Here is a 43,038-nt window from a genome sequence, read left to right as displayed (position 1 = left end):
GGGGGCGGATGCCTTGGGGCTCAGAAACCCGCCGCCTGCCCGTCTTTGCGCGGATCGGACCCGGCGGAATAGCCGCCTTCGGGCAAGCGCTGCACCAATTGCGCCCCGCCGAAGCCGAAAGCATTGTCAGGCGCTTCGACATGGACGACATGGCCCAGATCGCGCAGCCCTTGCAAAAGATCGGGCGCCATGGCCGGTTCGCAGGCCACCTCCAGCCCCGATAGGATCCGCCAGCGCGGCGCATCGGCGGCGACCTGAACGTCCTGCCCCCAAAGCTGCGTACGCAGCAGCAGTTGCATATGGCCCTGCGCCTGAATCGGCCCGCCCATCATGCCATAGGCCATCAAGGGCTGGCCGTCCTTCATCGCGAAACCGGGGATGATCGTATGGAAGGGCCGCTTGCCCCCCGCCACGATATTCTGGTGCCCCGCCTCGGTGGTGAACCCAAAGCCACGGTTCTGCATCGAGACCCCCGTCCCCGGCACTACCACGCCCGAGCCGAAGCCCGCGTAGTTCGACTGGATAAAGCTGACCATCATGCCCGAGGCATCCGCCGTGCTCATCAAAACCGTGCCGCCCTGTTTCGGCGCACCCGCGCCAAAATCTTGCGCCTTCTCGGTCGAGATCAGCGCGGCGCGAGATTTGAGGTACGCCGGATCAAGCAGCGCCTTTTCGTCCACCTGCGTCATGGCGGTCCGATCTGCCACATAGGCATGCAGATCGCTATAAGCCAGTTTGCAGGCTTCGATCTGCAAATGCACCGCCATCAGGTCATCAGCCCCGGTGGTGCGAATGTCGCTGAGCTCCAGAATGCCAAGCGCCATGAGCGCGGCGATCCCCTGCCCGTTTGGCGGAATCTCATGCAGCTCCACATCGTCGAAGCTTTGGCTGATCGTGCCGCACCATTCGGGCTTGTTGGCGGCCAGATCGTCCATGCTCATCGCGCCTCCATTCGCCTTGGCATGGGCCACGATCTCTTGCGCGATCTCGCCTTCGTAAAAGGCTCGGCCATTGGTTTCAGCGATCAAACGCAGGGTACGTGCGGCGCCGGGGTTGCGGAACCGCTCGCCCGCGCGCGGGGCACGGCCCTCGGGCAGAAATGTCTCGGCAAAGCCCGGCTGCTTGCCCAAAACCTCGGCCCCGCGCGCCCAAAGCGTCGCGATGGTGGGCGAAACGAGGAAGCCCTCTTCGGCATAGCGGATCGCCGGGGCCAGCACGGTCGCGAGATCAAGCTTGCCGAACTTCTCCATCAATTCAACCCAAGCACTGACCGCGCCCGGCACGGTGACACTGTCCCAACCATGTTCGACCATGCCATCCGGAAAACGCTCGGGCGACCATGCCGCTGGTGCCCGACCCGAGGCGTTGAGCCCATGCAGTTTCTCGCCATCCCATAGGATACAGAAGGCGTCAGACCCCAGCCCATTGCCCGTCGGCTCCACCACCGTCAGCGCCGCGGCGGTGGCGATCGCCGCATCCACCGCATTGCCCCCCTGCTGCATCATCAAAAGCCCGGCCTGCGTGGCCAGTGGCTGAGAGGTCGCGACGACATTATCGGCAACCACAGGGGATCGGTGGGACGGGTAGATGGGATCGTGACGAAGCATAGCTGTCCTTTGCTTGGGTAAGGCCAGCGGCGCGGTCAAACCGGCCGCCTGTGGCGTTGCCGGCAAAGTGAACGTGAATGCATCTGCATGCAACTGCCCAGCAGAATAATTCCGAGCTCAGAGAGTGGGCCGATTGCTGTCGCGCCAACCGCGGTTGCCTTGCGACCTGCGCGCCTTGAGACGCAGTATTTTTCGATGGTGACGGAAACTTCGTTCGCAATGAGAGGGGGTGAAAACCACGACCCAGAGGGCCCAAAGACGGCTCGCCTCTCGATATTGCCATGCCCTTGCACAAAGCGACTGGTCGGCATCGGAAAAGATGCAATTGTGCAGAATGCGAGACCAGTCTCTAACGTTAACCAACATCTGGAACCTCCCTTTCGCATGGCGACAGGGCATCGCGCCACTGTAACCGCCTAGGATTTGGTCCCCCCGGATGGTGAGAATGCTCGCCTAAAAATCTGCCGAGAATAAGGCGGAGGGCTGCCAAAACCGTGCCGTGCAAACGTAACGAATTCGCAAAGCGAGGGTGCGCTGGGTGAAATCGGGGGGGGGATGAAGGCCCACGCGGGGCGCAGTGCCACAGGTTTGGTCGGGGTGGCGGAGACGAAGGGATTCGAACCCTCGAGACCCTTCCGGGCCTACTCCCTTAGCAGGGGAGCGCCTTCGACCACTCGGCCACGTCTCCGTCGACCCGTTTAGAGAGGTCGCGCCCGGGTGACAAGGCGAAATTCACAGGTATTTCTGCATTTTTCTAGGTTGGTTTCTTTTCATCTGGCTGGCGTGCGAGGCCGAGCCGCCGTGAAGCGCGCTTGGTCGTGCTGCTTTGCAGAAAGATGGCTGTTGCGCTGCTTTGTATGAGGCCGTTTCCCGGGCATGGGGAGCGGCTGTAGCAACTAACACAGGAGCGTGAATGACTTATGAAACGCCGCGGTAATCACGATAACCAATTGATATATAACATATATCTCCGCGAAAACCGATCCCTGCGCCGCTCAAACACCCTAGATCGCACCCAATCTCGCTGCAGGGGCGAAACTTTCAGGACCGGACACCCGTTACTTCACCACAAACGATGACATCGCAATGACGCGATTTAAGAGAAAACCAAAGGAACACATTATGAAACTTATTATGACCACCGCCGCCGCCGCTTTGATTTCTACCGCTGCCGTTGCCGACAACTCCACCCGCTACAACGACATTTTTCTCGACACCTCGGTGACTGCTGAGACAAGCGATGTCTATGGCAACAATGACCGCATGCGGAACCCGAACGCTTCGACCAAAGCGAATGACATCATGCTGAACACCGCCGACGCCGACAAGAACAGCGACACCGTGATGAGCACGCGCAACGCCCTGCGCAGCCCCGGTGAAGGCTATGTCTACGGTGGCTTTGGCCCGGGCAACGACAGCAGATAAGCTGTCACCTCCCACAAAAAAAGCCCGGCAGCGCAAGCTGTCGGGCTTTTTTGTTGGCGGGGTCAAAGACCCCTGCGAAATCGATCAGGTGTTGAACAGGAAGTGCAGCACGTCACCGTCTTTGACGATATAGCTTTTGCCTTCGGCGCGCATCTTGCCCGCCTCCTTCGCGGGACCCTCGCCGCCGAGGCCAACGAAATCATCATAGGCAATGGTTTCTGCGCGAATGAAACCTTTCTCGAAATCGCCATGGATAACGCCCGCTGCTTTGGGCGCCGAGGTGCCGGTTTTGATTGTCCAAGCCCGTGCTTCCTTGGGACCAACGGTGAAATAGGTCTCAAGATGCAAAAGCTCATAGCCCGCGCGGATCAGACGGTCGAGGCCAGCTTCTTTCAAGCCCATTTCTTCGAGGAACATCTCGGCCTCTTCGGCCTCAAGCTGGCTGATTTCCTCTTCGATCTGGGCAGAGATCACCACGTGCGAATTGCCCTGCGCTGCGGCCATCTCGGCCACTTTGGCGGAATGGGCGTTGCCCTCGGCGGCCTCGGATTCGCCCACGTTACAGACGTAGAGCACCGGCTTTGTGGTCAGCAATTGCAGCATACGCCAGGCTTTGGCGTCGTCTTCGTCGACCTCGACCACACGCGCGGGGTTGCCAGCTTCCAATGCTTCAAGCGCCATGCGCATTAGACGCTCCTGCTGCACCGCTTCCTTGTCCCCGCCGCGCACTTTGCGCACGATGTTTTGCAAGCGTTTCTCGATGCTTTCAATGTCGGCCAGCATCAGTTCGGTGTCGATGGTTTCGGCGTCCGCCACCGGGTCCACGCGGCCTTCGACATGGGTCACATCGCCGTCTTCAAAGCAGCGCAGCACATGGGCGATGGCGTCAACTTCGCGGATATTGGCGAGGAACTGGTTGCCCAAGCCTTCGCCTTTCGACGCGCCCTTCACCAGACCAGCGATATCAACAAAGGTCATGCGCGTTGGGATGATGCTTTTCGACTTGGCGATTTCGGCCAGCGTGTCGAGCCGCGCGTCGGGCACAGCGACTTCGCCGACATTGGGCTCGATCGTGCAGAACGGAAAATTCGCCGCCTGCGCCGCTGCGGTGCGGGTCAGCGCGTTGAAAAGGGTCGATTTGCCGACGTTCGGCAAACCGACGATGCCCATTTTGAAACCCATGACGATACCCCTATAAAAGCTGCGCGTGTGTTAGGGGTAGCGGGCGCAAAGCGCAAGGCTCAGCGCGCGCGGCGGTCCTGATGCGCCTGATAGATCAAGATCCAAGCCAGCAGGATAAACATCGGATGTGTCAGCCCGCCCGAAAAGATGATCGCGGGCAGCCAGATCAGGAAGACCACGATGGACAGGATCGGCCGACCGATCAACAGGATCGACAGCGGCGGTAGGAAAAGGGCGAGTACATAGTTCATGCGCCATGAGATAGGCGGCTTTGCGCAGAATGGAAGGGCGCGGCCTGCCACGCGCCCCTGATAGGGGAATTTTGCCGCCCCCTGCCCCACGGTGGATTGATTTTCACCGCGACATTCGGCATTGCCGAGGAAAGCACCAAATGAGGCAAGCCACATGACCCGTATCGACGCCAAATTCGAAGACCTCCGCGCCCGCGGCAAAAAGGCGTTTGTGTCCTATGTGATGGCCGGCGATCCTGATTTCGACCGCTCCCTTGAGATCGTGCGCGGCCTGCCTGCCGCCGGGGTGGATATCATCGAACTTGGCCTGCCTTTCACCGATCCAATGGCCGACGGCCCCACGATCCAGCTTGCCGGTCAACGCGCCCTCGAAGCGGGGATGACGCTGAACCGCACACTAGAAATGGTTCGCGCCTTCCGCGAGAATGACGACACGACCCCGATCGTGCTGATGGGCTATTACAACCCGATCTATTCCATGGGTGTTGAGAAATTCCTAACCGAAGCCAAAAACGCCGGGATCGACGGGTTGATCGTGGTTGACCTGCCGCCTGAAGAAGACATCGAACTGTGCTTGCCCGCGCAGGATGCCGGGCTGAACTTCATCCGCCTTGCCACGCCGACCACGGATGACAAACGCCTGCCGCGCGTGGTGCAAAACACCTCTGGCTTTGTCTACTACGTCTCAATTACTGGCATCACCGGCTCGGCCGAGGCGAATGCCGCGGATGTTTCGCCCGAGGTTAAGCGCATCCAAAAGGCCAGCGGCCTGCCCGTGATCGTAGGCTTTGGCGTGAACACCCCTGAAAAAGCCTGCGCCATCGCCGAAGTGGCTGACGGTGTGGTGATCGGCTCGGCCATCGTGAACCGCATCGCCAATGGCGACAGCCCCGAAGATGTTTTGGCCTTCGTCAAAACCCTCGCCGACGGGGCGCATTCGGCGTAACCCCTTCGCCTCAAGCAATGGCCCAGAGCCCGCGCTGCCACACTGGCCGCGCGGGCTTTTTCCTTGCTGCGGCCTTCTTAATTGCCAACCCCCCCGCCAGTTGCTACCAAAAGTTAACCCATTCAGCACAGGTGGCCCATGCCCGTCATCACCAGCATCGACGATCTTAAACGTATCTACAAACGCCGTGTCCCGCAGATGTTTTACGACTATGCGGAATCCGGGAGCTGGACAGAACAGACATTTCGCGAGAATTGCAGTGATTTCGACCAAATCCGCCTGCGCCAGCGCGTGGCGGTGGATATGTCGGGCCGCAGTACGGCAACGCAGATGATCGGTGAAGATGTCGCCATGCCCGTGGCGCTCGCCCCCGTGGGTCTGACGGGCATGCAATGCGCGGATGGGGAGATTAAAGCCGCCCGCGCGGCAGAGGCCTTTGGCGTGCCCTTCACCCTGTCGACCATGTCGATCAACTCAATCGAAGATGTGGCCGAGGCGACGACAAAACCGTTTTGGTTTCAACTCTATACCATGCGCGATCAGGACTATGTCAGCCGCCTGATCCAACGGGCCAAAGACGCGAAATGCTCCGCGCTCGTCATCACGCTGGACCTGCAAATCCTCGGGCAGCGGCATAAAGACCTGAAAAATGGTCTCTCCGCCCCGCCCAAACTGACGGTGAAAACCCTTGCCAACCTTGCCACCAAATGGGGCTGGGGCCGCGAGATGCTGGGCGCCAAGCGGCGGCATTTCGGCAATATCGTCGGCCATGTGCATGGGGTGACCGACAATGCCGACCTTGGCGCATGGACGGCAGAACAGTTCGACCCCTCGCTTGATTGGGACAAGATCGCGAAGATCAAAGAGCAATGGGGCGGCAAGGTGATCCTCAAGGGCATCTTGGATGCCGACGATGCGCGGATGGCGCTAAAGGTCGGGGCAGATGCGATCATCGTCTCCAACCACGGCGGGCGACAGTTGGATGGGGCGCTGAGTTCGATCCGCATGCTGCCCGAAATCCTCGACGCCGTGGGCGACCAGATCGAAGTCCACCTCGATGGCGGCATTCGGTCGGGTCAGGACGTGCTCAAAGCCATGGCGATGGGCGCTAAAGGCACCTATATCGGTCGCGCCTTTATCTATGGGCTGGGCGCGATGGGGCAACAGGGCGTGACCCGGGCGCTTGAGGTGATCCACCGCGAGTTGGATCTGACCATGGCGCTCTGCGGAGAGACGCAAATCGCCAACCTCGGGCGGCACAATCTGCTGATCCCGCGCAATTTCGGCGGCGACTGGCAGGAATGGCCGCGCGATCCGGGCAAATGCTGATCTTTCTCAACCGCAACCTCACCTTTCTCGCCACGCCGAAAACCGGGACCACCGCTGTTGAAATGGCGCTGAAACCCGAGGCCGAGATCGTCTTTTCGCGCAGCCGCAAGCATTTGACCGCGCTGCGCTATCGGCGCCGCGTGCTGCCCTTTTTGCAAGAGACCTTTTCAGCCTCGCCCGAACCCTTGGCCGTGATGCGCGATCCCGTAGAGCAGATCCGAAGCTGGTATCGCTACCGCAGCCAGCCCCGGCTGGATGGCAAGAAGCTCAGCACCAAGGGGCTGACCTTCGAGGCGTTCGCGTTGGAAGTGATTTCTGACGCGCCACCGCCCCGCGCGCAGATCGGCAGCCAATTTTCTTTTCTAACCTCCGACCAAGATGACCTTTTGGTGCAGCACCTCTTTGCCTATGAACGCCAACCGACCTTTCGCGATTTTCTGGCCGACAGGCTGGGGCGCGAGGTCAAGCTGAAGCCCAAGAACGTCTCCCCCGATCTGCCCGCCCCCCTATCAGGCGAGGTCGAATCCCGGCTCCGCACCGCGCGTGCCAAGGAGTTCGCTCTTTATGATCGGCTGATAGCGGCAGACGGCTACCTGCAGACCCCGCAGGAATAGCGCCTTCGCTGCCCTTTTGCCCTTTCCAGCCGGGCAAAACCGGTCTATACGCGCGGCTTCACGCGGGAATACAGCCTTGGAGGATTCCCGCCCTAATCAATTGGAGACTAAAATGGCCGGAGAGATTCCTGATCTTGAAGCCCAGGTACGTACGGGGACAGGCAAGGGCGCCGCTCGTCAAGCACGTCGTGACGGCATGGTTCCTGGTATCGTATTTGGTGGCGACAACGACCCGCTGCCGATCAACATCCCGTTCAACAAGCTGCTGACCCGTCTGCGTCAGGGCCGCTTTAAGGCGACCCTGTTCAACCTCAAGGTTGAAGGCCACGACGACGTTCGTGTGATCTGCCGCGACGTTCAGCGCCACGTTGTCAAAGACCTGCCCACGCACATCGACCTGATGCGCCTTAAGCGGACCACCAAGATCAACCTGTTCATCAACGTCGAAGTCAAAGGCGAAGAAGAATGCCCCGGCCTGAAAAAGGGTGGCGTGCTCACTCTGGTCCGTCCGGAAGTTGAACTGGTTGTGACGGCTGCGGACATCCCTGAGTACGTGACCGTGGACATCACTGGCCTCGAAATCGGCGACAGCGCGACCATCAGCCGTGTCGACCTGCCCGAAGGTGCCAAGCCCACAATCGACCGTGACTTCGTTGTGGCCACGATTTCGGCTCCTGCTGGCCTTGCCGCGTCGGATGACGACGAAGACGAGACTGCAGCGGACGAAGTACCGACAACCGAAATGGGTCCGCCCGACGGTGAAGAATAAGCATCAGCCGCAAGGCAATGCTGGAACGGGGTCGCATCACGCGGCCCCGTTTTGCGTTTAGGGGGTGATTTCTTTAAAAGAAATCACTGCGGAATTTTCCAAAAATTTCGGCACACAGCAGGCCATTCCATCCCCCTGCCCCTCTTGCTAAACTCCACCGAACCACAGGAGAAAGCCCATGAAACTCATCGTCGGCCTTGGCAACCCGGGCGACAAATACGCCCGAAATCGCCACAACATCGGCTTCATGGCGCTGGACCGTATCGCGGCTGATCACGGCTTTGCCCCGTGGAAGGGCAAGTTTCAGGGCAGTGTCAGCGAAGGGCGTTTCGGCTCCGACCGGGCGGTGCTGCTTAAGCCTGAGACCTTCATGAACAACTCCGGCCAATCGGTGCAGGCGGCGATGAAGTTTTACAAGATCGACCCCGTGGATGTGATCGTCTTTCATGATGAACTCGACCTCGCCCCGGGCCGCGTGAAATGCAAGACCGGCGGCGGCCATGCGGGCCACAACGGCCTGCGCTCGATCCACGCGCATATCGGGGCAGAATATGACCGCGTGCGCATGGGCATCGGCCACCCCGGCCACAAGGACGCGGTCGCGGGCTATGTGCTGCGCGACTTCCCCAAAGCGGACGAAGGCTGGCTGGACGATGTGCTGCGCGGCGTCTCGGACGGGGCCGCCGATCTGGCGCGAGGCGACACCGGGCGCTTTATGAATGCCGTGGCGCTGCGCGTGGCCCCACCACGGTCGGGCACCGGCAGCAAGGGGCCAAAGAAACCCGCCGAAGCACAGCCAAAGCCCGCCCCCAGCAAGCCCGTCCCCAGCAAGCCCGAGCCGGAGGCAGAGGCCCAATCGCCGCTGCAAAAGCTGATGCACCGCTTTCGCTGAGCGCCCCAGTCTGACGTTCAGCCTGACGCCCAGCCTGACTGACGCAATGTCGGGCTGGCCCCCGCCCCTGCGCCGTGGTTCACTGAAACTGAACAGGGGGACATCATGCGTACATTCGGAAAATGGCTTGGCCGGGTCTTGCTCGCGCTTTTGGTCGCGGCAGTGGTCATCGGACTTTGGAAGCGCGAAGAGATTGAGCGGCTTCTGGCGGTGAACTCTCTCTTCTCCGAAGAGAAGATCGTGCATAACTTCAGCCATATGGACGGCGCGTTTCTTTCTGCCCCGATTTCGCGCGGGGACGGGCTGACCAGCGAACTTGCCTACGGCCCTGAGACCGAACTGCCCGATGCCGTCGACGACTGGATCGCGGCGCGCGATGTGACCGCATTGGTGGTGCTGAAAGACGGTGCCATCGTCTATGAGAACTATTTCAAAGGCACCGGCCCCGAAGACCGCCGGATCAGCTGGTCGGTGGCGAAAAGCTATCTCTCCGCACTGGTGGGCATCCTGCTGGAGGAGGGACAGATCGCATCCCTCGACGATCCGGTCACGAAATACGCGCCCAATCTCAGAGGCAGCGCCTATGACGGGGCAAGCTTACGCAACGTGCTGCATATGGCCAGCGGCGTCACCTTCGACGAGGACTATCTCGACTACGATTCAGACATCAACCGCATGGGCCGGGTCGTCGCCTTGGGCGGCCGGCTGGATGATTTCACCGCCGAACTGACCGAGACTTTCGCGGAACCCGGCAGCCAGTGGCAGTATGTCTCGATCGACACCCATGTCATCGGCATGGTGGTGCGCGGGGCCACCGGACGCAGCGTGCCGGAGTTGCTGAGCGAAAAGGTCATCGCGCCCTTGGGTCTGGAACATGCGCCCTATTACATCGTTGATGGTTCAGGCACTGCTTTCGTGCTGGGCGGGCTGAACATGACCACACGCGACTATGCCCGCTTTGGCCAGATGTTTGCCCAAGGCGGTGAATGGAACGGCAAGCAGGTCGTGCCCGCAGACTGGGTGACAGCATCAACCAACCCCACCGCCCCCACTGCGGAGGGGCAGATCGGTTACGGCTACCAATGGTGGATCCCCGTGGGCGCAGCAGAGGGGGAATATATGGCGCGCGGCATCTATGGGCAGTACATCTATGTCGACACCGCCCGTGATGTGGTCATCGCCACCAATGCCGCCGACCGCAAATTCCGCGAAGCCGGGGTTTCGGACCAAAACATCAAGATTTTCCGCCAGATCGCGGCATCGGTCTCAGGCGGGACCTGAGGCAGAAAGGCAAGATATGACACCCGACAGCAGCATCAACGTCCTGAACCAGCCCCTCGTGATCTGCGGGACCGACCCGGTGACGGGGTTCTTTCGCGACGGGCATTGCAACACCTGCGCGCAGGATCAGGGCAGCCATACGGTCTGCGCGGTGATGACGGCAGAGTTTCTAGCCTATTCGAAATATGTCGGTAACGATCTCAGCACCCCGCGCCCCGAATTCGGCTTTGCCGGGCTCAAGCCGGGCGATCCTTGGTGCCTCTGTGCCGCGCGGTTCCTGCAAGCCGCGGATGAGGGCTGCGCGCCGCGGGTGCACTTGGCCGCCACGCATCTGCGCGCGCTCGATATTGTGCCGCTGGACGTGCTGCGCGACCATGCCATCGACGAAAGCGAGGGATAATCATGCGCCTGCGCCTCCTGCCCCTTCTGCTGCTGTTGCCTGTCTCCGCATGGGCGGAAACCACGCTCCGCCCCGCCGATAGCGCCCGGCTGGACAACTTTGACGCTGCCTTTGGCGATGCCATGATGCAGGGCTTGGCGGGGGGCGAAGCGGGGGACGTGGCCGCCCTGACACGCGCACTCTCCGGGCAACCACAGGTCGCCTTTTCCGCCGATTTGCAGGGGGAATGGTCCTGCCGCACGATCAAGCTTGGCGGGATCAGCCCGCTGGTGGCCTATTCCCCGTTCAAATGCCGCTTCACCGCCAGCGACCGCGGCTTCACCTTTGAAAAGCTTACCGGATCGCAACTGACGCGGGGGGAGATCACCCTGCGCGCGGGCCGCGCGATCTATGCTGGGGTGGGCTATGTCCGGGGCCAAACACCCCCCGATTATGCCGACCTGCCCGAAGATTTCACCTCTGGCGGCAAGGTGCAAAGCGACGTGGCGGTCTTTCAGCGGGTCAGCCCCACACGGGCGCGGCTGTTGTTTCCATCACCGGCGATTGAGAGCGATTTCGATATTCTGGAACTGACGCGCTAAGGCGCCACGCCGCCCTTAGGCCGCGTGGCAAAGTTGCAGTTTCGACTTCGGACGCGGCATCAGCGCATCGTCCATCAGGTCTTCGATAAAGGTGCTTAGAAGCTGGGTCCGTCCGGTTACGCCCGCTTTGCGGTAAATCGCGTTGGTCTGCGCTTTCACGGTGCCTTCGGAAGTGCCGCGCATCTCAGCAATGTCTCGTGTATTCAATCCCTTAGTCAGGAAAATAGCCACGTCCCGCTCTGCCGGGGTGAGGTGCCATTCGCGAAAGTGTTCTTCGAGCACATCAGCGAATTCCACCGTACAATGACGCAGCGCCGTCTCTGCACGTTCGGCGCGCTGGAGGCTCATTCGCAGGGCCATCCAGCCCAGAACGACCCCAAGGATCAGACCCAAAACCTGGATCCCTTTATTCGGCCCAATGTCAGCCAGAGGGGTGCCAAAAAGTGTTACGCCCCGACCCTCCAGTGCAAAAACGAGCACGAAATAGACAGTGGCGTTAAACTGTAGAGCGGCGATAACCCACAGTGCGATCTTTTTCTTATTATTCATGGTGAAGCCTTGCCTTGGTATCCGCCGTATTTAACCGCGGCACACCGAAGTGCAAGGGATGGCGGCCATGCGCCATGATCAACCCTTAGTGATTTGGCACCCGCCCCGAAGGGCGAGTGCATTGTCTTGAGGCCAGTTTGAGGGAGGCTTCGCTGGCCGGAATATTGTTTTAGCGCAATGCCTTAGCTGGCATTAACCCGCATTTAGCGCGGGAAGCTGTTCACTTTTGCAGCGTCTTGCGCAGCGGGAAAGACGGTGACGGTGACGTCGGATGTGTCTTCGGCGCGGAAGGTGCCGCTGTTGAAGATGTCCAGTTTCACATTGTCGACCGCGTCATTGCGGCTGGAGTAGGAAACGCCTGCATCCGCTTTGTCGTTATAGCCGATTTGCTGGCCTTCCATGCCTTGGGCGAAAGCAGCGGAACCTGCTGTGGCAAGAATCAGGGCGGTGGTTGCGAGTGTCTTTTTCATGTCGTGTCCTTTCGGGGGAAAGTTGAGGTCGCGCCGTGATCAGCGCGGGAAGCGGTTGACCGAAGCGTCGCTCTGCGCGGTCGGGAAAACGGTGATGGTCACGTCGGACAGGTCTTCGGCGCGCAGGATACCGTCTTTGAAGATTTCCAGTTTGGTCTCATCCACAGCTTCGCTGCGGCTGGAGTAGGAAACGCCATTGTCGGTCTTGTCGTTGTAGCCGATGCGCTGGCCTTCCATGCCTTGAGCAAAAGCAGCGGTGCTTGCTGTGGCGAGGATCAGGGCGGTTGTTGCGAGTGTCTTTTTCATAGTCTTAGCCTTTCGGGGAGGAAAGTTGGGGGGAGGAGCCGTCGTTCGCGATTAGCGGACGAAGCGGCCGTCTTTTTGTGCGTCTTGGGTTGTGACGAATACGGTTGCGGTAGCTTCGGCAGGTGTCTCGGCGCGCAGATCGTCAAAGCTCAGAGCGTCGGATGTGACGTTACGTGTGGAATAGGCGGCGTCTGCGTTATCTGCGGTATAACCGACCTGTTGGCCTTCCATGCCCTGTGCGAAGGCGGCTGTGCCTGCTGTGGCAAGGATCAGTGCGGCGGTTGCGAATGCGTTTTTCATATCGTGTTCCTTTTCAGTCCCGGGGTGGGTTGCGAGCCGATCATCAGTGATGCGGCGTCGTTGGGATGACATGGAAAAGGGCATTCGAGGGGGTATTGGCTATCTGCCCCGGGTTTAAATCATCCGATCTAAACCCCTGTAAGAGCGTCATAAACTTTGGTTTACGGAGCCATGGCAGAGCGAAAAACGAGGGAAAGATGCCTTAGCGTCAAGCCTGCAAGGGCGAAACAGAGCTTCGCGGGCAGGCGCGCGGGCTGTAGGCGAAGGCTAGCGGGTCTTTTCTCAATGTGAAAGTTTTTTCGCTCTTTTTCTGCAAAGAACTTCGCCCCCTGCGCAAAGTTTATGCGAAAATCGCGCGATTGGCTTCGGCCCACAAAAAACGGGCCCGCGTTTTCACGAGGGCCCGTCAAATTCCACTCAGATTCGGAAGCGGATTTAGGCGAATTCACCCATGTCGAAGTCCAATGCCCGGGCGACGGTGAAGATATCTTTGTCGCCGCGACCACACATGTTCATCACCAGCAGGTGGTCTTTCGGCAGTTCCGGCGCGATCTTCATCACATGGGCCAGCGCGTGGCTGGGCTCCAGCGCCGGAATGATGCCTTCGAGGGAACAGCACAGCTGGAACGCCTCCAGCGCCTCACGGTCGGTGATCGAGACGTATTTCGCGCGGCCAATATCGTGCAGCCACGAATGCTCTGGCCCGATGCCCGGATAGTCGAGCCCCGCTGAGATCGAGAAGCCTTCGAGGATCTGCCCATCGTCGTCTTGCAACAGATAGGTACGGTTGCCATGCAGCACGCCGGGGCGGCCCCCGGTCAATGAGGCGCAATGCTCCATCTTCTCGTTCACACCCTTACCACCTGCTTCGACGCCGATGATGTTCACCGATTTGTCGTCAAGGAACGGGTAGAAGAGGCCCATGGCGTTGGACCCGCCGCCAATAGCGGCGATCAGCGTGTCGGGCAGACGGCCCTCGGCCTCCTGCATCTGCTCGCGGACTTCCTTGCCGATGATGCTTTGGAAATCACGCACCATCGCCGGATAGGGGTGCGGCCCGGCCACGGTGCCGATGCAATAGAAGGTGTCGCGCACATTGGTCACCCAGTCGCGCAGCGCGTCGTTCATCGCATCCTTCAGCGTGCCACGGCCCGAAGTCACCGGCACCACTTCGGCGCCCAGCAGGCGCATGCGGAAAACGTTGGGCGCCTGACGCTCAACATCATGCGCGCCCATATAGACCACGCATTTCAGCCCGAACTTGGCACAGACCGTCGCGGTCGCAACCCCGTGCTGTCCCGCGCCGGTTTCCGCAATGATGCGTTTCTTGCCCATGCGGCGGGCAAGGATGATCTGGCCCAGCACGTTGTTAATCTTATGCGCGCCGGTGTGGTTCAGCTCGTCGCGTTTCATATAGACCTTGGCGCCGCCCAGATGCTCGGTCAGCCGCTCGGCGTGATAAAGCGGGCTGGGGCGACCGACGTAGTGGGTCCACAGATCATGCATCTCGGCCCAGAAACTGTCGTCGGTCTTGGCCTTCTCATATTGCTCTTCCAGTTCAAGAATGAGCGGCATCAGCGTTTCTGAGACAAAGCGCCCGCCGAAATCGCCGAAACGGCCCTGTTCGTCGGGGCCGGTCATGAAGCTGTTGAAAAGATCGTTGGCCATTGCGCCTCTCCTAGAATGTCGCGTCAGCCTTACCGCAGCCTGCCTCCATGCGCCACCATGAGTTTCGCGCGAAGGGCGGGCGGGCAAGGCTTCGCGCTAGTCGAAGAGTTTGAACAACTCGCGTTTCAGCGCATTCTCCAGCTCATCCTTCACGATATCCTCGGTCGAGCGACTGTCATCCGGTGCGATGTTCAACTCTTCTTGGATTTTCTCGCGCACCACATCCTCGGCCCGCTGCTTTTCCTCGGCGAAATTTAAGTCGATCGCGGCGCGCAGATCGGCCTTGATCTCAGGGTCCGCCCATGGCCCGGTGATCCGCACCGGCACTGCCAGCCCGCCGCGCGCGGCATTGACGCGCAGCGCTTTGGGGGTGACCGTATAATCAAGAGTGCGCGCGCCCAGATTGACCTGCCCCGCCCCGGTCGCGTTGAAGTTCGGCAGCAGCATCAGCAGATCGTCATTGCGCAATACGCCCCCGGCGATGTCGAATGTCGCCTCAACGGAATCGAAAACCGTGCTGCCGCCCTCGGCATCGACAGAGCCCAAGAGCGCATCCAGATCGATCCCGGCAATCGTGCCGCGCCCCATGCTCAGCGTCCCATTGCCGCTGAGCGAGCGCATGATCGCATCCAGCGATTGCCCGGAGCCGAGGAAAGACAGCGCCGCTGTCCCATCCCCAGTAAAGCGCGTCACCCCGGCGGTATCTTCCAGCAGGTCGCGCATCTGGACGCCCTGCGCCGTCAGCTTGCCGCCCACCGACAGACCGCTGCGGTTGTTCACCACGAATTCACCGGCAACCTTGCCGCCATAGGCGCTCATATCCTGCAGATCGAACACCATCCGCGCGCGGTCGTTGTGCAGCACGGCCCGTGTGGGCCCAAGAGCGAGTTGCCCCAGATCAATGCTCTCAGCGCTCAGCGCGATGTCGCCGTCGAAAGCCGCAAGCCAATCCGCGTTGATTTCCTGCCGAGACCACCCCTCCAGACCCGCCGTTGTCGGGCTGCCGCTGCCGCCCGTCTCTGCCGTTTCGTCCGACAGGGCCGAGAGGTCCAACGCCCCGGTGCGCAGATTGGCGGTGATGCGCGGCGTGCCATTCAGCGCCAGATCGGCCTGCCCGGTCAGGCTGTTGCCGCCCAAGTCCACCGCGATATTGCGCAGCGCCAAACGCCGATCCGCCGTCAATGTCAGCCCACTGCGCAGATCGACTGACTGGCCCAACCCCCGTGGCAGCGTGACACCGCCCGCCCCGAAAGACGCCAGAAACCGCGCCGTATCGGGGCTATCGACCCGCAGATCCCCCGCCAGTGCACCATTGAGCGATCCGCGCCCATCGAAAGAGACTTCGCCCCCGCGCGTCGCAACATCCGCGCGCAGCGGCTGCACGCCGCCTTCCAGAAAATCCGCAAAGCCTTCGATCCGCGCGGCAAGCCGAACCGCATCCCCCGCCGGGGCCATGCTGGCGGTGATATCCGCCGCCCCGCCCCGCTCGGGCCAATCGAGCGCCAGATCGACACCTTCATAGCGCAGCACATCGGCCCCTTCGGCGTCATAGATCAGCGTGGCATCGGTTACCGTCAGCTTCTGAATGCTCAGGGGGCGGCGGCTGGCGGTCGGTTCGCTCTGCGTCTCAATCCGCGCGCCGCTGCTGCTGTCGGTGAACTGCCAACTCGCCCGCCCATCAAGGCGTTGCTCCAACCGGATCACCGGACTTTGCGCCGCGATATTGGTGATGCGTATCTCACCGCGCAAAAGCGTGCCTGCATCCACCCCAATCGCCGCATTCGCCGCCGTCAGCATCGCCCCCTTATCGGTCCAATCCGCATTGCCGACCTCAAGCCCGCCCGCGGTCACCCCCAGCACCGGCCAGAGCGTCACGCCCACATCGCCGGTGATCGACACCGCGCGCCCGGTCATCCGGCTGAGTTGGTCGCTGGCGATCCGCGCGATCCGGTCACCTGGCAGCAAGAACAACGACCCCAGCATGACCACAATAATCAGCAACAGCGCGCCGATACCGCGTATAATCCATCTCATGGCTCTCTCCTCCTGCCCGGCGGCTCTTTCCCCGCTCACCTGCATGCCTTATAGCGCAATGCATGAGCACAAACCCACCCAATCTGCGCCCCGACCTCGCCCCACAGGCGAAGATCAGCAACCCCGCCCGTCCCGGCCAGCCGACAATCGGCATGGTCAGCCTTGGCTGCCCCAAGGCGCTGGTGGATTCTGAACGCATCCTGACGCGGCTGCGCGCCGAGGGCTATGGCGTGTCGCCCGATTACGCCGGAGCCGATGCGGTGATCGTGAACACCTGCGGGTTCTTGGACAGCGCCAAGGCCGAAAGCCTCGACGCCATCGGCGAGGCGCTGACCGAGAACGGCAAGGTGATCGTCACCGGCTGTCTGGGGGCCGAGCCGGACTACATCCGCGAACACCACCCCAAGATCCTCGCCGTGACCGGCCCGCATCAATATGAACAGGTACTCGACGCGGTGCACGGCGCGGTGCCGCCCAGCCCGGATCCATTCATTGACCTGCTGCCTGCGCAACAGGTATCGCTCACCCCGCGCCACTACAGCTATCTCAAGATTTCCGAGGGCTGTAACCACAAGTGCAAGTTCTGCATCATCCCCGACATGCGTGGCCGCCTGCAAAGCCGCCCCGCCCATGCGGTGATGCGCGAAGCCGAGCGGCTGGTCGACAATGGCGTGAAAGAACTGCTGGTCATCAGCCAAGACACCTCCGCCTACGGCGTTGACATTAAACACGCCGAAGACCGTGGCCACCGCGCCCATATCACCGATCTGGCGCGCGACCTCGGCAGCTTGGGCGCATGGGTGCGGCTGCACTACGTCTACCCCTACCCCCATGTGCGCAAACTGATCCCGCTCATGGCCGAAGGTCTGGTGCTGCCCTACCTCGACATCCCGTTCCAGCACGCCCACCCGGACGTGCTGAAACGCATGGCCCGCCCCGCCGCCGCGTCGAAAACCCTCGATGAGATCGCCGCGTGGCGCGATACCTGCCCCGACATCACCCTGCGCTCGACCTTCATCGTCGGCTATCCGGGCGAGACTGAGGCAGAGTTCCAGACCCTGCTTGACTGGCTCGACGAGGCGCAGCTCGACCGGGTCGGGTGCTTCCAATACGAAAACGTCGAAGGTGCGCGATCCAACGCCCTGCCTGACCATGTCGCGCCAGAGGTCAAACAAGACCGCTGGGATCGCTTCATGGAAAAGGCGCAGGCCATTTCCGAGGCCAAGCTCGCCGCCAAGGTTGGCAAGCGCATCGACGTGATCGTCGACGAGATCGACGAAGACGCTGCCACCTGCCGCACCAAGGCCGATGCGCCTGAGATCGACGGCAACCTTTTCATCGACGAGGATTTTCAGCACCTCAAAGTCGGCGATATCGTCACCGTTGAAGTCGAAGAAGCAGGCGAATACGACCTTTGGGGACGTCAGATCACCTGACGCCCCCGGTGGCCGATCAGGCGTAGGCGCCTGCCGAATAGGTCAGTTCATAGCTGTGGCTGTAAAGCTCGAACACGATGCCAAAGGGGTCTTCGACATAGACCATGCGGTAGGGTTTCTCGCCCGGGAAATACTCCCGCACCGGCATCCGCTGCTTGCCGCCCGCCGCGACGATCCGCTCCAACAACCCTTCAACATCCGGGTCTTGGATGGCAAAATGGAACGTGCCGTGGCGCTTGTGCTCTAGCTTCTCCTCGGGGGCGTAATTGCCCGGGAATTCAAAGATTTCGATGCCGATGCCATCCGCCGTGGCAAGATGGGCAATGCGCAGCGAACCCCAGCCGGGGCCGAAGACATCGGTGCACATGACGCCGATGGCCGTGTCTTCTTCTACCGCTTCGGTGGGCTGCATCACGACGTAAAAGCCCAACACTTCGGAATAGAATTTTACCGCAGCGTCGAGGTCCGGCACGGATAGGCCGATGTGGGAAAAGGTACGGGGGGTGGTCATGGGGTATCTCCTGTTTGCGTTGAGCTTGAGATAGACAAACACGCCCCACATGTGAAATTATCAAACCTCATCTAAATCATAACGAAACGTTTGATATGCTGAATGCCACTTGGCTTGAGACCTTCACCACCCTTTGCGAGGCGGGCCATTTCACCCGCACGGCAGAGCGGCTCAACATGACGCAGCCCGGCGTGTCGCAGCATCTGCGCAAGCTGGGGGACCAGTTGGGCCAGCCGCTGATCGCGCGCGACGGGAAAAGTTTCACCCTGACTCCGGCGGGCGAAGCGCTGTTCGAGACCGGCCTTGCCCGCCGCCGCGAAGAGCAGCGCCTGCGCGAACGGATCGCCACCGATCTGCCTGACCGGGGCGTGGTGCATATCGCCTGCTCCGGCAGTTTCGCCATATTGCTCCAGCCCCTGCTGCTAGAGTGGATGGCCAACGCGCCGGACCTCTCCCTGCACCTTGAAGCCGCGCCGCAAGCCACGATCCGCGCCGGGTTGCTGGATGGGCGGTTCGATCTGGGTGTGCTGGCCGATGATCCCGCCCATGCCAGACTGGAGGCCCAGCATCTGGGGCGCGAGGAACTTTGCCTTGTTCTGCCGGTTAATGCATTGGAACAGATAGAAAGTTTCTCCGATCTTGAAACCCGCGGTTTCATCGCGCATCCCGATGGCTTTGCCTATGCCGACGATCTGTTGCAGTTGAATTTTCCGGGCAGCTATCCGGGGGCCGACCGGATCCGCCTGCGTGGCTATGTGAACCAAATCGGCCAGATTCCGGCGGCGGTGGCGCGGGGGGTGGGCTACACGCTTTTGCCCCGCAGCGGGGTCGAGACTTTTGCCGCGAAGGACCAGCTTCGGCTGCTGCCTCTGCCCAAACGGCGCTGGCATGAACTTTGGCTCGCCTCACGTCGCGGACGGCCCTTGCCTGCGCGAATGCGCAGAGCGGCGGAACTTATCGCCGAGGCCGCAGCGTCCCTGCGCTAACCCTACATTTCGCCGATATTGTGGAACCAAACCACCTCGCTACTAGATATACCCTTAAGGAAGGGCGAGAATACGGAGAGACTTGAACATGTTCCCTTTCTGTTCTATATGTAGAACGCAGTAGCAGAGGAATGACCACATGTCTTTTCAACCTCAGTTTCCCGGCATCTTCGATCCTGACCAACAGGGTCGCCCGCCGCGCGGCAGTGACAGTGCACAGCCCAAACAGGCCGACCGCCGCATGCCCGCGACCGAAAAACAGATGCAATACGCCCGGACCCTTGCCAAGAGAACGGGCAGCACGTTGCCCGAAGGGATCGAGGGTGATCGCACGGCGGTGTCAGAATGGATCGACGCGCATAAACCGCAAGCGCTAGAGGGGCCTTTCGCCGCCTACCCCTCGGCCAAACAGGTCGCCTTTGCCGAACGCATCGCGCGCCTAAAACGCCGCGATGTGCCGCAAGAATGTTTTCGCGACAAAACCCTGATGTCGCGCTGGATCGACGGCAACAAACCGCGCTGATCCGTCGGGTCGCCCGACTGACGCGGCGTCATCTATGGCATGGCAGAACGACGCTGCTACCTTTTCGGCATGGCTTATCCGACCTCCATTTCTGAAACCTTGGCTGATGGCACAGTGCATCTGCTCAGTCTCGGCTTCGCTATCCCGGCCAGCATCTTTCTGATGATGCATGCCGCAGGTCAGGAGGGCACGCTGACCGCCACGGTGATCTATGCGGTGTGTATCCTCGCCTCCTTCACCGCCTCCGCCGTCTACCACCTGCTGCCCTTCGACCGCAGCCGCGCTTTTCTAGGCCGCGTCGACCACGCGGCGATCTATTTCAAGATCGCGGGCACCTATACACCGCTGGTGATGGTGATCGGCTCAGGCTTTGCCTATGGCATTCTCGGCGTGGTCTGGGCGCTCGCGGTGATCGGCGCGGTGGCCAAGCTCTGGTTCTGGCGCACCGATGCGCGGGGGTCACTGGCGCTCTACCTCGGGATGGGCTGGCTCTCGGTCCTGTTGATCTACCCAATGTGGCACAATTTGCCCGGTGCCGCCTTAGCGCTGGTGGCCGCGGGCGGGCTAACCTATTCGGCGGGCACATTGATCTATGCCCACCCCGGCATGCGCTATCAAAATGCCATCTGGCATGCTTTCGTACTCATCGCCACGGCCTGTTTCTTTGCCGCCATCGCGCTAAGCCTTTAGGCCGCGACCGCGTCCAGATAGTCCCGCACGCAGGTCTGGACATGGCGAAACCGATCTCCGCCCAGATGTTTGCCGCCGTACCAACGGGTGACGACGATGAGGTGATCTTCCAGTCCTTCCCGCTCCAGCATGCGCAGGATCACCATCCCGGCACCGGATTCGCCATCATCCCCTTTCAGCGGGCCGGAGTCTGATAGCAGCACCGCCCATGTGTTATGCGTGGCCTTGGCATAGGCTTTCTCGCGCTTGAGATCTTTCAGCGCGGCGTCGACCTCGGCACGGTTGCGCGCGGGGCAGCCCGACACCGCATATTTCGATCCGCGGTCGTTCAGTACCTGCCCCAGTTTGCGCAAACCGTCACAGCCCCGCCATGGTGCGCCGCACGATATCAATGCGCGAACTGTTGGGCGGGTGCGTGCCAAGGAAACGATCACCCGGATCAGGGATGCGGGTAAAGAATTCCGCCCCGCGCAGCGGATTATAGCCCGCCCGCGCGGTGATGATCGTTCCGAGGGCATCAGCCTCAAGCTCGAAGTCCTTGGAGTACCGCCGCGCGCCGACCTCAGCACCCAGTTCCTGCGCCGTGCGCACAGCGGTCGCGTCCCCACCGCTGAGCGTGGCGATCCCGGCAAAAATCACCGCGCCCGCCATGGCGTTTTGCTGCTGGCGGCCAATATGGCCCGCGATGTGATGCGCGGTCTCATGGCCCAGCACAAAGGCCAGTTCGTCTTCGTTGCGGGCATCGGCAATCAACGCCAAGGTAAAGGCCACGATCGGCCGACCATTTTTATCTAGCGTTTGAAAGGCGTTGGCAGGCTGTCCGGGGCGATCATCGACAACGATGTTAAAGTCGCAATTCATCCCCGTGGTGCGGTTGCGGCACTCCCGCTCGGCCACGGGCTCAAGCGTGCGAACCACCTGCACAAAGCTCCGCGCGGCGGCGTTCGCGCTTAGCCGTGGGCCCGACTGCCCAGTGGTTTGCTGCCCGGTGGTCTGCTGCCCCGTGGTCTGCGGCCGGTCGACCTGGATCGGCCCTGTCTGAACCGGTGCCACCCCACAGGCCGAAAGCAGGGCGATGACGGCAAATGCGCCAAGGGCATTCAACAATTTCACGGCAAGTCCTCGCTCGGTTTTTCCTCGCCCACCTGTCTATCATGACGCCCCGGCGCTGCCACCCCCGTTCACAGAGCTTTGACGTCCCAACGGCGGTCTTGCGCTTGGCCGCACAAAGCCTGTCTTGCGCTCGCGAGCACAAAGCCTGTCTTGCGCTCGCGAGCACAAAGCCTAATGTGCCCTCATGTTTACCATCGAGCACGAATTCGACGCCACCGTCATCACCCTGATCGACGAATCCGACGCCCCCCTGCGCGAGGACGTGACCGTCTCTGCCTTTGCAGGACAGATCACGATCGAGCAATGGGACGCGCGCACTGACCGGGTGGTCAAGATCACCCTATCCCCCGCGCAGCTGAGCGATCTGACAGCGGCATTGAACCTGCCCGAGGGCATCTACCGAAGCAATTCCTAAGGATCGTCACATGGCCACTGGCACAGACATCAAGACCTATTTCAACGGCGCATGGCACGACGGCGATCTGCCCACCATCAAGGCTGCCGATCACGGCGCATGGCTCGGCACCACCGTCTTTGACGGGGCGCGGCTGTTTGACGGGCTGGCCCCCGATCTTGAGGCGCATTGCGCGCGGATCAACCGCTCTGCCCGGGCCCTCATGATCACCCCCACGGTTGAAACCGAGGACATGATCGAGATGTGCCGCGAGGGGCTGAAGAGCTATTCGCGCGACCAGGCGGTCTATATCCGTCCGATGTATTGGGCGCTGGCGGGCGACGAGTTGGGCATCGTGCCGCGCGAAGGCGCCACCGGATTTGCCATCAGCTTGGAGGCGATCCCCATGGCCCCGCCAGAGGCCGCGACCACCCTCACCCGCACCCGCTTCCGCCGCCCGGTGCTGGAAGACAACGTGGTCAACGCCAAGGCGGGCTGCCTCTATCCCAACAACGCCCGGATGATGGTCGAAGCGCGTTCCAAAGGCTTCGGCAACGCACTGGTGGCCGATGCCATGGGAAATGTGGCCGAAAGCGCCAGTGCGAACGTCTTTATGGTCAAGGATGGCGAGGTATTTACCCCCATTCCCAATGGCACCTTCCTCGCCGGGATCACCCGCGCGCGGCATATGTCGAACATGCGCGAGGCGGGCATGAAGGTGCATGAAACCGTCCTCAGCTTTGACGATTTCCATGCCGCCGATGAGGTGTTCCTGTCGGGAAATATGATGAAGGTCACCCCCGTCCGCGCCTTTGACGACACGCAATATGGCACCGGGGACAACCAGAACCCGGTGACCCGCCGCGTGCGCGAAATGTATTGGGATTGGGCCGCAAGTCAGCGCGGCTGAAGGTACGGGCGGCAGCGGCGCGCAAAAGCAATTGCCAGCGCCGCCCGCCCGCGCCATGATCACACCGCACCGGGAGGAGGTGCGGAGAGAGGGTTTGATGCGGAAATTCCTAGTGGTGTTGGACGATAGCACCGAATGTCTGAATGCCATGCGTTTCGCCGCCCTGCGCGCGGCGCGTACCGGGGGCGGCGTGGCCGTCCTGTCGGTGATCCCGCCCGAAGAGTTCAACCATTGGATCGGCGTCGGCGACCTGATGCGCGAAGAGGCTCGCGAGCGGATTGAGGTGCATTTCGAGGTCTTCGCCAAATGGATGCGCGACAAACAGGGCGTCGATCCTGAGTTGATCATCCGCGAGGGTGAGCCCACGGATGAGATCATCCAACAGCTTTCAGATGACCCAGACATCGGCGTGCTGGTGCTCGGCGCCAGCGGCGACCGCAAGAAAGGCCCCGGCCCGCTTGTTACGCAATTGTCGCGCTCTGCCGGGGCACTGCCTGTGCCGATCACCATCGTGCCCGGCGATCTCAGCAAGGAACGGCTCGAAGCGATCACTTGACCGCCGCCCACGCCTGACCCAGCCCTGCATCCCGCCCCTCCGTGTGGGCCACACACAATTTAGAACGGTTCTAAACCTTGACTTGCCGCCCGCGCGGGCGCATATCAGAACCCACGCCGAAAGCGAGGTACACCCCATGTTCATCCAGACCGAATCCACTCCGAACCCCGCAACGCTCAAGTTCCTGCCGGGTCAGACCGTGCTGGAGATGGGCACCGCCGATTTCCCGACCCGCGATGCCGGGGCGACATCGCCGCTGGCCCAACGGCTCTTTGCTGTTGAGGGTGTGACGGGCGTGTTCTTCGGCACCGATTTCGTCACCGTGACAAAGCAAGACGCGGTTGAATGGGACCATGTGAAACCCGCCCTGCTGGGCGCGATCATGGAACATTTCCAATCCGCTGAGCCGGTCATGGCCTCTGACCACCAGCCCACATCGGGCCACGCCGCCCATGATGGCGAAGACGGTGAAATCGTCGGTCAGATCAAAGAGTTGCTCGACAGCCGCGTGCGCCCTGCCGTGGCCCAAGATGGCGGCGACATCACCTTTCACGGGTTTGAGCGTGGCGTTGTCTATCTGCACATGCAAGGCGCCTGCGCGGGCTGCCCCTCGTCCACTTTGACGCTGAAAATGGGCATCGAAAACCTGCTGCGCCACTACATCCCCGAGGTGACAGAGGTGCGCCCGGTTGCCTGAGCATCGCGCAAGCGGGCCGCTGATACTGGCCTTCGACACATCGGCCGCGCATTGCGCGGCCGCTTTGCTGTCGGGCGACCGGGTGTTGGCGGCGCGCGTGGAGCCGATGACCAAGGGCCAAGCCGAACGGCTGTTGGTGCTCTGCGAAGAACTGCTGGATGAGGCCAATGTGGTCTATGCCGACCTCACGGCGCTTGGCGTTGGCATCGGACCGGGCAATTTCACCGGCATCCGCATCGCCGTTTCCGCCGCGCGTGGGCTGGCACTTGGCCTTGGCATTCCGGCGGTTGGGGTCGATGCCTTTGACGCATTGCGCGAGGGTCACGATGCCCCCTGCGCCTGCGCCGTGGATGCACGCCGCGATCAGGTCTTCCTCCAAGGCTATGACAACGCAGGCATTTCCACCCCCGCCCTTTACGACGCATCCGCTCTTCCGGCCTTCACCGGGCCCCTCATCGGCACAGGCGGAGAGCCTCCCGCCATGTCGGTGGTCGAAGCCATCGCCCGCATCACGGCCCGCCGTTTCGCCGACAGTCCAGCCCGCCCCGCGCCACTTTACCTGCGCCCCGCCGATGCCGCCCCGGCGCGCGACGCGGCCCCGGTGCTGCTGCCGTGACACCAGCCGCGCTTGCGGCCCTCCACGCTGCCGCCTTTACCCAAGACAGGCCGTGGCAGGAGGCAGAGTTCGCCAGACTGCTGGACAGCCCCTTCATGCAGCTTTTCACCCGCCCCGGCGGCTTTGCCCTGACCCGGACCATCGCGGGCGAATCTGAACTGCTCACCCTCGCCGTCGACCCTGCCCGGCAGCGCCAAGGGCTGGGCCGCGCCCTGCTGAGCGACTGGTTGGCGGCCCTGCCGGCCGACTGTGACAGCGCCTTTCTTGAGGTTGCCGCCGACAATCTGCCCGCCCGCGCGCTCTATGCGGATGAAGGCTTTGCCCAAATTGCCACCCGCCGTGCTTATTACGCACGCAAGGGTGCGGTGGCGGTCGATGCCTGCATTCTGCGGCGCATGTTGACCCGTGGTCACTGTGGCGGTCCCGCCGCCCAGCCCGCAAAAAGCGGTTGACCCTACCCCCTGCCTGCGCCCTAAATTACACCTGATCATACGATCCACAAACGCCGTGGCGGCAGCACCTGCCCGACCGCCCGGCACCACAAACCGGGAGACGATAAATGACCCTCATGACGAAATTCCTCGGCGCAGCCGCAGGCTTGGCCCTGACATCGGGCGCCGCGCTGGCCGAACCCGCGCTGATCTTTGACCTTGGCGGCAAGTTCGACAAAAGCTTTAACGAAGCGGCCTTCAACGGCGCGACCCGCTGGGCCGAAGAAACCGGTGGCAAATTCGCCGAGATCGAGATGCAGTCGGAAGCACAGCGCGAGCAGGCCCTGCGCCGCTTTGCCGAATCCGGTGCCAACCCGATCATCACCATGGGTTTTGCCATGGCCGATCCGCTCTCGACAGTGGCTCCCGACTACCCAGACACGAAATTCGCCGTGGTCGACGTGAACTGGCTCGACCTGCCCAACGTCCGTCAGGTCAGCTTTGCCGAGCATGAAGGGTCTTACCTCGTCGGCGTGATGGCTGCGATGGCATCTGAGTCGAATACCGTCGGCTTTGTCGGTGGCATGGACGTGCCGCTGATCCGCCACTTTGGCTGCGGCTATGCCCAAGGCGTTATGGCGACCAACCCCGATGCCAAAGTGATCGCCAACATGACGGGCACAACCCCCGCCGCTTGGAATGACCCGGTAAAGGGGTCTGAGATCACCAAAGCCCAGATCAACCAAGGCGCTGACGTGGTATACGCCGCAGCAGGCGGCACCGGCGTGGGCGTGCTGCAAACCGCCGCCGACGAAGGCATCCTGTCGATCGGCGTGGACAGCAACCAAAACCACCTGCACCCGGGCAAAGTTCTGACCTCGATGCTGAAACGTGTCGATGTCGCGGTCTATGACGCGATGATGGCGGGCGAAGACCTCGAAGTTGGCGAAGTTGTGACACTCGGCCTTGCCGAAGAAGGTGTCGGCGTCGCCATGGACGAGCACAACGCCGATCTCCTGACCGAAGAGATGAAGGCCGCCGTAGACGAAGCGCGCCAGAAGATCATCGACGGTGAGATCAAAGTGGTTTCCTACTACGAGAATGACAGCTGCCCGGCGCTGGACTTCTGAACTTAGATTAACCAAAATGACCACAAGGGCCGCGCCGTTCCACCGGCGCGGCCCTTTCCGAACATGACAGCGTGACACGGACAAAGATGGCTCATTTCCAGATCAAGGGCCGCCACGCCCGCAGGACCTTTTGATATGACCGATACCGCCCCCGCTACCGGCATTGCCCCCGCTACCGGCACCGCGCCAGCGATCGAACTCAAAGGCATCTCCAAAGCCTTCGGCCCTGTGCAGGCTAACAAAGACATCTCGATCCGCGTGATGCCCGGTACGATCCACGGAATTATCGGCGAAAACGGCGCGGGCAAGTCAACGCTGATGTCGATCCTCTATGGCTTTTACAAAGCCGACGCGGGTGAGATCTTCATCAGTGGCAAAAAGACCGAGATTCCCGACAGCCAGGCCGCCATTGCGGCGGGCATCGGCATGGTGTTCCAGCACTTCAAGCTGGTCGAGAATTTTACCGTTCTGGAAAACATCATTCTGGGCGCCGAAGATGGCCGACTGCTGAAGCCCTCGCTCTCCAAAGCCCGCAAAACGCTGATCAGCCTGTCTGAGGACTACGGCCTCAACGTCGATCCCGACGCGCTGGTGCAGGACATCGGCGTCGGCATGCAGCAGCGCGTGGAAATCCTCAAGGCGCTCTACCGGCAGGCCGACATTCTGATCTTGGACGAGCCGACCGGCGTGTTGACCCCTGCCGAGGCCGACCAGCTATTCCGCATCCTCGGGCGCCTGCGATCTGAGGGCAAAACCATCATCCTCATCACCCACAAGCTGCGCGAGATCATGGAGATCACCGACACCGTGTCGGTCATGCGCCGTGGCAAGATGACCGCGACCGTGAAAACCGCCGAGACCTCGCCGCCGGAACTGGCCGAGCTGATGGTCGGGCGTAAGGTATTGCTCCGCGTGAATAAAAAGCCTGCCACACCGGGCGATGTGATCCTTGATGTCAAAGGTCTGCGCGTGGTTGACGACAAGGGCGTCGAGCGTCTGCGCGGCATCGACCTGCAGATCCGCGCGGGCGAAGTGCTGGGTCTTGCGGGTGTTGCGGGCAACGGCCAATCCGAACTTCTCGAAGTGCTGGGCGGCTATGCCGATGGCACCGGGAGCGTTACGTTGAACGGCACGCTGCTGGACCTGTCGGGCAAAAAGAGCGACGGCCAATCGCGCCGTGCGCGTGGCGTGGCCCATGTGCCCGAAGACCGCCAGCGCGAAGGTCTGATCATGGATTTTCAGGCGTGGGAAAACAACGTCTTCGGCTACCACCACGACGACCGCTTCAACAGCGGCATGTTGATGGACCACGCGGCCATCCGTGCCGATGCCGAAGACAAGATGGAACGCTTCGACGTGCGCCCGCCCGACCCGACGCTGGCAGCCAAAAACTTTTCCGGCGGGAACCAGCAAAAGATCGTTCTGGCCCGGGAGATCGAGCGCAACCCCGACCTGTTGCTGATCGGCCAGCCCACCCGCGGCGTCGACATTGGCGCGATTGAGTTCATCCACGAGCAGATCATCGCCCTGCGCGATCAAGGCAAGGCGATCCTGCTGGTCTCGGTCGAGCTGGAAGAAATCCTCGCCCTGTCGGACCGCATCGCGGTGATGTTTGACGGACAGATCATGGGCGAACGTGCCGCCGACCAGACCGACGAGAAAGAACTGGGGCTGCTCATGGCTGGCATCACCGACACCGAAAACGAACACAGCGTGGCCGAGGTCGAAGCCAATCTCGCCCGCGCCGGCGGCGACGCCAGCAAGGAGGTCTGAGATGGACGTGATGCCAAAATGGGCCGAGGTGATCCTCGTGCCGCTGATCTCTCTGTTGCTGGCCGCCCTGCTCTCGGCGCTGGTGATCCTTGCCATCGGTGAAGACCCGATTGCCGCCGTGACACTGATGGTCAAAGGCGCGCTCGGCTCGACCTATGGCTGGGGCTACACGCTGTACTACGCCACCAACTTCATCTTCACCGGGCTTGCCGTTGCCGTGGCCTTTCACGCGCGGCTGTTCAACATCGGGGGCGAAGGTCAGGCGATGCTGGGCGGTTTGGGCGTCGCCATTGCCGCGCTCTATATCCCTTGGCCGCATTGGACGCTGGCGCTGATCGGCTGCGGTGTGATGGCCGGGCTTTTGGGCGCGATCTGGGCCGCGATCCCCGGCTGGTTGCAAGCCAAACGCGGCAGCCACGTCGTGATCACCACGATCATGTTCAACTTTATCGCGGCGGCGCTGCTGAACTACGTTCTGGTCAACGTCATGCGCCCGCCCGGCAGCATGGACCCGGCCAGCGCGCGCTTTCCCGAGGCCGTGCATCTGCCCACGTTGCATGAATTGCTGGCCCCGCTTGGCATTGCCTTTTCCAAGTCCGCCCCCGCCAACGTCTCACTGCTCGTCGCCACCGCGGCCTGTATCGTGGTCTGGCTGCTGATCTGGCGCACCCGTCTGGGCTATGAAATCCGCGCCTATGGCCATTCGCAACCTGCCGCCAAATACGCGGGCATCTCGCCCGTGCGCATCACCATGGTCACGATGATCATCTCGGGCGCGCTGGCGGGGCTGATGGCGATCAATAACGTCATGGGCGAAAGCGAACGTCTGGTGCTGAACGCCACCGAGGGCGCGGGCTTTATCGGCATCGCCGTGGCGCTGATGGGCCGCAGCCACCCGGTTGGCGTCTTCTTTGCCGCGCTGCTCTTTGGTTTCCTCTATCAAGGTGGTGCCGAACTGGCCCTCTGGACCTCGATCCCGCGCGAATTGATCGTCGTGATCCAAGCGCTGGTGATCCTCTTTACCGGCGCGCTCGACAATATGGTGCGGATGCCGCTGGAGCGTCTTTTCCTGATGTTCCGCCGCCCCGGCCCCCCTGCCAATTCCGCTGACAGCGAGCCCAAACCCGGCCCCCGCAGCGCCCAGTCGGAGAGCGCGGAATGAGCCCCTATACCCCCCTGAGAAAGCGGGTCTGACCTATGGACTATATCACGCTCATCCAATTGCTCGACAGCACTGTGCGGCTGGCCACGCCGCTGCTTCTGGCCTGTCTTGCCGGTCTTTTCTCCGAACGCGCGGGCGTCTTTGACATCGGGCTTGAGGGCAAGATGCTGGCGGCGGCGTTCTTTTCCGCCGCGGTGGCATCGCTCACCGAGTCGGTCTGGCTTGGCCTTGCGGCGGGCATCGCCTCTTCGCTGGCACTCAGCGCTGTCCACGGGCTGGCCTCGATCACCTTCCGCGGCAACCAGCTGATCTCCGGCGTGGCGATCAACTTTCTCGCCGCGGGCATGACGGTGCTGATTGCCCAAGACTGGTTCGCCCAAGGCGGCCGCACACCCTCGCTCTTTGGCGGCGCACGGTTCGAGCCGATCACCCTGCCCTTTGCCGAGGCCGTGGCCGACGTGCCCTTCATCGGCCCCTTCTACGAAGAGCTGATCTCGGGCCATTCGATCCTTGTCTATGCCGCCTTCCTCGCCGTGCCCCTGACATGGTGGATTCTGTTCCGCACCCGCTTCGGCCTGCGCCTGCGGGCGGTGGGTGAAAACCCTGCCGCCGTGGACACCGCTGGCGTCTCGGTCGTCGGTCTGCGCTATGCTGCCGTGGCCATTGCCGGGTTGCTCTGTGGCGTGGCTGGGGCCTACCTCAGCACCGCGCTTCAGGCGGGCTTTGTCAAAGACATGTCGGCGGGCCGTGGTTTCATCGCACTGGCCGCGCTGATCTTTGCCAAGTGGCGCCCATGGTACGCGCTCTGGGCCACGCTGCTCTTTGGCCTTTTCGGGGCGCTAGAGACGCGGCCTGATGTGATCCAGTCGGTCATCGGCATCAAGGTGCAGGGCCAACTTCTGGGCGCGCTGCCCTATCTGATGACTGTGGTGATCCTCGCGGGCTTCGTCGGCAAGGCGATCCCGCCCCGCGCGGGCGGCGAACCCTATGTGAAAGAACGCTGACATCCCCCTCCGGCCCTTGCACCCGAGGGCCGGATCGGCGCAACCTATCTCAGTGGTCGCTTCATCGCGACAAGCTATGTTGAACTGCGCGGCCGTTAGAGGCTAGGAAACGTCATGCAAATCTACCTGCCCATCGCCGAGGTATCGGTTAACGCCTTCCTCCTTCTGGGACTGGGCGGAATCGTGGGCATCTTATCGGGCATGTTTGGCGTCGGCGGCGGGTTTTTGATCACGCCGCTGTTGTTCTTTGTTGGCATCCCCCCCGCCGTGGCTGTGGCCACCTCGACCAACCAGATCGTCGCGTCGTCTTTTTCGGCCCTGCTGGCGCACCTCAAACGGCGCACGGTGGATTTCCGAATGGGCTGGGTCCTGCTGGCCGGGGGTCTTGTCGGCTCGGGCATCGGCATGTTCATCTTTAACTACCTGAAATCGCTGGGTCAGGTCGATCTGCTAGTGACCCTTTGCTACGTGATTTTTCTGGGCATCATCGGCGGGCTGATGTTTTTTGAATCGCTCCGCGCGATCCGCCGCACCCGCAAGGGCGGGCGCGTGCAGCGCAAGAAACACTACTGGGTCCACGGCCTGCCAATGAAAATGCGGTTTCGGGTATCGGGGCTTTATATCTCGGTGATCCCCCCGGTGCTTGTCGGCGCGGCGGTTGGGATGCTCTCGGCCATCATGGGCGTCGGCGGCGGGTTCATCATGGTGCCCGCGATGATCTATCTGCTGGGCATGCCCACCAAAGTGGTGATCGGCACCTCGCTGTTGCAGATCATTTTCGTAACCGGTTTCACCACCATGCTGCACGCCACCACCAACCAGACGGTCGACATCGTGCTGGCGGTGCTCTTGCTGGTCGGCGGGGTGCTGGGTGCACAGGTTGGCACGCGGATCGGCGTGCGCATGCAGGCCGAACAGTTGCGCATCTTGCTGGCGGTGCTGGTTCTCGCGGTCTGCGGCAAGCTGGCGCTTGATCTGCTGCTGGAGCCGTCCGAGCTTTATTCCCTCAGCCCGGTGGCGGCAGAATGATCCGCGCAGTTCTCGCATTCGCTGGCCTGATGTTCACCGCGCTCACCGCCGCGGCGGAAGAGGAGATCGTGCTGGGCCTCAGCCAAGCCGAAGTCTCCATCACCACCAATTTCGACGGGTCCGAAATCCTCGTCTACGGCGCTGTCAAACGTGAAACCCCGATCCCCGAAGGCGCACCGCTTGAGGTGGTCGTCACCGTCTCTGGCCCCTCGACCCCGATCATGGTGCGGCGCAAGGAACGGCGCTTTGGCATCTGGGTCAACACCGACGCGGTTGAGGTCGACCGCGCGCCGAGTTTCTATGCCGTGGTCACCTCTGGTCCGCTGTCCGAAGTGCTCAAACGCATCGAAGACCTGCGCCACCGCATTTCCATCCCCCGCGCCATCCGCTCTGTCGGCGCCCCGATGGAGATCGCGGACCCGACCCAGTTCACCGATGCGCTGATCCGCGTGCGCAAGGATGCCAACCTTTACCAAGTCATCGAAGACGGCGTGAAGGTCGATGAACAGACCCTCTTCCGCGCCGCCGTTGCCCTGCCTGCCTCGCTCACCGAAGGCGCCTATGACACCCGGATTTTCCTGACCCGTGGCGGCGATGTGGTGGCGCAATATGAGACGGTGATCGACGTGCGCAAAGTCGGGATGGAGCGGTGGCTGTTCAACCTCGCCCATGAGCAGGCGTTTATCTACGGGCTGCTGTCGCTCTTTATCGCCATTTCTGCGGGCTGGGGCGCCTCTGCCGTCTTTGGGTTGCTGCGCCGCTAAGCCGCGCCATCCTCGGTCGCCTTAAGCGTCAGCGCGGCTGCCGGGGCGGCGCGCAGGTCATCCACGCGCAGCGGGCCGGATGGTTTGCTAAGCCGATTGCGCACCACCCAGATCAACCGCTCCTGCGCGCGGGTGATAGCCACATAGGCCAGCCGTTTCCACAGCGGTTGCCCGGCCTCAGAGCGCCCCATCCGCGCGGCCGCATAAAGATCGGGCGCAAAGACCTGCACGTTCTCCCACTGGCTGCCCTGCGCCTTGTGGATCGTCACAGCAGCGCCGTGCAGAAACGTGGCCCCCATACGCGCGGCGAAGGGAATAAAGGGCTCTTCCTCATCCGGTTTTTCGATTTTCACGATCGACGCCGCACTTACCTGCGGGTCTTCGGCACCGATGACGTGCAACCGACTGAACCCCGGCTTGCGCCCCTCGCCCAGATAGACCACCTGCGCGCCTTTAATCAGGCCGCGCGCTTCTAGGTCGAGGCGTTTCTTGCGGTGCTTGAGCGGCAGTTCGATCCCGTCGCAGATCAGCGGCTCGCCTGCCAGCAGCGCATCTTCGGGGGCGCCATGCACGGCGCGAAAAGCGTTGATCAGCCGAATGCGCGTGGCATTCCGCCAGACCAGCACGGGGCTGCGCGCCATAAGATCAACCTCAACCCGCTGCCCCCAGACCACGCGATCATCTTTGCGCGCCGCGTCTTCGATCATCCGCTCAAAGTCATGAAACTCAAGCTGTGGATCGGCCAGCGCATGGGCGATATCGAGGATCGGGTTATCGGCCTCTTGCCTGTGAATGCGGCTGAGGTTCAGCACCCGCTTTTCTGGCAGCTTCTCAAACACCATCGTGCCTGACTGGCCCACCGGCGCGAGCTGCGCCGGATCGCCGAACAGAAGCAGCGTCGGGAAAATCTCTTTCAGGTCTTCGAATTGTTTGTCATCCAGCATCGAGCTTTCGTCGACAAAGCCAATGTCGAGCGGCTCTTCCCGGCGTTTCCAGCCGGTGATAAAATCACTGCCACGCAAGCCTGCCGCCGCCAGCGCACCGGGCACGGATTTGTTGTTCGCGAAAAACGCCGCTGCCCGGTCGAGCGCGACTTCACTTAGCCCTTCGATGTCCGGCTTTTCGCCGTTCCCGGTCAGCCATTCCGCGATGCGCTCGTATTCGGGGTGGTAAACCGGCGTATAGAGAATACGGTGGATCGTCGTCGCAGGCACGCCGCGCAGACGCAAAACGCTGGCCGCCTTGTTGGTTGGCGCAAGGATTGCCAGCGTGCGTTTCTCGCGTTTCTTGCGCGATTCGTAATCGCCCGAGACGATGTCGACGCCCGCCGCTTCCAAGGCACGATAAAGCTCGGCCAGCAGCAGCGTTTTGCCCGATCCGGCCTTGCCGGTCACCGCCATCACCTGATCCGGCCCGCCCGCAGGCGGCATCAGCAATGAATCGTCCAGATCAATGCCCGCAGAGCGCAGCATCTCGGCCACCTTGTCATGGGCGGCGGCTTGGTCTTCGGAGTAGGTGAGCGCGGTAGATGTCATTGGGCGACCCTAATTGAGCCCCGCGCCGGGGGCCAGATCGCTTTGCCCTGACCGCCCGCGATTCACGCGAATTATCCGGCTCAAACGACGATCAGCCCCCGGCTGAGCGCGCGTGCGACGGCATGGGTCGTGTTCGATGCGCCCAGTTTGAACCGCGCGCTTTCTACATAGGCCCGCAGCGTGTGTTCCGAGATCGACAACCGATCGGCCACCTGCGCGCGGCTATAGCCCACCGCCAGCAGCGTCATCGCATCCACCTCACGGGGGGACAGCGACTGTACCGCGCAGGGCGCACGGTCCGGGGCCAGCGCCAGCGCCTTTTCGTTGAAACAATGCGCCGCCCAGATCAGATCGCGCCGGTGCCGCGCGGTGAAGGCGGCCCAGACCGCGTCGGTGCAGCTATGGTTCGTGGTGAACAGCGCAAACTGCCCATGCGGACCCCGGATCGGGACCGAGAATCCTTGATTGCCGACCCCGTGGTCCAAGGCATCCCGGTGGAACTGCCGCGCCGCGCGGGAGGACCAATCGAGGTCTTTCCAGTCCACCGGCTCAAACCGGCGATAACAGCCCGCGACAACCGGATCGATGCGGAGGTAGTTGTGCGCCTGATAGCGCTCGGACCAGAGCGGCCCGTAGGTGCCGCAGCCATATTGCACGCCCGCCGTGTCGACCCAGTGATAGACCACATGCAAGATGCCGTAGTGATCGCGCAGGTCTTCGCAGGCTTGGCCAAGTTCGGGCTGGCCGTTAGCCTGTGCCAGCCTTTCCCAAATGCGTTCCAGATGCGGCTCTATCCTCATGCGTCCGGCCTATGGCCCTTTCGCGTTGCAAGGACATCTCGGCCAAAGCGATAAGCGCCGCGTCGTCCAACTGTTCCGCCGTGCGCGGCAGTTGGTTCGCCATGGCAAAAGCCCTGAGATCGGCCAATACGTCCAATATCCAATCATCTCGCATGAGGGTCGCCCAGCTTTGGTTAATGGCAGATTAATACAACCATAGCATGTGCACGATTTCGCACCATCCGCGCTTTTCGTCCCCCCATAAATGGCGGGGTTGGCTGCGGTAAGGCCTTGTTCTGGTTGCGGGCAAACGAAAACCCCCGCGGCCGGGGCCACGGGGGGGGGGGATCTTGTCTCAGCCTATCGGTCTCGCTCAGTCGCGCGCCATCACCGTGTCTTCGAGTGTGCGCAGCCCGGTCGTGGGGGCCTGCACCAGCACCGACATATTGCCCGGCTTATGCTCATTTCGCATCATCTTCATATGCGCCTCGGGCAGATCGGCCCAGCTAAAGACTTCGGACATGCAGGGATCAAGGCGGCGTTCCATCATCAACTTATTCGCCGCGCTCGCCTGTTTCAGATGGGCAAAGTGGCTGCCCTGCAAACGCTTCTGGTGCATCCACATATAGCGCACATCGAAGGTCAGGTTGAACCCGGAGGTGCCCGCGCAGATCACCACCATGCCCCCCTTTTTGACCACGAAGGTCGAGACTGGGAAAGTCGCCTCGCCGGGGTGTTCGAACACCATGTCGACGTTCACGCCCTTGCCGGTGATGTCCCAGATCGCCTTGCCGAACTTGCGGGCCTCTTTGAACCACTCGTTATATTCCGGCGTGTTCACCGTGGGCAGCTGGCCCCAGCAGTTGAAATCCTTGCGGTTCAGCACGCCCTTGGCGCCCAGATCCATCACGAACTGCCGCTTGCTCTCGTCCGAGATCACGCCAATTGCATTGGCGCCCGCGGTGTTGATGAGCTGGATCGCATAGGAGCCAAGGCCACCCGACGCACCCCAGACCAGCACGTTCTGGCCGGGTTTCAGGTCATGCGGCTCGTGGCCGAACAGCATCCGATAGGCGGTGGCCAGCGTCAGCGTGTAGCAGGCACTTTCTTCCCATGTCAGGTGCTTGGGGCGCGGCATAAGCTGCTGGCTCTGCACGCGGGTGAACTGAGAGAACGACCCATCGGGCGTCTCATAGCCCCAGATGCGCTGGCTGGACGAATACATCGGATCGCCGCCGTTGCATTCCTCATCGTCGCCATCGTCTTGGTTGCAGTGGATCACCACCTCGTCGCCGACTTTCCAGCGGGTCACCTTGTCGCCCACCGCCCAGACGATGCCAGAGGCGTCGGAACCTGCGATGTGATAGGGCTCACCATGGCCGTCAAAGGGGCTGATCGGCACGCCGCGAGCGGCCCAGACACCGTTGTAGTTGATGCCCGCCGCCATGACCAAGACCAGCACGTCCTGACTGTCGAGCTGGGGCACATCGACGACTTCCTGCAGCATTGCGCTATCCGGGTCGCCGTGCCGCTCGCGGCGGATGGCCCAAGCATACATCTGTTTCGGGACATGACCCATCGGGGGCATTTCACCCACTTCATACAGGTCTTTTTGCGGGGCGTCATAGTCGGCGTGTTTCGTATCCAGTGCCATGTGGGCCTCCTGCCGGTGATCGGTGTCTACAAGGTCTGTGCCGCACTGCAGAATCGCGGCGGCTCCCCTTTGGGATATGACCCACCGCGCAACATTGCAACCCCCACAAGTCTACTTTTGTAATTTTATGACCCAGCAGTCGCAGCAATTTCCGCCGCAGGTGCAGCATCCTCGCTGGGGAAATGCGCAATGGAATTCGCGTAGAAGGCCAAAACAGGCTCCTGCCCTGCCGCGATTTGCAGCCCCTGCGCGTCTTCGGAAATGACGCCACGTTTCTTAAGGCGGGCCGTGGCGCGGGCGACGCGGTCCGGCAGTACGTCGGGCTTGGGCACGCGGTTGCGCAGCGGCATCTGTTCAAGCGTGGCGGCCACTTTCGCCAGCAATTCCGCCTCGCTCAATGGCCCTTTCGCCCGCAGCATCACCCGCGCGATCAGCGGTACGGTTAACACAGGCATGGCCTGCGCGATCCGGTCCATCAGCATCTCTGACAGATCCGAGACCGGCACATCCGCCCCCGTGCGGCGCAGAGAAAGCGGATCACCAAAGGTCACCGCCGCCGTGCCAAAGCGCGTGTCCCGCCCGCGTATCCGCCGCCAAATCTTGCGCAGCACAAAGCCCACCACCACCGTGATCCGCGCGCCAAAACGCCGGTCGCCGCGCTCTCCGGCGGCGATCAACACGCGATCTTCTAGGATCCGGTCATAGTTAATCGCCACGGGCACAAAGATGATGTCACGCTCCCCTTCGGGGTCGAACCCCTCCACCACATAAGACAGCAAGCCCACCTTTGGCGGCTGCAAAGCCCCGGTGAGGCTCAGCCCCCCCTCGGGATAGAACGCCTGCGTCACCCCGCCCGTCGTGGCCATCTGCACGTAGCGCGCCAAGACCTTGCGATAGAGCGCCCCGCGCGAACGGCGCCGGATAAAGTAGGCGCCCATGGAGCGGATCAGCGTGCTCAGCGGCCAGACCCGCGCCCATTCGCCCACCGCATAGCTCAGCGCCGAAGACCGCGCGGCGAGGTAGGTCACCAGCATGTAATCCATGTTCGACCGGTGGTTCATGATGAAAACCACCGTGGCATCACGCGGCAGCGCGGCGAATGTCGACTCGTTGCTCGAGGCCGTCTCGACCCGGTAGACCGTGTTGGTCAACAACCGCGCCAGCCGGATGCCAAAGCTGAAATAGGCAAAGGCGGAAAACCGCGGCACGATCTCGCGCGCATATTCGCGGGCCTTTTGAAAGGCGACGTTCTCGGGCACGCCATTGTTGCGGGCGTAGTTCACGATCTCTTGGCTGACCTCCGGATCATAGATCAGCCGTTGGATCATGTCGTGCCGCCGGGCCAGCTTGAAGGGCTCGATGGGCCGGGTCAGCCGCTTGTTCAGCCGCTCCACTGCCCGTTCCAGCCGTCGGCGAAAGAACCAACGCACCGAAGGCAGCAGAAAATGGCTCAGCGCCGTGACGGCTGCGAAAACAACGATGAGGATGAACAGCCAAAGGGGCAATTGCACAGTCTGCGTCATGGCTTAACCCTTACAGCGCGGGGCTGGGAGGACAATAATTATCTGTTTTCCGCCCACCGGCCGGGCGCGCTTGATGCCGCAACGCAGCGAATTGACAGAGGCATATTATTTCCCCTATCAACGTCATGACGCAACTTTATTGCCATTCAGATTCAAGAGGCCAAGATGACCCAACCGCAGAAAGACCGCCCCTGGCTCATTCGCACCTATGCGGGCCATTCCACCGCCGCCGCGTCCAACGCGCTCTACCGGTCGAACTTGGAGCGCGGGCAAACCGGGCTTTCCGTGGCTTTCGACCTGCCCACCCAGACCGGCTATGACAGCGACCATGTGCTCAGCCGTGGCGAGGTTGGGAAGGTCGGCGTGCCGGTGAATCACCTCGGTGACATGCGCGCGCTTTTCGATGGCATCCCGCTTGAACAGATGAACACTTCCATGACGATCAACGCGACGGCCCCTTGGCTGCTGTCGCTCTATATCGCCGTGGCCGAAGAACAGGGCGCGGATATTTCCGCCCTGCAAGGCACGGTGCAAAACGATCTGATCAAGGAATACCTCAGCCGCGGCACCTATATCTGCCCGCCTGCGCCCTCGCTCAAGATGATCGCGGATGTGGCCGAATACTGCTATACCAACGTGCCGAAATGGAACCCGATGAACGTCTGTTCCTACCACTTGCAAGAAGCAGGTGCGACGCCGGAACAGGAATTGGCCTTTGCACTTGCCACTGCCACCGCCGTGCTCGACGCGCTGAAACCCCGCGTCCCGGCAGAGGATTTTCCGAAATTAGTGGGTCGCATTTCCTTCTTCGTGAACGCGGGCATCCGTTTCGTCACCGAGATGTGCAAAATGCGCGCCTTTGTAGACCTTTGGGATGAGATTTGCCGCGACCGCTATGGGGTCGAAGACCCTAAATTCCGTCGTTTCCGCTATGGGGTTCAGGTCAATTCATTGGGTCTGACCGAACAACAGCCCGAGAATAACGTCTACCGTATCCTCATCGAAATGCTCGCTGTGACCCTGTCGAAAAAGGCCCGCGCCCGCGCCGTGCAATTGCCCGCATGGAACGAAGCCCTCGGCCTGCCCCGCCCGTGGGACCAACAATGGTCGATGCGGATGCAGCAGATCATGGCCCATGAAACCGACCTTCTGGAATTCGACGATCTTTTCGACGGCAATCCGGCAGTCGATGCCAAGGTGGAATTGCTCAAAGAAGGCGCGCGCGCTGAATTGGCAAACCTCGACGGTATGGGCGGCGCGATTTCCGCGATCGATTACATGAAGGGCCGCTTGGTCGAAAGCAACGCCGACCGGCTGCGCCGCATCGAAAGCGGCGAAACAGTCGTCGTTGGTGTGAACAAATGGCAACAAGGCGCGCCCTCGCCGTTGATGACCGGGGCGGGCGATATCATGCAATCAGACCCCGGTGCCGAAGCCGACCAACTCTCCCGGCTCGACGCATGGCGCAGCGCACGCGACGACGCTGCCGTCAAACAAGCATTGGCCGACCTACGTGCCGCCGCCAGCGCGGGCGACAATATCATGCCCGCCTCCATCGCCGCCGCCAAGGCGGGCGTCACCACCGGCGAATGGGCCGCGCAGATGCGTGCCGTTCACGGGGAATATCGTGGCCCGACAGGGGTTTCCGCAGGCCAGTCCAACAAGACCGAAGGCTTGGACGATCTGCGCGACGCGGTGGATGCGGTCAGCGATAAACTGGGCCGCAGGCTGAAATTCCTCGTCGGCAAACCGGGGCTCGACGGCCACTCGAACGGGGCAGAACAGATCGCCGTCCGCGCCCGCGATTGCGGCATGGACATCAGCTATGAAGGCATCCGCCTGACGCCTGCGGAAATCGTCGAAGCTGCGCAAACGGAAGCCGCCCATGTGGTCGGCCTGTCGATCCTCTCGGGCTCGCATGTGCCATTGGTCGAAGACCTGATGCAGCGCATGGCCGAGGCAGGGTTGACCCATATCCCGGTCATCGTCGGCGGCATCATTCCCGAGGCTGACGCAACACGTTTGCGCGCTGCCGGAGTGGCGCAGGTCTATACCCCGAAAGATTTCGAATTGAACGTGATCATGGAAGATATCATTGCGCTTGCCGACCCCAAAGCGGTGGCCGCAGAATAGGCTGACACAAAATACAACGTGCAATTAATCAATTGGCTCTATAATTCCCCGTACCAGCACAATCTGGAAAGGAAATATCAGATATGGAAAAAGACCTGAAATCCATGAGCCGCAAGGAATTGGAGAAACTTCTGTCGGATGTCAAAAAGGCATTGCAGGCCGCGCAGGCCCGCGAACGCCGGGCGGCACGTAAGGCGGCCGAGAAGGCAGCGGCGGAATATGGCTTTTCCCTGAATGAGTTAGCTGATGAACAACCCGCGCCCAAAAAGGCAAAGAAACCGCGCAAAGCGGCTGCGGGCCCGAAATCGAAACCGCAGTTTTCTAACCCCGAAGACCCGTCCCAGACTTGGACCGGAAAAGGCCGTCAGCCGAATTGGTTTCGCGCCCAAGTAGAGAATGGTGCCGATCCGGAAACGATGCGGATTTAACCATTTCCCGAATTACGGGAATTTGGCGCCGCGTGAATGGAAATTCACCGGCGCCTTTTTTATTTTTGACGGAAATGTGAATTGGGCAACCGTACCAATTGCCGCGCCCCTGTCCGCTTTACGTCACGCCCCCTCCCCCATCGCGGCCCTTGTGAAGCCCGCTTCGGGCAGGCAAAATGCGGCAAACATCAGGAGACAGAGATGACCGTCCATATTGGCGCGAAACCCGGCGATATCGCCGAAACCGTATTGATGCCCGGCGACCCCTACCGCGCGAAATGGGCGGCAGAGACCTTTTTGGAAGGGGCCGAACTGGTCAACGAAGTGCGCGGCATGCTGGGCTTCACCGGCACATGGCGCGGCAACCGCGTCACAATCCAAGGCTCCGGCATGGGCATGCCCTCGCTGTCGATCTACGCCAATGAGCTGATGACGGAATATGGCGCGCAAACTCTGATTCGCATCGGCTCTTGTGGGGGGATGCAGAGCCATGTCGGCATCCGCGATGTCATCATTGCCATGACCGCCAGCACCATCACCTCGCCCTCCTCCGGTATTTTCCGCGAATTAAACTACGCCCCCTGCGCCGATTGGGGCCTGCTGCGTGCCGCCGTGCAAGCGGCCGAGAAGCTGGAGGCGAAAACCCATGTCGGCGGGATCTATTCTTCGGACGTCTTTTATGCCGAACGCCCCGATCTGGACGAGCAGATGGTGCGCCACGGTATTCTGGGTGTCGAGATGGAAGCGGCGGAGCTTTACACGCTGGCCGCGCGGCACAAGCGCCGGGCACTGGCGGTCTTGACCGTGAGCGACCATTTGCAGACCGGTGAGGCGCTGCCGTCGGAAGACCGGGAGAAAAGCTTTGGTGATATGGTTGAGATTGCGCTGGAAGCGGCCTTTGCCTGACCGTCGCGTCCGCTGAGAGTGCGGACGGTATTTGAAAAAGGATGAAGAGGCGCGGCGGGGGTCGCGCCTTTTGCTTTTGTGGGGCTGGTATCAGGCGTTTTGACCGGCGAGGCGCCCGGAGTAGAGGCAGCCGCCCAGAAAGGTGCCTTCGAGGGCGTTGTAGCCATGGTAGCCGCCACCGCCAAAGCCGCAGACCTCCCCGGCGGCGTAGAGGCCGGGCAGGACCGTGCCTTCGGGGGTGAGCACGCGACCTTGGAGATCGCTGTGCAGCCCGCCGAGGGATTTCCGGGTGAGGATGTTGAGGCGCACGGCGATCAGCGGGCCGTTGGCGGGGTCGAGGATAGCGTGGGGTTTGGCAGTCCGGATCAGCCGGTCGCCGCGGTAGGCACGGGCCCCGCGGATTGCGGTGATCTGGGCATCTTTTCCAAAGGGGTTGTCCAGTTGACCGTCGCGGGCTTCGATCTGGGCGCGGATGTGGTCAGGGCGGACGGGCGCGTCGGGTGTGAGCGCGTTCATTCGGGTGACAAGGGTGTCGAGATCGTCAGCGACGATGAAGTCTGCGCCCTTGTCCTTGAACGCCTCAACTGCCGCAGTGGCGCCTTTGCCAAGGCGGGCTTTGAGCACCTCGCGCCAGCTGCCGGAGGTGAGGTCGGGGTTCTGTTCAGAGCCCGAAAGGGCGAATTCTTTTTCGATGATCTTTTGTGTGAGGATGAACCAGCTGTGCTCACCCGCTTGCAGGATGCGGCGCAGGGTTGAGAGCGTGTCGAAACCGGGCAGGCAGGGGGCCTCCATCCGGTTGCCCGCGGCGTCGAACCACATCGACGAGGGGCCGGGCAGGATGCGGATGCCGTGGTTGGGCCAGATTGGGTCCCAGTTCTGGACGCCTTCGCAATAGTGCCACATGCGGTCTTCGTTGATCAGCCCTGCTCCGGCTTTTGCGGCGATGGCGTGCATCTTGCCGTCGACGTAGTCGGGCACGCCGCTGACCATCTGGCGCGGGGCGGGGCCGAGGCGGTCGGTTGGCCAGTGTTTTCGCACCAAATCATGGTTCGCGCCGATGCCGCCGGTGGTGAGGATCACCGCCTCGGCGCTGTGGTCGAAATCGGCCTTGATGGAGCGCGAGGTGCTGTGGCCGCGTGGGGCGCTGCTGTCGTCCAGGACATCCCCCGCGACGCCCGTCACGGCGCCATTGGTCACGTTCAGCCGCGTGACCCGGTGGCGGAAGGCAAGGCGCAGCTTGCCCGCGGCCGCATGTTCCTGCATGAGCCGCGCAAAGGGGGCGACGACGCCGGTACCGGCGCCCCATGTGATGTGGAAGCGCGGGACGGAGTTGCCGTGGCCCTCTGCCCCTGCCCCGCCGCGTTCGGCCCAGCCGACGACCGGGAACCAGCGCATCCCGAAACCTTGAAGCCAGTCGCGCATGTCGCCCGCGGCCCAGTCGAGGAAACCCGCCGCCAGCGCGCGGGGGTTGGCGTCTTCGGGTCGATCGAATTGCGCGGACCCCATCCAATCGCGATAGGCCAGTTCCGCGCTATCGCGGATGCCCATGCGGCGCTGCTCGGGCGTGTCGACCATGAAGAGCCCGCCAAGCGACCAGAACGCCTGTCCGCCAAGGCTTTGCGGCCCTTCCTGATCCAGCAGCAGAACCCGGCGCCCGCGCAGCACCGCTTCGTGAGCGGCCACCATGCCAGCCAAGCCCGCGCCGACCACGATCACATCTGCGTTGAAAGTCTCACTGCCCATCGCGCCTC

The 43,038-nt window shown here is 61.9% G+C and carries 45 protein-coding genes and 1 tRNA gene; 28 read left to right on the top strand and 18 right to left on the bottom strand.

The genetic code is table 11. From position 1 onward, the window contains the following. Positions 1-20: 20 nt before the first annotated feature. On the bottom strand, positions 21-1,607 hold the full coding sequence (locus A3722_RS19215; RefSeq protein WP_067623031.1) for a gamma-glutamyltransferase family protein: 1,587 nt from the start codon (positions 1,605-1,607) through the stop codon (positions 21-23). A gap of 598 nt (positions 1,608-2,205) precedes the next feature. Beyond that, a tRNA-Ser gene (locus tag A3722_RS19210) sits at positions 2,206-2,295 on the bottom strand. A gap of 434 nt (positions 2,296-2,729) precedes the next feature. Here A3722_RS19210 and A3722_RS19205 point away from each other — a divergent pair. Beyond that, complete coding sequence (locus tag A3722_RS19205) at positions 2,730-3,032, top strand: hypothetical protein (RefSeq protein ID WP_067623028.1); 303 nt, start codon at positions 2,730-2,732, stop codon at positions 3,030-3,032. A gap of 84 nt (positions 3,033-3,116) precedes the next feature. Here the strand turns inward: A3722_RS19205 and ychF are convergent, their stop codons facing one another. Then, entirely contained in the window at positions 3,117-4,214 is a 1,098-nt protein-coding gene (gene ychF / locus A3722_RS19200; RefSeq protein ID WP_067623025.1) for a redox-regulated ATPase YchF, read from the bottom strand. A gap of 59 nt (positions 4,215-4,273) precedes the next feature. Next, positions 4,274-4,465, bottom strand: coding sequence for a hypothetical protein (locus A3722_RS19195; protein ID WP_067261693.1), 192 nt, complete (start codon positions 4,463-4,465; stop codon positions 4,274-4,276). Between the two features lie 154 nt (positions 4,466-4,619). Between A3722_RS19195 and trpA the strand changes: the two genes are divergently transcribed. The 8 genes from trpA (at position 4,620) to A3722_RS19155 (ending at position 11,277) form a co-directional block, all read left to right on the top strand. Continuing rightward, entirely contained in the window at positions 4,620-5,411 is a 792-nt protein-coding gene (gene trpA / locus A3722_RS19190; protein ID WP_067623023.1) for a tryptophan synthase subunit alpha, read from the top strand. A gap of 138 nt (positions 5,412-5,549) precedes the next feature. Then, entirely contained in the window at positions 5,550-6,740 is a 1,191-nt protein-coding gene (locus A3722_RS19185; RefSeq protein WP_067623020.1) for an alpha-hydroxy acid oxidase, read from the top strand. Continuing rightward, a complete protein-coding gene (locus A3722_RS19180; protein ID WP_236627475.1) occupies positions 6,713-7,354 on the top strand; it encodes a hypothetical protein in 642 nt (213 codons plus the stop codon). Before A3722_RS19185 ends, A3722_RS19180 begins: the two co-directional genes overlap by 28 nt. Before the next feature lie 112 nt (positions 7,355-7,466). Beyond that, the gene (locus A3722_RS19175) at positions 7,467-8,123 is read left to right on the top strand and encodes a 50S ribosomal protein L25/general stress protein Ctc (protein ID WP_067623015.1); all 657 of its coding nucleotides are present in this window, start codon (positions 7,467-7,469) and stop codon (positions 8,121-8,123) included. A 178-nt stretch (positions 8,124-8,301) separates the two neighbouring features. Beyond that, complete coding sequence (pth, locus tag A3722_RS19170) at positions 8,302-9,015, top strand: aminoacyl-tRNA hydrolase (protein WP_067623012.1); 714 nt, start codon at positions 8,302-8,304, stop codon at positions 9,013-9,015. A gap of 105 nt (positions 9,016-9,120) precedes the next feature. Continuing rightward, entirely contained in the window at positions 9,121-10,296 is a 1,176-nt protein-coding gene (locus A3722_RS19165) for a serine hydrolase domain-containing protein (RefSeq protein ID WP_067623009.1), read from the top strand. A 16-nt stretch (positions 10,297-10,312) separates the two neighbouring features. Continuing rightward, positions 10,313-10,696: a DUF2237 family protein gene (locus tag A3722_RS19160; protein ID WP_067623006.1), complete on the top strand. Its 384-nt coding sequence runs from the start codon at positions 10,313-10,315 to the stop codon at positions 10,694-10,696. A gap of 2 nt (positions 10,697-10,698) precedes the next feature. Continuing rightward, the gene (locus A3722_RS19155; RefSeq protein ID WP_067916376.1) at positions 10,699-11,277 is read left to right on the top strand and encodes a DUF4893 domain-containing protein; all 579 of its coding nucleotides are present in this window, start codon (positions 10,699-10,701) and stop codon (positions 11,275-11,277) included. 15 nt (positions 11,278-11,292) lie between these two features. On the opposite strand, the gene A3722_RS19150 is transcribed toward A3722_RS19155, so the two are convergent. From A3722_RS19150 to A3722_RS19125, 6 genes are all read right to left on the bottom strand, one after another. Continuing rightward, positions 11,293-11,826 (bottom strand): helix-turn-helix transcriptional regulator, encoded by a 534-nt coding sequence (locus A3722_RS19150; RefSeq protein WP_067625949.1) that lies wholly within the window; start codon positions 11,824-11,826, stop codon positions 11,293-11,295. A gap of 203 nt (positions 11,827-12,029) precedes the next feature. Continuing rightward, positions 12,030-12,296 (bottom strand): hypothetical protein, encoded by a 267-nt coding sequence (locus A3722_RS19145; RefSeq protein ID WP_067625952.1) that lies wholly within the window; start codon positions 12,294-12,296, stop codon positions 12,030-12,032. Positions 12,297-12,335: 39 nt separating this feature from the next. Further along, complete coding sequence (locus A3722_RS19140; RefSeq protein ID WP_067625955.1) at positions 12,336-12,602, bottom strand: hypothetical protein; 267 nt, start codon at positions 12,600-12,602, stop codon at positions 12,336-12,338. 51 nt (positions 12,603-12,653) lie between these two features. Further along, positions 12,654-12,902 carry a hypothetical protein gene (locus A3722_RS19135; RefSeq protein ID WP_067625958.1) on the bottom strand — a complete coding sequence of 83 codons (249 nt, stop codon included), beginning with the start codon at positions 12,900-12,902 and terminating at the stop codon, positions 12,654-12,656. A 435-nt stretch (positions 12,903-13,337) separates the two neighbouring features. After that, positions 13,338-14,570, bottom strand: coding sequence for a tryptophan synthase subunit beta (gene trpB / locus A3722_RS19130; RefSeq protein WP_067625961.1), 1,233 nt, complete (start codon positions 14,568-14,570; stop codon positions 13,338-13,340). Between the two features lie 96 nt (positions 14,571-14,666). Next, a complete protein-coding gene (locus tag A3722_RS19125) occupies positions 14,667-16,604 on the bottom strand; it encodes an AsmA family protein (protein ID WP_067625962.1) in 1,938 nt (645 codons plus the stop codon). Positions 16,605-16,666: 62 nt separating this feature from the next. Between A3722_RS19125 and rimO the strand changes: the two genes are divergently transcribed. Beyond that, entirely contained in the window at positions 16,667-18,040 is a 1,374-nt protein-coding gene (rimO, locus tag A3722_RS19120; protein ID WP_067625964.1) for a 30S ribosomal protein S12 methylthiotransferase RimO, read from the top strand. A gap of 16 nt (positions 18,041-18,056) precedes the next feature. On the opposite strand, the gene A3722_RS19115 is transcribed toward rimO, so the two are convergent. Beyond that, positions 18,057-18,551 (bottom strand): lactoylglutathione lyase family protein, encoded by a 495-nt coding sequence (locus A3722_RS19115; protein ID WP_067625967.1) that lies wholly within the window; start codon positions 18,549-18,551, stop codon positions 18,057-18,059. Between the two features lie 95 nt (positions 18,552-18,646). Between A3722_RS19115 and A3722_RS19110 the strand changes: the two genes are divergently transcribed. From A3722_RS19110 to trhA, 3 genes are all read left to right on the top strand, one after another. Beyond that, positions 18,647-19,537 (top strand): LysR family transcriptional regulator, encoded by an 891-nt coding sequence (locus A3722_RS19110; protein ID WP_067625970.1) that lies wholly within the window; start codon positions 18,647-18,649, stop codon positions 19,535-19,537. A gap of 139 nt (positions 19,538-19,676) precedes the next feature. Beyond that, a complete protein-coding gene (locus tag A3722_RS19105) occupies positions 19,677-20,060 on the top strand; it encodes a hypothetical protein (RefSeq protein ID WP_082849545.1) in 384 nt (127 codons plus the stop codon). Between the two features lie 69 nt (positions 20,061-20,129). Further along, a complete protein-coding gene (gene trhA / locus A3722_RS19100; RefSeq protein ID WP_067626001.1) occupies positions 20,130-20,750 on the top strand; it encodes a PAQR family membrane homeostasis protein TrhA in 621 nt (206 codons plus the stop codon). Here the strand turns inward: trhA and A3722_RS19095 are convergent. Together A3722_RS19095 and A3722_RS19090 are read right to left on the bottom strand one after the other, a co-directional pair. Further along, entirely contained in the window at positions 20,747-21,103 is a 357-nt protein-coding gene (locus tag A3722_RS19095; protein WP_067625972.1) for a YigZ family protein, read from the bottom strand. The two genes, trhA and A3722_RS19095, sit on opposite strands and share 4 nt — an antisense overlap. A 4-nt stretch (positions 21,104-21,107) precedes the next feature. Then, positions 21,108-21,863 (bottom strand): M48 family metallopeptidase, encoded by a 756-nt coding sequence (locus A3722_RS19090; protein ID WP_067625974.1) that lies wholly within the window; start codon positions 21,861-21,863, stop codon positions 21,108-21,110. A gap of 184 nt (positions 21,864-22,047) precedes the next feature. Here A3722_RS19090 and A3722_RS19085 point away from each other — a divergent pair, with 184 nt between their 5' ends. The 12 genes from A3722_RS19085 (at position 22,048) to A3722_RS19030 (ending at position 32,329) form a co-directional block, all read left to right on the top strand. Beyond that, a complete protein-coding gene (locus A3722_RS19085; RefSeq protein ID WP_067625976.1) occupies positions 22,048-22,278 on the top strand; it encodes a hypothetical protein in 231 nt (76 codons plus the stop codon). 10 nt (positions 22,279-22,288) lie between these two features. Beyond that, complete coding sequence (locus A3722_RS19080; protein WP_067625979.1) at positions 22,289-23,167, top strand: branched-chain amino acid aminotransferase; 879 nt, start codon at positions 22,289-22,291, stop codon at positions 23,165-23,167. Between the two features lie 97 nt (positions 23,168-23,264). Then, positions 23,265-23,723, top strand: coding sequence for a universal stress protein (locus tag A3722_RS19075; RefSeq protein WP_040700546.1), 459 nt, complete (start codon positions 23,265-23,267; stop codon positions 23,721-23,723). Between the two features lie 136 nt (positions 23,724-23,859). After that, complete coding sequence (locus tag A3722_RS19070; protein WP_067625981.1) at positions 23,860-24,420, top strand: NifU family protein; 561 nt, start codon at positions 23,860-23,862, stop codon at positions 24,418-24,420. Further along, entirely contained in the window at positions 24,413-25,036 is a 624-nt protein-coding gene (tsaB, locus tag A3722_RS19065; RefSeq protein WP_067625984.1) for a tRNA (adenosine(37)-N6)-threonylcarbamoyltransferase complex dimerization subunit type 1 TsaB, read from the top strand. Before A3722_RS19070 ends, tsaB begins: the two co-directional genes overlap by 8 nt. Further along, the gene (locus A3722_RS19060; RefSeq protein WP_067625987.1) at positions 25,033-25,488 is read left to right on the top strand and encodes a GNAT family N-acetyltransferase; all 456 of its coding nucleotides are present in this window, start codon (positions 25,033-25,035) and stop codon (positions 25,486-25,488) included. The genes tsaB and A3722_RS19060 overlap by 4 nt, the downstream gene beginning before the upstream one ends. 107 nt (positions 25,489-25,595) lie before the next feature. Further along, positions 25,596-26,597, top strand: a complete 1,002-nt coding sequence (locus A3722_RS19055; RefSeq protein WP_067625990.1) for a BMP family lipoprotein — start codon at positions 25,596-25,598, stop codon at positions 26,595-26,597. A 135-nt stretch (positions 26,598-26,732) separates the two neighbouring features. Further along, a complete protein-coding gene (locus A3722_RS19050) occupies positions 26,733-28,370 on the top strand; it encodes an ABC transporter ATP-binding protein (protein WP_067625995.1) in 1,638 nt (545 codons plus the stop codon). A gap of 1 nt (position 28,371) precedes the next feature. Then, positions 28,372-29,532: an ABC transporter permease gene (locus A3722_RS19045; RefSeq protein WP_067916375.1), complete on the top strand. Its 1,161-nt coding sequence runs from the start codon at positions 28,372-28,374 to the stop codon at positions 29,530-29,532. 35 nt (positions 29,533-29,567) lie between these two features. Further along, complete coding sequence (locus A3722_RS19040; protein WP_067628111.1) at positions 29,568-30,536, top strand: ABC transporter permease; 969 nt, start codon at positions 29,568-29,570, stop codon at positions 30,534-30,536. A gap of 114 nt (positions 30,537-30,650) precedes the next feature. Then, positions 30,651-31,565: a sulfite exporter TauE/SafE family protein gene (locus tag A3722_RS19035; protein ID WP_067628108.1), complete on the top strand. Its 915-nt coding sequence runs from the start codon at positions 30,651-30,653 to the stop codon at positions 31,563-31,565. Further along, a complete protein-coding gene (locus A3722_RS19030) occupies positions 31,562-32,329 on the top strand; it encodes a TIGR02186 family protein (protein ID WP_067628105.1) in 768 nt (255 codons plus the stop codon). The genes A3722_RS19035 and A3722_RS19030 overlap by 4 nt, the downstream gene beginning before the upstream one ends. On the opposite strand, the gene A3722_RS19025 is transcribed toward A3722_RS19030, so the two are convergent. The 4 genes from A3722_RS19025 to A3722_RS19010 form a co-directional block, all read right to left on the bottom strand. Then, complete coding sequence (locus A3722_RS19025; RefSeq protein ID WP_067916373.1) at positions 32,326-33,864, bottom strand: ATP-dependent DNA helicase; 1,539 nt, start codon at positions 33,862-33,864, stop codon at positions 32,326-32,328. The genes A3722_RS19030 and A3722_RS19025 overlap by 4 nt on opposite strands. Positions 33,865-33,944: 80 nt before the next feature. After that, positions 33,945-34,664 carry a helix-turn-helix transcriptional regulator gene (locus A3722_RS19020; protein ID WP_067630429.1) on the bottom strand — a complete coding sequence of 240 codons (720 nt, stop codon included), beginning with the start codon at positions 34,662-34,664 and terminating at the stop codon, positions 33,945-33,947. Between the two features lie 352 nt (positions 34,665-35,016). Beyond that, a complete protein-coding gene (gene ccrA, locus A3722_RS19015; protein WP_067630432.1) occupies positions 35,017-36,297 on the bottom strand; it encodes a crotonyl-CoA carboxylase/reductase in 1,281 nt (426 codons plus the stop codon). A 125-nt stretch (positions 36,298-36,422) separates the two neighbouring features. After that, positions 36,423-37,820 carry a 1-acyl-sn-glycerol-3-phosphate acyltransferase gene (locus tag A3722_RS19010; protein ID WP_067630435.1) on the bottom strand — a complete coding sequence of 466 codons (1,398 nt, stop codon included), beginning with the start codon at positions 37,818-37,820 and terminating at the stop codon, positions 36,423-36,425. 165 nt (positions 37,821-37,985) lie between these two features. Here A3722_RS19010 and A3722_RS19005 point away from each other — a divergent pair, with 165 nt between their 5' ends. The 3 genes from A3722_RS19005 (at position 37,986) to deoD (ending at position 41,287) form a co-directional block, all read left to right on the top strand. Beyond that, entirely contained in the window at positions 37,986-39,953 is a 1,968-nt protein-coding gene (locus A3722_RS19005) for a protein meaA (protein ID WP_067630438.1), read from the top strand. 83 nt (positions 39,954-40,036) lie between these two features. Next, positions 40,037-40,381 (top strand): H-NS histone family protein, encoded by a 345-nt coding sequence (locus tag A3722_RS19000; RefSeq protein WP_067630441.1) that lies wholly within the window; start codon positions 40,037-40,039, stop codon positions 40,379-40,381. Between the two features lie 201 nt (positions 40,382-40,582). Then, complete coding sequence (gene deoD / locus A3722_RS18995) at positions 40,583-41,287, top strand: purine-nucleoside phosphorylase (RefSeq protein WP_067630444.1); 705 nt, start codon at positions 40,583-40,585, stop codon at positions 41,285-41,287. Positions 41,288-41,377: 90 nt separating this feature from the next. Here deoD and A3722_RS18990 read toward each other — a convergent pair whose 3' ends face one another. Beyond that, on the bottom strand, positions 41,378-43,030 hold the full coding sequence (locus A3722_RS18990) for an FAD-binding dehydrogenase (RefSeq protein WP_067630446.1): 1,653 nt from the start codon (positions 43,028-43,030) through the stop codon (positions 41,378-41,380). Positions 43,031-43,038: the final 8 nt, after the last annotated feature.

Source organism: Sulfitobacter sp. HI0027, from assembly GCF_001634775.1.
GTDB lineage: Bacteria > Pseudomonadota > Alphaproteobacteria > Rhodobacterales > Rhodobacteraceae > Sulfitobacter.
This window is presented reverse-complemented; position numbering and strand designations above follow the sequence as displayed.

Excerpts from the sequence above, each read along its gene's own strand:
- ychF (WP_067623025.1), bottom strand. The coding sequence starts at position 4,214 with ATGGGTTTCAAAATGGGCATCGTCGGTTTGCCGAACGTCGGCAAATCG.
- A3722_RS19020 (WP_067630429.1), bottom strand. The coding sequence starts at position 34,664 with ATGAGGATAGAGCCGCATCTGGAACGCATTTGGGAAAGGCTGGCACAG.
- A3722_RS19155 (WP_067916376.1), top strand. The coding sequence starts at position 10,699 with ATGCGCCTGCGCCTCCTGCCCCTTCTGCTGCTGTTGCCTGTCTCCGCA.
- A3722_RS19045 (WP_067916375.1), top strand. The coding sequence starts at position 28,372 with ATGGACGTGATGCCAAAATGGGCCGAGGTGATCCTCGTGCCGCTGATC.
- A3722_RS19050 (WP_067625995.1), top strand. The coding sequence starts at position 26,733 with ATGACCGATACCGCCCCCGCTACCGGCATTGCCCCCGCTACCGGCACC.
- A3722_RS19125 (WP_067625962.1), bottom strand. The coding sequence starts at position 16,604 with ATGAGATGGATTATACGCGGTATCGGCGCGCTGTTGCTGATTATTGTG.
- A3722_RS19075 (WP_040700546.1), top strand. The coding sequence starts at position 23,265 with ATGCGGAAATTCCTAGTGGTGTTGGACGATAGCACCGAATGTCTGAAT.
- A3722_RS19035 (WP_067628108.1), top strand. The coding sequence starts at position 30,651 with ATGCAAATCTACCTGCCCATCGCCGAGGTATCGGTTAACGCCTTCCTC.
- trpA (WP_067623023.1), top strand. The coding sequence starts at position 4,620 with ATGACCCGTATCGACGCCAAATTCGAAGACCTCCGCGCCCGCGGCAAA.
- A3722_RS18990 (WP_067630446.1), bottom strand. The coding sequence starts at position 43,030 with ATGGGCAGTGAGACTTTCAACGCAGATGTGATCGTGGTCGGCGCGGGC.
- A3722_RS19005 (WP_067630438.1), top strand. The coding sequence starts at position 37,986 with ATGACCCAACCGCAGAAAGACCGCCCCTGGCTCATTCGCACCTATGCG.
- A3722_RS19055 (WP_067625990.1), top strand. The coding sequence starts at position 25,596 with ATGACCCTCATGACGAAATTCCTCGGCGCAGCCGCAGGCTTGGCCCTG.
- A3722_RS19110 (WP_067625970.1), top strand. The coding sequence starts at position 18,647 with ATGCTGAATGCCACTTGGCTTGAGACCTTCACCACCCTTTGCGAGGCG.
- rimO (WP_067625964.1), top strand. The coding sequence starts at position 16,667 with ATGAGCACAAACCCACCCAATCTGCGCCCCGACCTCGCCCCACAGGCG.
- A3722_RS19025 (WP_067916373.1), bottom strand. The coding sequence starts at position 33,864 with ATGACATCTACCGCGCTCACCTACTCCGAAGACCAAGCCGCCGCCCAT.
- A3722_RS19205 (WP_067623028.1), top strand. The coding sequence starts at position 2,730 with ATGAAACTTATTATGACCACCGCCGCCGCCGCTTTGATTTCTACCGCT.
- A3722_RS19115 (WP_067625967.1), bottom strand. The coding sequence starts at position 18,551 with ATGACCACCCCCCGTACCTTTTCCCACATCGGCCTATCCGTGCCGGAC.
- ccrA (WP_067630432.1), bottom strand. The coding sequence starts at position 36,297 with ATGGCACTGGATACGAAACACGCCGACTATGACGCCCCGCAAAAAGAC.
- A3722_RS19105 (WP_082849545.1), top strand. The coding sequence starts at position 19,677 with ATGTCTTTTCAACCTCAGTTTCCCGGCATCTTCGATCCTGACCAACAG.
- A3722_RS19180 (WP_236627475.1), top strand. The coding sequence starts at position 6,713 with ATGGCCGCGCGATCCGGGCAAATGCTGATCTTTCTCAACCGCAACCTC.
- A3722_RS19160 (WP_067623006.1), top strand. The coding sequence starts at position 10,313 with ATGACACCCGACAGCAGCATCAACGTCCTGAACCAGCCCCTCGTGATC.
- A3722_RS19070 (WP_067625981.1), top strand. The coding sequence starts at position 23,860 with ATGTTCATCCAGACCGAATCCACTCCGAACCCCGCAACGCTCAAGTTC.
- A3722_RS19140 (WP_067625955.1), bottom strand. The coding sequence starts at position 12,602 with ATGAAAAAGACACTCGCAACAACCGCCCTGATCCTCGCCACAGCAAGC.
- trpB (WP_067625961.1), bottom strand. The coding sequence starts at position 14,570 with ATGGCCAACGATCTTTTCAACAGCTTCATGACCGGCCCCGACGAACAG.
- A3722_RS19085 (WP_067625976.1), top strand. The coding sequence starts at position 22,048 with ATGTTTACCATCGAGCACGAATTCGACGCCACCGTCATCACCCTGATC.
- pth (WP_067623012.1), top strand. The coding sequence starts at position 8,302 with ATGAAACTCATCGTCGGCCTTGGCAACCCGGGCGACAAATACGCCCGA.
- trhA (WP_067626001.1), top strand. The coding sequence starts at position 20,130 with ATGGCTTATCCGACCTCCATTTCTGAAACCTTGGCTGATGGCACAGTG.
- A3722_RS19150 (WP_067625949.1), bottom strand. The coding sequence starts at position 11,826 with ATGAATAATAAGAAAAAGATCGCACTGTGGGTTATCGCCGCTCTACAG.
- A3722_RS19175 (WP_067623015.1), top strand. The coding sequence starts at position 7,467 with ATGGCCGGAGAGATTCCTGATCTTGAAGCCCAGGTACGTACGGGGACA.
- deoD (WP_067630444.1), top strand. The coding sequence starts at position 40,583 with ATGACCGTCCATATTGGCGCGAAACCCGGCGATATCGCCGAAACCGTA.
- A3722_RS19215 (WP_067623031.1), bottom strand. The coding sequence starts at position 1,607 with ATGCTTCGTCACGATCCCATCTACCCGTCCCACCGATCCCCTGTGGTT.
- A3722_RS19135 (WP_067625958.1), bottom strand. The coding sequence starts at position 12,902 with ATGAAAAACGCATTCGCAACCGCCGCACTGATCCTTGCCACAGCAGGC.
- A3722_RS19145 (WP_067625952.1), bottom strand. The coding sequence starts at position 12,296 with ATGAAAAAGACACTCGCAACCACCGCCCTGATTCTTGCCACAGCAGGT.
- A3722_RS19030 (WP_067628105.1), top strand. The coding sequence starts at position 31,562 with ATGATCCGCGCAGTTCTCGCATTCGCTGGCCTGATGTTCACCGCGCTC.
- A3722_RS19185 (WP_067623020.1), top strand. The coding sequence starts at position 5,550 with ATGCCCGTCATCACCAGCATCGACGATCTTAAACGTATCTACAAACGC.
- A3722_RS19010 (WP_067630435.1), bottom strand. The coding sequence starts at position 37,820 with ATGACGCAGACTGTGCAATTGCCCCTTTGGCTGTTCATCCTCATCGTT.
- A3722_RS19165 (WP_067623009.1), top strand. The coding sequence starts at position 9,121 with ATGCGTACATTCGGAAAATGGCTTGGCCGGGTCTTGCTCGCGCTTTTG.
- A3722_RS19040 (WP_067628111.1), top strand. The coding sequence starts at position 29,568 with ATGGACTATATCACGCTCATCCAATTGCTCGACAGCACTGTGCGGCTG.
- A3722_RS19195 (WP_067261693.1), bottom strand. The coding sequence starts at position 4,465 with ATGAACTATGTACTCGCCCTTTTCCTACCGCCGCTGTCGATCCTGTTG.
- A3722_RS19080 (WP_067625979.1), top strand. The coding sequence starts at position 22,289 with ATGGCCACTGGCACAGACATCAAGACCTATTTCAACGGCGCATGGCAC.
- A3722_RS19000 (WP_067630441.1), top strand. The coding sequence starts at position 40,037 with ATGGAAAAAGACCTGAAATCCATGAGCCGCAAGGAATTGGAGAAACTT.